Origin of the sequence: Spirosoma liriopis, from assembly GCF_023196085.1 — a bacterium.
In the GTDB taxonomy this organism is placed as follows: Bacteria; Bacteroidota; Bacteroidia; order Cytophagales; family Spirosomataceae; genus Spirosoma; species Spirosoma oryzicola.
In genome coordinates, this window is record NZ_JALPRF010000001.1 from 57,267 (window position 1) to 114,937 (window position 57,671).

The window sequence follows — 57,671 nt, forward strand, 5'->3', positions numbered from 1 at the left end:
TTGCTCGGCGGCTCCCAGCAATGTTCGTCCAATACCGTTGGCTTGCGACTCCGGCGCAACCGTCAGCATGCCCAGATAAAGGCTTTTCTGTCTAGCGATAGTCGGTTCAGCCTCGATGTCTTTCTTTTCCAGATAGACACAACCCAGTAAGTGACCCTCTTGCTCGTATTTGAGAATCGTAACCGCCGGGTCGCGCAACATGACGCGCAGGGCATTTTCATCGACTCGAATTCCGTCCAGCAAATCGGCTTCGGTTGTCCAGCCTTTGCGGGAGTTGTCCCCTCGGTAGGCGCTGTTGACCAGCGTGTTCAACGAAGTAATATCCTGTTCTGTGGCGGTAGTAATCAACGCATCCTTCATAGATCGCAAAGATATTGGGCATCCATGAATAAAAAAGCGTCCGACGTAGCCGCTACATCGGACGCTTTTTATGGTTTGGTACTGGGCTTATCGACCATAAACGGCTAATCCTTTAAATCGAGCATACCCCTCCCTGGCCAAATCAAGTCCCTCCTGATGCGTTGCGGATAGCGCGTTAAACAGGTTCGTTTCGATCAGAACGGTATTTTTCTGAACTGTGCGCTTCCAAGTTCCTGCCACCCGTCCATCGACAACGATAACCGGGCTGAAGATGCCATTACCGGCGCTCACGATCTGTTTAAAATCAAGCGAACCGAGTGCAGCCGTACGATTTTTATAACCCACCAAATACTCGTCAAAAGACGGTAGCAAATGAACAGCCAGTGACGTATCATATCCGAAGCGCTCGCGTTGAGCCATCCAATAAGTTTGTTTGTTATACATTTCCTGAATAAGCTGCTCCTTCACCGAGTGGATGCCAACCTTGGCCTCGGCCACTGTTAGGCCCGACCACCAGATAAAGTCCTGCAACGTAGCGGGTCCGTGACTCAGAAAATACCGTTTTGTCAACTCGGCCAGCGCGTCGTCACGCTCCCTTAGTTTTGTCGGCGCAATCCATTCGTCGAGTAGCGTGTACGTATTTTCACTACCCCGCCGGACGCCACAGCAGATAAGCCCATGGGAAGCAGCCCGCACTAACAGCAGGTTCATGCGTATGTCGTGAGTGGGTATTCCTGCCTGCGCAAGAGCAACATTCAATTCCTGACGAATGAGTTGTTTTCCTCCCAACAAGGCATTCGTCATCGCGTCGTAGCTTTTCGTTAGCTTTTTCTCGTCCAGTTCGAGCCTTCGCAGGTAGCTTGCCGACAGGATATGAAGCCGAGGCCGCAGCAAATTCAGTATCCAGTGAACGTCGTCAGCCGCGATCAGGTGAAGCGTACCCCGCATTGCCCATGTTCGAACAACCGACCGGTCGGCAATGGCCTGATCAATCGCGGTTTCTGTAGTAGTAGGCAATCGAAGACCAAGCGCCCATTTTGCCGCCAGAAAATCCTGTCCCTGTACGGCCCCTAGCCAGGCTACCAGCTCAGCAGGCTTCGTAAACATCGGCTGACTGATCTGCTGATTAGCGAGCCGATAGCGGACAATGTCGGAATCTGTCACAGGGTATTAGTAGCTTGTTGGTTTGTATTACAAAGTAATACATTACCACTGACAGCCCTATGTCAGCAGTAAATGCGCCTTTCCTACTTTTTCCAGACTGATAGTCGCATACATACCGCAAACGTTGGCGAAGGGTTTCATAATCGAAAATCCGAACCAGTTTCCGCACAGCCCGGTTTACTAGCTATGCTGACCAAAGCCCGTTTTGGGCTATATCCGGTCAGCTATCCAGTACAATCATGAATTTACAGCTCAACAACAAAACGGCTTTAGTAACCGGCTCAACGGCAGGGATTGGTCTGGCTACCGCCCGGAAACTTTTGGAAGAAGGCGCTCAGGTGATTATCACGGGCCGCACCGAAGACCGTATTCAGTCGGTCATTCAGCAGTTAAAGACAGAACTGCCCAACGCAGTGGTACGCGGTGTCGCCGTTGATTTTTCCCAGAAAAACACGATTGACAGCCTGCTTGAAGCGGTGCCGGAGGTAGATATTCTGGTCAATAATGCGGGTATTTTTGGTCCGAAAGCGTTCGCCGATATTCCCGATGAGGACTGGTTCCGCTTCTTCGAAGTAAATGTAATGAGCGGTATTCGGCTGGCCCGGCATTACTTTCCGGCTATGATTGCCAATGGCTGGGGCCGCATTCTGTTTATTTCCAGCGAATCGGCGTTACAGATTCCGGAAGAAATGATTCATTACGGCATGACCAAAACGGCTCAGCTGGCTGTAGCGCGGGGTCTGGCCGAGCTCACCAAAGGCACCGCCGTAACGGTTAACGCCGTGTTACCGGGTCCGACGGCATCGGAAGGTGTGCAGGATTTTGTTGCGGATATGGCCAAACACCAGCAAAAAGACCGTGAACAAGTCGAACGGGAGTTTTTCCAGAACGCCCGGCCCACGTCGCTGCTTCAACGATTTGCCAGCACCGATGAGGTAGCCAACATGATTGTTTACCTCAGCAGCCCACTAGCCTCGGCCACGAATGGATCGGCAGTTCGTGTTGATGGTGGTGTGGTTAAAGCCATTGTTTAAGGTAAGCTCTTTAAATTGGTGCCTGATTCCAGTATTGTCCGGAATCCGTAAAACACGTAATGTGATGATGGGGGGCGTAGGGTCCGTGGTGTCGGTTTTGAGAAACCGACACAGATTGCTGACGTGAAGTGTCGGTTTCTCAAAACCGACACCACGGACCCGCCGACACCACTACAGAAGGGCATCGAACGTTTTACGAATTCCGAACGATCATTGACAAACACTCATGTCTTTGGGCAGTGTAATTTTTATCATCTCACTACCGGACGTCTGACCCGAGTTGATGGTTACCGCGTTGAATCCGTTGTAGTCGACTCCCGCTTCATAATCCGTATTGGCTTCCAGGCCCACCAGTTTACCTTTACCAGCGGTCAGGAACGCCTGCTGCCAGTTCGTCGTCCCGACTTTACGATACCGAACCCAGGCGCTGGGCGAAATTTGTACATCTGTCTTATTTTCGCAGTACGCCGTCACGGCTACATCGAGATCGACTAAATTCGCCGGGTACGTAACAGTTGCCGTATGGCTGCCACACAACTGACTGACCGTTGCGGTGCCGATCATCATTCCGCTGGGTGAATACAGCTCAAGACGGGCTGCCCCCGAGAACGGACTCTGAATGTTGATTGCATTTTCGGTCGTCGAACCGCTTTTGTAAAGCTGATTCCCATTGTATAATTTCCAGCTAACGGGTTTTCCATCCGGCTTCCCGGTGATAGCCCACTGCGCTCCACCCGGACACGTCGTTCCACTGGGCGTCCAGAACGCAAGACTATACCCTGCTGCATACGTTGCGGAAATGACCGCCTGTAATTTACCCCCCTCCTGACTTACCGCTGCGTTTCGTTCGTACGTCCACTCGCCGTTTGTTTCGTTGTAGCGAAATACCGGAATTTGATCGCCCGCTTTTAGTTTCTGGCCCGTTCCAGGATTAAGCACATCGCCATTCAACTCAACTCGTACCGTTGCGGGCTGGCTTAGATTACTGACTTTCTGTCCATTCGAATTTTCCAGCTCGATGGTAACAAATCCGGCGGGTGTAAATGTACCAACGACATCTTTATTACCCCGATCATCAACACCCAACCGGGTCGTGAAACCACCGGGATAAGCGCGCAACGCCAACTCCGACAAACTGGAATAGGCCGCAATCTGCGCAGACAGGTTACCACTAACGACTTGCCCTCTGGTATCCTTTAGCTGCGTATTGGCGGCTATCTGTACCGTGGCGCTGGTTGTCATCGAAGCGCTGGTCGGTGTTGTGATGGATTCATTCGTCCGGACAGCTCCCGTCGATGAGGTTTCGACCACACCATTGCTGAGCGTCACGCCAGCCGGGGGAGCCGCATCTTTCACCAGTCGAATCGAGAACGGTTCGGGTTTGGCTTTATCAACAAACAGATAAATACTTGAGCTAATGTAACCAGCGGCCTCGGCGACAATGCGTAATTCGGCGGGTTTGGCCGCCGACGGAACGGTTCCTTTCAAGCCCAGAAACAGGTCCGCATTATTGCTTTTGATGCTGGTGGTCGATACGCCCTCATACGTAACAACGCGACTGGCGTCCGGCCCATAAATCCTGATCTGAACCGGACTATTGAGCGACTCGCCTGTTCGGGCGTCTACAACCAGCCCTTGAAGCGTAGTCGGTGATGGCTCATAATTAATTTTAAAAACGACGCCCTTTAGCGGGTCAATATGCTGAATGTCGTTTAAATCCTGGCAACCCGTCACCAATGCTGCCGTAACGACGGATAAGGCAAGGCCATTGAAAAAGCGTTGCCTGCCGGTATGTGTTTTGCGGTTCATGGTTGTAAGCCTAAAAACGCGTTGGAATCAGATTATACGAGAAACCAATGCTGACAATGGGATAATATTTTAGCGGTTTGAGGTTATTTTCGATGATGGGTCCCTGATCGCTCGACGGTTCAAGCATCCCGGTTGTGTTAAACGCGAGTTGGGGCGATTGCTGGTAAAACACCCCTAGGTCGGCCATGAATTTTAGCCGATTACGCAAAAAAGGGTGCCCCCAGCCGATACCCGCGTAAGGTGCTATTCGGTTGAAATTAGCCTTACCGTCAACCGTACCGACCTGATCGATGGTGAAAACGACATCGTTGAATCGTACATCTTTCGTCGGCTTTCCAAAGAAGGTTATCTCATTGAGGTTGTAGTAGGCTCCCGCCGTTATTCGAAATCCAGCACGCTTGAATGGATAGTAGTCAGCCAGTAGGTTCACCGACGACAAGTTGATCGTGTAGTCGAACCCAAGCTGTAATTCATCGGTATCTTTTCCCGATTTCAACGTTCCGTTGTACGTGAATCGATTCACTCCGGCCCGTACGGCTACTTGCCGAACGATTGACTTACTTAGGCCAACGCCAAAACCGGCCGTTCCCCCGTGAACGCTTACGGCGACACCCGGTCGGTATACTGGCAGCGACATTGAATTCGTTTGCGTATAGCCCGTGAACGGCAATAAGGCTAGTAATGATGCTGTTAACAAGCGCATGGTTTACGTGTGATTTAAGCCATTTTCATCAACATACCACACTAACTTATTTGTTAACTTATAGTTTACGGTATTTACAAAATTAGATATTTCATTAAAACAGTTCTTCTTTATTTACTATTTTTACAAATGATAAACTTTGTTTCGGCGTCGTTTTCGTTTACTCTTTCTCCAATATCTGGCAAACAAAATGGGTCAACCCGGCTAGGCTGACCCATTTGATTGTTTAAAAGATAATCTGGTTAGGGCTTCGATGAGCCAGCGCGCGCAGGTGGCGCACTTGCAGCTGCAGTAGCCATTGGATTACCTTCTTTGTCCAACTCGACCAGCTCGTAACCGAGTCGCTCCAGACCCGGTTTGACCAGCTCTTTGTTACCCACTACGGTAATGACCATGTTGTTCAGCGGTAACCGTTTTTTTGCAATCGCGTCAATCTGCGCTTTTGTAATCGTACGAAGTATTTCGTTCTGTTGCTCCGTAAAGTTTTTAGGCAGGTTGTAGTCAATCACACGACCCAGGAAATACGCTTTTTGCAGCGACGTTTCGTAACGCAAGGCATCGACTTGTCCGAGCGAACTCTTCACGAACGCCAGTTCCTGATCCGTAATACCCGATTTGCTGTAGTTGGTTATTTCTTTGATGAACTCAACTACCGAACTGTCCGTGGCAGCCGCTTTTACGCCAGCCTGTGCAGTAAACGGCCCCGGCGTATGCGTGCTCGAAAAGCCCGAACGCGCCCCATACGTATACCCTTTGTCTTCGCGCAGGTTCATGTTGATCCGGCTGTTGAAGGCTCCGCCCAACATGTAATTGGCTAATCCGCTCCGGTAATAATCGCCAGTGGCGTCGTAAGGCATATCCGTCAGGTAGCCAATCCGAATTTCGGACTGAGCCGCTTTTTCCTTGTCGATCAGGTAGATGCGGGTCTTGTCAATTTTCCGGTTCGACGCGGCTTTGGGTACGTTTACGGGTTTAGCCGCCCACTTGTTGAGGAAAGCCAGTTTCGGCACGATGGAAGCCTGTTCAACGTCGCCCACAACCACTAGATTCGTTACCGACGGCGAGAAATACTTGGCGTAGAACGCTTTCACGTCGTCCAGCGTAATGGCTTCGACGGTTTTCGCCGTACCGCTCACGGGAACGGCCCGAATGTTATCCGTTCCGTAAATCAGTTTGTTGTAAGCCTTGTTGGCAATCACAACCGGTTGGGTGCTTTGGTTGGCGATCAACTCCAGTTGCTGCTTTTTCAACCGCTCGAAATCATCCGGTGCGAACTTGGGCCGGAACAATTTTTCTTCCACCAACGCCAGTGTCGAATCCAGATTCTTGGTCAGTGACTCAACCGAAACGTTAATTTCTTCGCTGCCAGCCCGAATATCGACGCTACTACCGAGCTTTTCCAGTTTCGTGTTTAGCTGCTCGTTCGAATAATTCTGCGTTGCTTCGTTCATCAACGCAGCGGTCAGTTGCGCAATACCCGCTTTTGCCGGATCGTTCGCCGATAGCAGGTGTCCCCCTTTGATCGAGAATAGCAGCGTTACAGCCGGAATTTCTTCATTACGGGTACCAATCATTTTCAGACCATTCGCCAGTTTATCGGTCCAGAAAGGCGGCACTTTCAGCGCGGGGTTCGGGCCGGGACCGGGTTTTACTTTCCGGTCAAAGCCATCTTTCGGCTTCGTGTACGTCAGCCCCGCGTAGCCATAATCGGGTGCTTTGTAATCGGCGGTCGAAATGGTATAGTTGTCGGGCTTAGCCACGATTTCAGGTTTTCCTTTCGGATACACCGTCAGAATGACCGCGTTTTTACCTTTGATGTATTGGTTATAGACCCGCATCACATCCGCTTTCGTGACCGATTTATACCGTTTCAATTCCTGCGGGAGGTAATTCGGGTTGTTTAAATACGTCTGGAAGGCTGCCAACTGCGACACCTTTCCGGCTACACTCGACAAACCGTCGATCAATTGAGCCTCACGCGTTGCGGTGAACTGGGCAATGTCGTCGTCGGTAACACCCCGTTTTTCGAACTCAGTCAACGTTCGCCGGATCAGTGCTTCGGTGCTATCCAGCCGTTTATCCGGAAAAGGCAGCACGGTCATGGTGAACTGCCCCGCCAGTTCCGTTGCCGGGTGCGATGCGTTGGCCTGCACGGCCAGCTGCGATTTCACGAAGTTTTTGTAGAACAGCGAGTTTTTACCACCGCCCAGAATTTCGGCCAGTGCGTCGAGTGGTGCTTCGTCGGGGTGGTAGTTTGGTACGGTTGGTAAAACAACCTGTAACATCGGGAAGCGGATGTTATCTTCATAAGACACGTAGCGGTCTTTGTCGAGGATCGCAGTTGGCACCTGCGTTTTGGTCACTTCGGGACCGCGCGGAATAGAGCCAAAATATTTTTCGGCCAAAGCCACCACTTGTTTTGTGTTCACGTCGCCACCAATGGTCAGGACGGCGTTGTTGGGGCCATACCAGCGTAGAAAGAAGTTTTTCAGGTCATTGACATTAACCCGGTTCAGGTCTTCGATGTAGCCGATGGTCAGCCACGAATACGGGTGACCGTACGGAAACAAATTTTTAGCGGTGTACTCGCTGGCCAGTCCATAAGGCCGGTTATCGTAATTTTGGCCCCGCTCGTTTTTAACCGTTGCCCGCTGAATTTCGAATTTTTTCTGGGTTACGGCGTCGAGCAGAAAGCCCATCCGGTCGGCTTCGAGCCACAAAGCCCGTTCCAGCTGATTGCTGGGTAGCGTTTCGTAATAATTTGTCCGGTCGCGGTTGGTCGAACCGTTCAGTGTTCCGCCCGATTCAGTAACGATTTTGAAATGCTCGTCGTCAGCAACGTGATCGGAACCCTGGAACATCATGTGCTCGAAAAAGTGAGCAAAACCTGATTTACCGATTTCTTCACGGGCCGACCCAACGTGGTACGTCACATCGACGTGAACGATGGGGTCCGAGTGGTCTTCATGCACCACGAGCGTTAATCCGTTCGGCAATACGTATTTTTCGTACGGAATAAGGATCTCTTTACCCTGGCGAGTTACTTTCTCGACCAGCTTAGTTTGTGGATATGCGGTGTTTACCGTAGCCAGAGCCAACACAGCCGCCAGGTAAACCGGGATTTTTCTCATAATGATATACGGACAGTCTAAGGTAGCAAGTTACGCAGATTACGACGGAAATGTGGGCCGCTTATCACGGTGTTTCTCCGGTTATCACGGAAAGCGAGTAGATTGATCGACCTCAGCAGTAAACGAACGTGCAACCATACCCAATCAGGAAGACAATCTATACCCGATTTAACCCAGTTCAAGCGCCGGTTTTTACACTTCAGACACCAGACCGATGACGGTGCATTGATACGTAGCGAACTTTGACGATTCCACTTCACAACCGGTTTTTTTCACCCATTTGCCGCAATGGACACCGCGTAAGCCATCAATTCAAAAACCTCACCATCAAGCTATTCGAGCGCAGTTCCCATACTCCGCAACTGGAAGAATTCGCTCTTTTTAACGAAGACCTACTTGCCTGGATCGGTAGGAAACCGATCACGTATTAATTTTATGGATCACGCACTCAACACGCTCGTTCGCCGGAATTTTATTGCTAAAGCCGCTTACTTCGCCCAACATCTGCCGGGCACGAACGTCGTTGATACCAATGCGTATACAATCGTTGATTGCGGATTACCGAGCGACACGTTTAACGTAATTGTTCCTAAAACAACGGATCTAATTGCCCTGACCGATCTTTTTGAGAACGGGGTAAGTGAGTTCACGCGAAAGCGGTTTCCGATGTCGCTCTGGTGCTGGGAAGAACTATACACAGCCGAACTGGCTATCCTGATTCACCATTACGAACTGACGGGTGACGAAACCAACGTAGCCATGTGGCTGAACTTGCGGACGCGATCAATCAAACAGCCTTGCCCCTCCGATCTGCTTATCCGACCCGTTCAAGCACCCGCCGATTACGATCAATTTGCCTATGTCCTCGCTGACCTATTTGGCGACTCTCCGGAAGCCGACCAAATCAGACTGCACTACCAGCAGGTCAGCCAACTTCACTTACCAGACCAGCCTATCCAGCTTTACATAGGCGAATACAACGGTCAGGTTGTTGCGACAGGTACTTTATTCGTAACCGACGAATCCGCCGGAATCTATGATATTGCCACCCGGCCAGCCTGGCGGAAACGCGGTTTTGGCTCCCGGATGTTCGAGCGATTATTGTGGGAAGCAAACCAGCAATCGGCCAGTCAAGTCGTTCTACAGGCGTCGGCCGACGGACTGACTATTTATAAACACGCTGGGTTTTCAGAGGTGGGTACCGTACAGGTTTGGGGAAACCAGCATTCAATTATTGGCTAGCTCGTCTACTATTTACGATTAGAATAAATTAAAAAATATAAGCCTTCAAATACGGCTGAATGCGCCATTGCCATTTACTAATGCGGGCAGTGTAGTCTCCTATATAGTTGAAATTCAGCACTTGTCTACTATTTTAGTATTTTAATTTTGTTTACTGAATAATTTACTACTTTCATTCCCCACATAGTTCAATCTTCCTAATCGCTTAAACAGATGAAACGTGTCAGTTTTAAAATTAATATTCCTATTCGCTACCGACAGGCATCGATTCTGGTTGTTGAAGACAGTGACGACGAATGGTTTGTGATTCGTTGGGCCTTCCTGCAAAACTGGCCAGGCGTTAAAGTCGTCCGGACGACCAACATGACGGATACCATGACGTACCTGGCTTCCTGCTTCGAAAAAAACCACGGCCTACCCGATCTGATTCTCCTTGATTTGTACTTACCTGACCGGGAAGACGGTTGGGCTTTACTCGAAAGCATAAAAGTAGACTGTTTTTATCGACGTGTGCCGGTAGTCATGATCAGCAACTCCACGCTTCAGGAAGATATCGAGCAATCCTACTACCTACACAGCAATTCCTACATTGTTAAGCCCACGACTTACCAGGGATGGGGCAAAACAATTAAGGAGTTTCGGCATTACTGGACAAAGTCGGTTGCCTTGCCCGAGGCAACCCTATAAACAACCGCAGCGGCCCTTCCATCGAAGGGCCGCTGCGGTTACGGACCGAAAAATCTATTCCAAATCAAAAGACATTATTGCTTCGGGCTGGTTATGGTATCGTTAACGGATCACCAACCCAACATACTACCTAGATGTCTTTTTATTCAGCCCGCCCTGAAGATCTTTTTTTTGACGCTGCCCGCAAAGGTGACGTCGCCTACATCAAACAACTACTCGACGCCAACACGGAGGTGAATATACAGGATGGACGCGGGTTCACCCCCCTAACCATTGCCGCCTACGACGGCCACGCCGAAGTCACAAAGATGCTGCTCGACGCGGGCGCTGATCCAAACGTGCAGGACGTTAGCGGGAACACGGCTCTGATGGGAATCTCGTTTAAGGGTTATCCGGAAATTGCCCGTATGCTCATTGACAAAGGCGCAGACCTAGATTTGCAGAACGGAAACGGCGGCACCGCTCTGATGTTTGCTACCATGTTTGGCCGAAATCAACTGGTAAAGCTGCTGCTCGAATACGGGGCCGACACCTCACTGCGGGACATTCGCAACATGACGGCGTTTGATCTGGCCGTTCAGCAGGGTAATGAAGAAGCTCTGCAATTGTTTCAGCAAATCAATCACAGAGCTTCGGAATAAACGCTTATTTACCGCCGGGTCGACTGGGGCGCACCTCGATTTTGCTGGGTAACGTCCGGGCAGGCATCCGGATCAGATCGACAACCAGCTGACCGATATCTTCCGGCTGAATTTTCCAGGCGTCTTTTTCGCTCGGCTGGTGGTTGTCAAAATAAGTTGCTACCGAACCGGGCATGATCGTCGTTACTTTGATCCCATCGCTCCGTAGATCAAGCATAATAGCCTGCGAAAAACCAACCAGTCCAAACTTACTGGCGTTGTAAGCGGCTCCTTTCTCGAAGAAATTCGTCCCGGCCAGACTGGCAATCGCAATGAAGTAGCCTTCGGTTTCTTTCAGAGCGGCCAGACTGGCTTTGGCACTATAGAAAACACCCGTCAGGTTGATGTCGATGGTTTCCTGCCATTGCTCAGGGGTCATTTCCTGAACAGGCGCAAAATGCCCGACACCGGCGTTCGCAATCACGTAATCCAGCCGGTTCCACTGCTTCAGTACGGTTTCCACGGCGTTCTGCTGTGAAGCCAGATCCCGCACGTCGGCTACGATACCGATAGCCGCTCCCGCCCTGATTTGATTCAACGAATCGGCAGCCGCCTGAATGCTTTCTTCGGACCGACCCGTAATCGCTACGTTAACGCCTTGATGGATTAGCGCTTCAGCAACGCCATAACCAATTCCCTTTGAGCCGCCTGTAATGAGTGCGGTCTTTGTACTATCTGCCATAAGTAAATGAAGTTATACACTATCTCGGCAATAACTCAGGAGTCGATTCGAAGGTTTTAGGGTTCCTGCGGTCATCAAATCAATTCTGGACGACATCCCAAACCAAAATGCTGAGTAGTTTTACGCCTTACTCACCTATTGACTACGGATCAGCTTTCTTATTCCCGCTCGAATGCGTACTTGTTTCTTTTTAGTTATCTTCTTCGTTGCTACGGCGGCATTCTCCCAAACCGTGAATTCGTCCTCGTCGGGGCCCTCCGAAAAACTATTTGCTTCACCGCCTTCGTCCTCCGGCATCCGCTGCTGGTGGTGGTGGCTCAACGGCAACGTCACCAAAGAAGCCATCACCCGCGATCTGGAAGCGATGAAAGCCAAAGGATTCAGCGGGGCCTGCCTGTTCGACGCGGGTGGCGCGGAGCAACGGGGTAATGCTCAGGTACCCGAAGGACCGATGTTTGGATCACCGGCCTGGCGCGAACTGTATCGGCACGCCGTGAACGAAGCCAGCCGGCTCGGGCTGGTATTGAGCATGAGCATTCAAAGCGGCTGGAACCTCGGCGGACCCGACATTACCCCTGCCGAAGCGGCTAAGCAACTGACCTGGTCGGAGGTAACCGTAAAAGGTCCCATGACGTACCGGCAAGCGCTGTCGCAGCCAGCCACCAAGGAAGACTACTACCGCGATATTACCGTGCTGGCATTCCCGAAAGCGGCTACGGCTCACGCACCCATAAAAGACCTACAGGCCAAAGCCGGAACCATTGAGTTGGGCGGTTCTGCCCCCGACACGCGTTTCCTCCTGACCGACGATGCGGGAGCCCCGAACGAAGCCGCTATCTCGCCCCAGGCAATCCAGAATCTGACGGCCAAAATGAATGCACAAGGCGTTTTGGAATGGCAGGTTCCGGCGGGCGAATGGGTTATCATGCGCTTTGGCTACACGCCCACCGGGGCGGAGGTATCGACATCAAGCGGAAAATGGCAGGGCCGCGTTCTCGACCCGCTGACCGCAAAGACGTTTAATCGCTACTGGGACACGCACGTTGAACCGCTCTTGAAAATGATTGGGCCGATGGCGGGAAAAACCCTCAAATACCTGCAAACTGACAGCTGGGAAGCAGGCGGCTGCAACTGGACCGAAACGTTCGCGCAGGAATTCCGCAAACGGCGTGGCTACGACATCTTTCCTTATCTGCCGGTCGTAGCTGGAAAGCTCGTCGGAAGCCGCGATGTCAGCAACCGATTTCTAGCCGATCTGCGCAAAACCATCAGCGACTGCGTCGCCGACAATCATTACGCGGTCTTTGCCGAACGCTCACACCGCTACGGTATCGGTCTGCAACCCGAATCAGCCGGTCCGCACGCGGGTCCTTTCGACGGACTGAAAAACTACGGCTACAGCGAGATCATGATGAGCGAGTTCTGGTCGCCATCGCCCCACCGCCCTACGCCGGTCAACCGTTTTTTTGTGAAGCAGGCCGCCAGTGCCGCCCATATTTACAACAAGCCACTGGTCGGTGCCGAATCGTTTACAACCATCGGTCCGCACTGGAACGACGTTATCTGGTCGGCCATGAAATCGAGCGCCGACCACGAATTTTGCGCGGGTCTGAATCTGATTTACCTCCACACGTTCACCTGCTCACCGAGAGAGATGGGCTTACCCGGTCAGGAATATTTTGCCGGAACGCATTTTAACCCCAACGTAACGTGGTGGAATTTATCGGACGGATTCATCCAATACCTGAGCCGCTGTCAGTACATGCTTCAACAAGGGCAGTCCGTATCCGATGTGCTATATTACTACGGCGATCACGTTCCGAACATTGCGCGTCAGAAAGCCGACGACCCTGGTCATGCGTTGCCCGAATTCGACTATGATGTCATTAACGAAGACCGGTTGCTAGCGTTAAGTGTAAAAAATGGGCGAATTATGCTTCCGCACGGTCTTTCATACCGGGTTCTGGTATTGCCCGATCATCGGGTGCTGTCGTTAGCCGCTTTGCGCAAAGTAGCCCAACTGGTACAGGACGGTGCCACCGTAATCGGTCCAAAACCAAAATCCACGGTAAGTTTGGTAGACTATCCAGCCAGCGAGAACGAGTTGAAACGACTTAGTAACCAACTGTGGGGAACAGGCGAGTCGACAGTGGGCGAACATAAAATCGGCTATGGGCGAGTGATCTGGGGTAAAACAGCCCGTGAAGTGTTGCTAGGCGATGGCGTTAAACCCGATGCGGAACTGACCGGTATTGCTGGACAAGTGTTCGACTATTTCCACAAAACCCTGAATGGCGACGACTATTATTTTATCAGCAATCAAAATCCGGTTGCTACGCAGTTGAACGCGACCTTTCGGGTAGCCGGTCGCCAGCCCGAATTCTGGGACCCTGTGAATGGGCAAGTACGACCCGCAACGGTTTTTCGTCAACAGGACGGTCGGATCAGTTTACCGCTGGATATGACACCGTACGGTTCCGTTTTTGTGGTTTTCCGAAAAGCCATTCCAGCAACGAAACAGAGTACACTCACCCAGCACAACGATCCAGTCTACAAACCGATCTCAACACTGTCGGGTCCGTGGCAGGTAACGTTCGATTCCAACTGGCTAAGCCCTAAAAGTCAATCGTCCGTGACGTTCGATACCCTGGTCAGTTGGACCGACCGGCCCGAAGAAAGCATTCGTTTTTATTCCGGTACGGCTACCTATCGTAAAACGTTCGACGCCCCTAACCAAACTACGGATTCGCTCTACCTTGACCTGGGCGATATTCAGGATGTGGGTATAGCACGGGTACGGCTTAACGGACATGATTTAGGGATTGTCTGGACGCCACCGTTTCGCGTATCAGTGGGCAAATGGCTTAAACCAACGGGAAATCAGTTAGACATCGACGTGGTCAACTCCTGGCGAAACCGGCTCATCGGTGACCGCGAGAAACCGAAAGAGCAGCGACTCACGCAGACCAACATCACGATAAAGCCCGACTGGAAACTTCAACCGTCTGGACTACTCGGCCCCGTACGACTTATGTCAGCTACCCAGCCTTAACTGATCCGTGGTTTCAGCGGGGCCGTGGAGTCGGTTTCTCAAAACCGACGCTTGGCGTCAGCAACCTGTGTCGGTTTTGAGAAACCGACTCCACGGCCTTGCCGATACTACTATCAAGAAACCGATACCATTTTTAAAATATTTTAATATATTCTCGGTTGGTTTGATGGTCTTCCCTGAAATAGCGTCCTTTGCCGGGAATAGCTCCTAAATTGTCTTTAGTATTGCCCATGAAGCGTTTGTCATTTCCCGCAGTGACCACAGCCCTACTGGCTTTGGTTTGTCTTTCAGCCCACACACGCCTTACTGACCCACCACCCCTTTACAAGAACGCATCAGCGCCCATTGAGAGCCGGGTGCGCGATCTGCTCAAACGCATGACGACGCAGGAAAAGGTCGGGCAGCTTTCTACATTGCTGGGCTGGGAAATGTACGACAAACGGGGCGACTCCGTACAGGTCAGTGAGAAATTCAAGAAAGCGGTAAAGGAACAGCAAATTGGCATGTTGTGGGCGACGCTGCGGGCTGACCCCTGGACGCAGAAAACTCTGACCACCGGGCTGAATCCGGCGCAGGCGGCCCAGGCGACCAACGCCATTCAAAAGTACGTTGTCGAAAATACCCGCTTAGGCATTCCGATGATGCTGGCCGAAGAATGTCCGCACGGGCACATGGCGATTGGCACCACGGTTTTCCCTACCGCACTCGGCCAGGGAAGCACCTGGAACCCGGCCCTGATTCAGCAAATGGCGAGTACCATTGCCCGAGAAGCCCGTTTGCAGGGCGCTCATGTGGGCTACGGCCCCGTACTTGATCTGGCCCGCGAACCACGCTGGTCGCGCGTAGAGGAAACCTACGGCGAAGACCCCGTTCTGAACGGGCAAATGGGCATAGCGATGGTAAAAGGCTTTCAGGGTACAAGTATCAAGAGCGGAAGCAACATCATCTCGACGCTTAAGCATTTTACGGCCTATGGCGTTCCCGAAGGTGGTCACAACGGAGGCAGCGTAAGCCCCGGTCCGCGTGAACTGGCTCAGGTCTATCTGCCCCCGTTTCGGGATGCGGTCAAAGCCGGAGCGTTGTCCATCATGACGGCGTACAATTCCATTGATGGTATTCCCTGTTCGGCCAACCCTTATTTGCTAAAAACAGTGCTGCGCGATCAGTGGCACTTCAACGGATACGTTGTGTCGGATTTGAGCAGCATTTCGGGACTGATGAGTAATCACCGCGTAGCAGCGACCCCCGCCGATGCGGCAGCCTTAGCCATCAATGCGGGACTGGACTCTGACCTGAGTGGCTACGGATTCGGAAAAGCACTTCAGGAAGCCGTTGACAAAGGAGCCGTCAGCGCTGCGGTCCTAGATACCGCCGTCAGCCGGGTTTTGCGGATGAAATTTGCGATGGGGTTGTTTGAATCACCTTACGTTAGTTCAGAAAAAGCCCGCTCGGAAGTCCGAACAGCCAGTCATGTTGCGCTGGCCCGGCAGGTAGCCCGCGAGTCGATCACGTTGTTAAAAAATAAAGACAACGCATTGCCGCTTGCCAAAACGCTTAAAAGCATTGCAGTGATTGGGCCAAATGCCGATAACGTGTACAACCAGTTGGGCGACTACACGGCTCCGCAGGCTGAGGGGGCGGTAGTAACGGTGTTGCAGGGTATTCGCAATAAGCTGGGTGCTAACGCTCAAATCAATTACGTTAAAGGTTGTAGCATTCGCGATACCGCAACCAATTCAATTGCCGAAGCCGTTGCCGCAGCTAAGCAAGCCGAAGTAGCCGTTGTGGTACTGGGAGGCTCCAGCGCCCGCGATTTCAAAACGGAATACCAAAACACGGGTGCGGCCAAAGTGTCGGCAACGTCGGTGAGCGATATGGAAAGTGGCGAGGGCTTCGACCGCGTTAGCCTTGATCTGATGGGCAAGCAACTGGAATTGCTACAGGCCGTTATGAAAACCGGAACACCCGTGGTGCTGGTGCTGATCAAGGGGCGACCGCTTAATTTAAACTGGCCTGCGGCTAACGTACCTGCTATTGTCGATGCCTGGTACCCTGGTCAGGAAGGTGGCAACGCCATTGCCGATGTGCTGTTCGGCGATTACAATCCGGCGGGGCGGCTCACTATATCGGTTCCCAAATCGGTTGGGCAGTTACCCATTTACTACAACTACAAGAATCCAGCCCGTCACGATTATGTCGAAATGGACGCCAAGCCGCTGTTTCCATTTGGGTACGGATTAAGCTATTCAACTTTCGATTACAGCGGTCTGCAAGTACAGGCAACACCCACGGCCAGCGATGTGCAGGTAAACGTTTCATTTACGTTGAAAAACCAAAGCAATCGGGATGGCGATGAGGTCGTTCAACTCTACGTCAGTGACCGGTCGAGTTCGGTTGTGAGTCCAGCTAAACAACTCAAAAAATTCGCGCGTGTACACCTGAAAGCAGGTGAACAAAAAACCCTGACCTTTCAGCTGCGCGCCGAAGACCTGATGCTGTTAAATCCTGCTATGCAGTGGGTAGCTGAAAAAGGCACGTTTTCCCTCCTGGTCGGCGCATCGTCCGACGATATCCGGCTAAAACAGGATTTTCAGCTTGCCAAAGATATTCCGGTTCGTCCGTGATAAGATAACCCCTAAAAACGAATGCCATATCTTGGAGATATGGCATTCGTTTTTAGGGGTTATCTTAAACTGATCGCTTAAGGCTGTCCGGCCAGCACTTCGGCCAATTTCTTACCCAAGGCGTCACCCCGAACGTTTTTCGCGACAATCTTGCCATCGGGACCAATCAGGAAGTTCTGCGGAATTGCCCGGATGCCGTACTGTTTAGCCACTTCGTTATCCCAGAATTTCAGGTCCGACACCTGCGTCCAGGTCAAATTATCTTTGTGAATCGCCTTCAACCAGGCTTCCTTCGCGTTGGGCCGATCCAGCGATACGCCGAGTACTGTAAAATTTTTGGTTTTGTACTCGTTGTAATTTTTAACCACGTTCGGGTTTTCGGCCCGGCAGGGCCCGCACCAGCTTGCCCAGAAATCGACCAGTACGTATTTGCCTTTAAAATCGTGCAAAGCAACGGCATTACCTGATGTGTCGGCCTGGGTAAAATCGGGAGCGAGTTCGCCGACCGACGTAGCTTTGATCCGGTTGAGTACGGCCGTGTATTCCTGTCCGGCTTTGCTGTTTTTAACCCCTTCTGCCAAGCCATCGAATACCGGTTTAACATCACCGTATTCTGGCGCATAACCGCCGAACGACTTCAATGCGTCCAGGCTAACCAGGCTCTGCGGCATCGATTTGATAAACTGAGCATACACCGTTTTTTGCTCGGCTTCAATAGCTTCGTAGCGCTTATCCAGCGATTCTTCGAATTCTTTTTTACTTCGCTGTTCGGCGGTAGCTGAGCGATATTCCTGCATCAGCTTTTCCATTTTTTCGTTCGTTGCCTTCAGGGCTGTTTCGAGCTTCTGATTATCGGCGTTGAGCGACGTTCCGCTGACGACGGCGTTTTTGAGCGAGTCGGGGCTAACGACCTTTACCGTACCCGGTTCCAGATAGACACTCATGGATGGCGTCGGGCTGGTTCTGCTCAATCCTTTTCCGCGCTTATCGACGAGCAGCATACCCTTGACCGGGTTCTCGACCGATCCTTTGAACTCAAATTTACCGTCTTGAATCGTCGTTGAATCGAGCTTTACCGTGCTACCCGCCATGTAACGCAGGTAGGCTTTTGCCGGAGCCTTTACAGTTCCCAATTGGCCTTGTATCGTATACGATCCGCTTTGGGCCCATAGCAACGACGGCAACATCGTCAAGGCAAGGGAGGCTAGTTTTTTCATAGTGTACAGAAGTTTAGCGAATTAAGCGATAAAAGCGCTTATCGTGGTAGAAAAGGCTTTTTTTTTCGTATTCGGTGATCAATCGTTTCGTCCTTCCAAACCGCTTATCCTCAAAATACTCTAGATTATCAGCCACTTCGCTCATTAGGCGAATACAAACAAAACGGTGGCCTGGCTACCAATAACTTGCGGCTTTAACGCAACCACCCCTTTTATGAAACAGCTCTTCTTTGCCATAAGTCTGCTGGTTAGCTCGCTTCTATCGGCTCAGGCTCAGATCGACACGATTAATACCAACACGCTGAAATTGAACGTGTCGGCATTTAAAGAAAGCAAACGATCCTACGCAGTCTTTTTCGAAGACAGCACCGGCAAACGGCTTACATCGGCTGATATTTGGGATCGGACCATTCGCTTCTCGAAATCGGCTACCGGACAAAAAACATACGTGTTCGACTGGAAGTGGTTTTCGAAGGACTCACTGATTGGTCATGTAACGACAACCGGTCTGCTGCCGTCGCTGGCTCCGCTCACGCACGATGCAACCTATGCCAAGCGGGGCGCCCGAAACTTTGTCTTCGATCACAACATTGTTACGATACCGGCAGCGAGCCGACGCACGGCCAAAGACAGCACGTTTAAGGTTGTGCTGAATCCACCGGCCTTCGCATTTCCGATGGATTTAGAAATTCTACCACTGCTACCCGTCAAAAAAGTAGGGCAGGAATTTGCGCTTGCTTTCTACGAACCCGGTTCACCCACATCCAACTATTACCGGCTAACGGTGACGGGCAAAGAAGACCTGCCCGTTGGTGGCAATGCGAAAGTCAATTGCTGGCTCTTGAAAATTGATTACGGTCAGCAGGGTGCTTACGCTACGTTCTGGATCTCGGACCAGTCCCGCGAAGTGCTTAAAATGCGGGAATATTTTCGGGGTCGCTACCGCTACAAAGTAAAACTGTTTTAACGCCTAGGCTGGCTGCTGATCGACGCTATTGGGTTCCGGCGGGTGCTGACGGAAGATTTCTTCGAGTCGCTTAAACAACTCCGGATGCTTTTCCTGAAGCAAATCGGGACGTTTGAAAAAGTACTCGGACACGACGGCAAAAAACTCAGCGTCATTCGTGATGCCATACGGGTTGATGTCCGAGTGATTGTCTTTTATTTGGCGAATGTTTTCGTGAATCAGTTGCAACCAGGGCTTGATGTGACTTTTTTCGAGCAGGTATTCCGGCAATCCGTCCGTAGCGCCGTCGGCTTTGTCGAGGAGGTGCACAAACTCATGAATGCCCGTATTGCCCTTACTGGTTTCGTTGGCAAATCCGTCGCGCAGAGCCGGTTTAGAGAGCACCATTGTACTCTGTAACGCGCCCCCTTCCCCAACCATTCCCAGAATATTTCGTCCATCGCCGGTCGTTTGATAATCCTCGTTGAACCGATCCTCGTAAAGCAATACATCCGTTAAAGGATACGACCAGTCGCCAAACCCGAAAATTGGAATGATTGCACTACTGGCAACGAGTACCCGGTCCAGATCATCGACGGTTGTGCCAACACCTTCGATTTTCGTATGATTGAGGAAGTGATTGACCCGGTTCTCGAACAGCGTCTTTTTGTCGCTGCTTAGTGATCGATAGTAGGCAACATGCTCTTCCAGCAGTTGCGGATATGTAGGTGGCAAAGGTACCGCGTCTATGGCCTTTTGCTGCTGATACCGCCAGATGAGCCAGCCAATAAAAAGAACAACGATACTAATCAGAACAATCATGGATGAATGGCTTTGCTAAGGTTATAATTTCTGAATCTGAATGGCTACTTTCGATTGAACGTGGATCAACACCTGAATCCCGTCGGGTCGAACCGCTATGGTCTGCGGTACAAGCCGAAACGATTGAATACCGAGGTCTGTTTTTTTGCCCGGACCTTTTTCGAATGCTTCGTTTATTTTCTTCGGTAACTGTTCGATTTCGCTTCCCATCGGAATCACCAGCATTCGCTCCATCAACTTGCGCAATCCCTTGTGGACAACGGTATTCGAAAATTTAGACAAGGCATTATCGGTTTGAGCGTCGAAATCCAGGTCCTTGACGTGCAGTGTTTTTGTTAACGTATCAAAGACAGGGCGGCCCCGTAGATACAGTGTCCCATCCACAAGCCCGTTTACTTCTGTTTTAACGATAACTGTCCGCTGGCCTCCGTATACCGAGGCTTTATTAATGGTCAGTGTGCCCAGCGCCACCTTTTTCGGCTCTTTTGACAGGATGCGACTCAGCATCCGGTTGATGTCGGCATACGGGATAAAACCCACAACGCGTAAATCAGCGATCTGCGAGACGGTATCTCGCTTCTGCAACTGCGGCAGAGGCACCAGCGGCTGTATGGGTTCCTCCGATTTCAGGTCCGTTCTGGTTTCGAAGGCTATCCGCAAATGCGTGGTTATCTGCTTAGTATTGCCCGTGATCGGGCTTGCGGCAACGCTGATCGGCTTGGGTATCAGCCAAAGACCGTACTCTTTCTCCAGCAACAACGGCTTTTGAATATCCTGCCAGACCGGCTTTACCATGGCGTCGAGTCGCAGGTCTTCGTAAACCGCTGTGTCGATAGCTTTCTCGATGGAAGTACGATGGTTGTCGAGTATCCGCTGCGCAAAGTTGGTCAACGAGATTTCTTTGCCAAACAAACGAATCTCGGGTTCACTGATCCACTGGTAATCAGTGAATTTAACGTTGCTGGCGAGTCGCCAGTTGGGAGTTACGCGCAACGGGCTCTGAAAGTTGACCTGCAAGGCGCAGAATGGTTTCTGCGGTGATGCGTCGCTGGCACCAAACGGCTGGATCAGCCATATCTGCAATGGAGCCGAAAAACGAATTTGCTGATCAACGTACTGAATATGAACAGGCCCCGAACGTTCTATTCTGAATGAGAAGATACCGCCTTTTGTCTTTTTACCGACCAATACGGGGTCAAGCTCCTTGTTGATCTTTTTTTCAAGTTCCGTCAACTGAAAGGTTATAGGGCCGGCCAGATACGAAATTTGAGACGGAATTGGCGGATCAAAGCCGTCGGCTTTCGGCGGCTCGGTTTCTACCTGCTGACACTGGCTTGTAAACAGCACCACTGCCAGCGCAATAGGCAACTGGATTCGTCGTAATAATTTCATCAATAGTGTAGTGGTCTATCGTCTGTTTCGTGGGAACGTACAGAACCGATTTTGGGCAACTTTACTAGCAATAACTTCACGGCTTTTGAGTTGTTTCCTTACCGGGTCATCGGGCGCTGACAACAGCCCGAGCAGACAAACTTTTGCGGGGGAAAAGCGCTTTGCTACCGGAACGGCAAACACATCCTGCCTGACGGATTTAAATCGGTAACTTTGTGCAAACACGCTAGCCAATGGCAGAAGACATACCACAGGGTGACCCTACTCTCCTGAAAGAATTGATCCATTATCCAATGCCGTTTGGAAAATACAAGGGTAAGCTGATTCGCGAATTACCCGTGTCTTATCTGGAATGGTTTGCGCAGACCGGTTTTCCGGCGGGTAAGCTGGGCATGTTGTTACAAACCATGTACGAAATCAGGCTGAACGGATTAGACTACTTACTACGGAATTTAGACCGATAAACCCTTTGTCGCTATACGGGTCAGCGGTCCGCGTTACTTGCCTACAGCTCTGCGATGCACGTTGAGGGTCGCGTTCGAAAAATCGATAAAAATGAACAGATTGAGGACTCACTCAGCGCTTCAGTTCTTTTCCAGCTTTTTCAGCTCGTTCTGAATATACGCTTTTGAGAGCCAGTTCGTACCAATCATTACGCCTTCAATGTTGCGGGTTTGGCTAATGTCTTTTAACGGGTTACCATTGAGCAAAACCAGGTCGGACACATTGCCCGGTCTGACAACGCCCGAATTGGGCTTGTTCAGGTAAGAAGCGACGTTGACCGTGCCGGTACGCAGCACCTCATAAGGTGTTAATCCGGCGTCAACCAGGTATTTCATTTCGTGATGAATCGAGAATCCCGGCACATTAAATACCTGGGGAGCATCAGAACCCAGCAGCAGTTCGACGCCGTTTTTCTGACATTCGCGGATTATTTTCCGGCGAACCTGAATCAGTTTTTCGGCCCGCTCTTTCGAAAAGTTCGGGTTATTGTTGTAACTGTTTTTCGCATTGACCCAGCTTTTGATCTGATCGGGGTTGATGTACTTCATTTCAGGATCGTCGGTAAACGTTTCTGCCGGAAGCGGAGAAAGCCAACGCTCGGCGAGTGCTTGCGTGGGCACAACCCGGATACGGCTGTTGCGCAGGCCCGTAACTAGTTTTGGCAACATGGATTCGCTGGTGCGGTCAGCAATCCAGGCCCCAAACAAGCCGGTTTCCTGTTCGGCCAGCGTGTCGATACCCGGCGTAAGGGCTTCAATGAATCCATCCAGGTGATCAATGGACGAGTAATGAGCATCGATAGCGCGCCAAACGCCGACGTTGAACGATACGTGTCCGACGAACGGAATACCCACTTCGTGCGCGGTTTTGGCAATAGCCGGAAACGTTTCTTTGGTCAGGCCGGGGTGTAATTTCAGAAAATCGTAGCCAGCCGCTTTTTGCTCACGGACCATCTCAGCACCCCGTTGCGCCGTTTTTACGGTTTGCCCATTAAACGAAGGTCCGGTAGCGTAAAAATGGGGTCCCAGGATTTCACCACTGTTGATTTTGCTGCGTAGTTCGAGATGCTTCGGATGGCCGAGCATGCCCCGAATTGTTGTGATGCCGTTCGCCAGATAAAGCGTCAGCACTTCTTTCATGGGTTCTAGGTCGTCGATGGGCGGAACGTGCGCGTGAATCTCGGCCCAGCCAGGCATGAGGTATTTGCCTTTAGCCTCAACAATCAATGCATCTTTACTGAATTTGATCGTACCCGCATTGCCCAATGCCGTTATCGTACCAGCCTTCACCACAACCGTCTGGTTTTCCAGGACCCGCTCCTGATCCATCGGTATTACATTGACCGACCGAAATACGATTTCACGATTACGGACAGGCTCCTGGGCGAATAGGCGGGTACCAGCAACCAGTAGCAAAGAAATAAGCACCAGAACAGAAAGAGCACGCATACAATTTTCGTTGTTTACGGTTTATAAATCAGACCAATTAGTACTCTGGGCATCAATCTTATTTGGGTAACAGCTACGCGTAAATGTATTTAATTCATTTCTACTACCGATGAAAATCAAAGCAATTATTACCGGCGCTACGGGTATGGTGGGCGAAGGCGTCCTGCACGAATGCTTACAGCATCCCGACGTTGAACAAGTGTTGGTTATCAACCGAAAGCCCGGTGGCGTATCGCATGCCAAACTCCGCGAGATTGTTCATAACGATTTCTTTGATCTGAAAGCAATTGAAAGCCAACTAACGGGTTATAATGCCTGCTTTTTCTGCCTCGGTGTCTCGTCGGTCGGGATGGATAATGATGAGTACAAGCACCTGACTTACGATCTGACAATGAACGTAGCGCAGTTGCTGGCAACGCAAAATCCGGCCATGACGTTTTGTTATGTTTCGGGTGCCGGCACCGATAGTACCGAGCAAGGTCGGCTCGCCTGGGCGCGGGTAAAAGGAGCCACCGAAAATGCGCTGATGCGACTCTTCAGCAATGCGTATATATTTCGTCCCGGTTTTATGAAGCCTACGCCCGGCCTGAAAAATGTGAAAAGCTACTATAAATTCATTGCCTGGTTGTACCCCATTGGCCGGGCGCTTTATCCGGCAGGTTTTTCAACCCTACAGGAACTCGGTCTGGCCATGATCAAATCCGCAACGCAAGGCTACGAGAAGCGGATTCTGGAAGTGAAAGACATTGTTGCTTTAGCCAAGCGTTAGTGTTTTGATCGACAGGACCGCTTATTTCGTTACCGTCACAACCGGCGGATTCTTCTGCTGGCTGGCAAACTGCCGGAGGTAGGTAAACCACGCATCGCTGGACGTAATCCGTTCCGCTTTGTCCCAGGCACCGCCGGTGTAATAGGTAATCGTTTCGCCGGACTTGGTATAGAGTTTGGCTAAGCCATGTTGGTATTTACGCATCATTGGAACCGACGCTTTCGGGAATACGCATCCCACTCCGATTGTTCCATCATTGCCATGTGTAGGCTCCCAGTAGGCCAAAACACCCGTTTTTTCGTCGAGCAACAGCGGACTCTCCTCGGGCCGTAGCGTGATACCGGCGACCATTGGCAATGGCTGGCGAGCCGTATGAACAACATGCACCTGTACTTTGCTCAACTGCGACCCCGCATCCAGCGAAATTGTTTTGCTTTCGGTTACGGTAATACCGTTGACGGTATAGGGATCGTATTTTACCCGGAAAGTGGAACGCAGTGGGCCATTGTCCAGAATTTCCCAGGAGCGGTAATTATGAATGTACTGAATGGAATCGTTCAGGAAAACGCCGATGTCGCCCGCACCCAGCGTCAGCCCAACGTGGTAATAATCCAGTCCCTCGCCGTGGTCTTTGTGGTAATCGTTTTGCTTATACCACCTATCAAGAATCAGCTTATCGGTGCGTTTGGCCCATATGTCGGAACCGTAGGCGTTGTCGGACCGTCCGTTGAGGGCCGCCCCGTAGATGCGGAACGCCACCTGGTCATTCTCCCAGGCAAAGTCGTCGTAGCGTTCGGGAACGTACCGGCAATAGGTTTTAGCCTCAACATGGGCTGGTTTTCCGCGCCGTAGCATCAGTTGAATCGCTTGCTTTGGCCCGATAGACACCTGAACCAGCAGGTTCTGAATGGCCTTCTGACCGTGGTGTTCCAACTGATAAGCGACTTCGTTTCCGTTCTGAACAACCTGCAATTGAGCCGTATCGACCTTCGGATACGCCTTTTGTACGGTTGCCCAGGGAATCTCAACGACGGTTTGAGAGAGAGAGGTATTGCCTGGATTGGTGATTTTCAGGGTAGCCTGTTGCCCTATTGCCTTTGCGGCAAAACCGGCCAACATACCTAGTAGCAAACAAAATCGCATTGTCGTACAAGTGAGTGATCGCGCAAAAACTCCGTTCGTCCGTTCGATGTCGTCAGCTAGTTTCCAGTTGACGATACGGTTGGCAAATTCAGTCGGGTAAGACCCGGATGTTTGTATAAAATCACGGGAAGGTGTCGATCTACTTGTTTCTGCGGACAGGGAGGACAGCTCCGCCTGGAATAAAATAGCCTTCCCGAGTGAGTAGCAAGCACATCGGGAAGGCTATGTTCTTATTTTACCTTAGAAAACTTGGCACCGAACAGGAAGATGACAGCGTAGCAGATAATCGGCAGATAATACGCTCCGGCTACATCTTTATCAGCAATCTGACCCATCAGCGGAGGGAAAAGCGCACCACCAACCACGCCCATCACAATAAACGAAGAAGCCTGTTGCGTTTGCGCACCCATTCCTTTCAGACCCAGGCTGAAAATGGTCGGGAACATAATGCTGAAAAAGAAATTGAGCATCAGCAGAGCGACGAACGACGGCCAGCCAAAGCTCTGCGCAATGATTACACACATCGCAATATTGGCTAAGGCAAAAGCGGCCAGCAGTTTGTTCGGTGCAATAAACTGCATCAGGTACGTTCCAACAAACCGGCCGATCATCATCATCACCATGCTCAGGGCAAAGTAATACGATGCCTGCTCAGCAGCAAAGCCCATTTTCTCGACCCCGTAATTGATAAAAAATGCCCACGTGCCACCCTGAGCTGCCGTATTGAACAACTGCGCAATAACCGCCCACACAAAGTGCGTACGTGAAAACAGACTCCTAGGCTGCTGAACGTCGGCGGGTGTCGTTGGCACCGCGTACGCGTCAGCCTCCGCTTCAATGGCATGGGCATCCTGAACCGGCGGAACCTTCACAAACGAGAACGCAATGGCGATACTCAGGATAACCGAACCAATAATGATGTAAAGCATCTTCACCGACTCCAGGTCATTGGAGTGCTCCTGGCCACCCCGCAGAATGAAATACCCACCGATGAGGGGTCCGATTACCGCGCCCAATCCGTTGAACGACTGCGCGAAGTTAATCCGCTGATCGCTGGTCCGCTGATCGCCCAAACCGGCCACAAACGGGTGTGCTACCGCTTCGAGCGTAGCCAGTCCACAGGCCAGAATAAACAAGGCGACCCGGAAAAAGCCGAATGACTCGGCATTGGCTGCCGGTATAAACAGAAATGCGCCAATGGCGTACAAACCGAGCCCAAACAAGACCCCATTTTTGTAGCCGAACCGCTTCATGAACAGGCCAGCGGGTATGCCCATTACGGCATACGCGCCAAAAATCGAGAACTGAACCAGCCCCGATTCTGCTTTCGACACGTGCAGTACATTCTGGAAATGTCGATTCAACACGTCACCCATCGTAATCGCAATGCCCCAGAGCATGAACAAGGACGTGACGAAAACAAGGGTAACGAGGTATTTTTTTTCAGTAAAGGCAGCTTTAGGCTTGCCTGAGATCGTTGTTGCCTGCATGCAGTTGGGTTAATTAAACGGGCGTATCGAGCGTTGCCAGTTGGACGACTGGTTCGCTCGGCTACACTTGTAAAAAAGAGTTTTCAGGACCAAATTACCGCTTTCAGCGATAATTTACAGCTTTTGAACAACCCAAACCCGTTATTTTAACTTCCTCGCTCAAAGCAAGTCTATCGCTATCCAATTCGCGTAACTCCTAAAAGGCTAATCTTCACGTCCTTCTTTCCGGTTAGCATCGGCCATCCGGACTATCTTGGGCGTAAACTTTGCCAGAACCGATACCAGATCGCGCTGGGCATTGATGACGGTTTCAATGTCTTTGTAGACCATCGGAGCCTCGTCCAGATCACCCCCGATCAACTGCACATCGGCTTGCTGGAGGGCTTTATTCCATTCCGAACGCGTAATCCGGGCAAAGGCTTGGGTACGTGACATTAATCGACCCGCTCCGTGCGACGCCGAATTCAGTGAATCCGCATTCCCTCGTCCGCGCACCACGAAACCGGGCTGCGTCATTGATCCCGGAATGATGCCTAGCACATCCTGTCCGGCGGGAGTAGCTCCTTTTCGGTGAACAATCACCTCGCGACCGTCCGGAAGTTTCTCTTTCCAGGCAAAATTGTGGTGGTTTTCGACCATCGTCAGTGGCGTTTGACCGAGCGCTTTCGCTAGTTTTCGATGGATCTCGTGGTGATTAGCCGATGCGTATTCGCCCGCCAGATTCATGGCAATCCAATACTCCTGCCCTTCTTCGGTATTCAGATCGAGCCACGCCAGATGGGCCGCCTGCTTCGGAAGCCGGGTGCGCTGCATCGCCAGCTTCGAGTAATAATTGGCGACGTTCCCACCGAACCCGCGTGATCCCGAATGGGATAACAAGGCCAGATACTCACCCGGCGGCAGATTCAACTGGTCATCGTTGGTGTACACCTCCACGATACCCCATTCGACAAAGTGATTACCCGTACCGGAGCTTCCCAATTGCCGATACGCTTTGTCCTTCAAATCACGAATTACTTTGGTGGCTCGCCACTGGGGTAAGTCCATCACACTCTCATCAATCTTCTGGCGGGTTTCGCCCCCCATACCAAATTTGGTTTGCTCGACCAGCGATTTTTTCAACAAGTCCGGTTCTCGGTTTAAAAACGCGGGTGGCAGATCGAACACCGACAGACACATTCGGCAGGCAATATCGACGCCCACTGCGTAGGGAATAACGGTGTTGGCATCCGTGGCGAGGACTCCACCAATGGGCAATCCATATCCCTGGTGTGCGTCGGGCATCAGCGCACCAGCGACTGAAACAGGTAAGCTAGCGGCTGTTCCCATTTGTACCAAAGCGCCTTCTTCGATCTGCTCACGACCAAACACGGCATACGGCAGTGGGTCGGTGCGTAAGGCAAAGTCTCGTTCGGTCTGCTTCTCGCTAGCGTCTGACACGTACGGAGCCGGTTCAGGAGGCAAGTAGGTCGCCCCCGTCTCGCTCAGCGGCACAGAGATACCCTGCTTGTTTAGCTCATAGACAGAGCGAGCCAGATTCGTGACTTTGTTGCTCGAGTAAGCGTATTTTTTGGGATGTTGCAGCATCTGCGCCAGCAGACCCATCACCTTTTCTTTCGGGTAGTTGGCCCGTTGTACCAGCCCGTTGGCTACGCGCAAAAAAGATGCGTGTAACTCGTCGGGAACTGGAGCCAGTTCAAGGATGTCGTCAAGTGTGATTGGTATTATTATTGGCGTTTTCATGAGCAGTAATGCGGACAGGATGTCCGCTGTAAAGTAATTAATTGGGCGGATATCCTGTCCGCCTTAGGATTAGCGGGACCGAACGAACAGCTGTTTTAATTGATCAACCATCGAGCCACCGTTGGACACCAAAATTGAATTAATCTTGTCCGCGATTTTCTCCACGTATTCCATTTCTTTTAACTTCCAAAGCATCTCATTGTCTTCCATTAGTTTGGCAAAGTTCTGTAAACTCCGGGTTGATGCAGTCATTTCGCGACATATGGTATGGTTAGCCTGCGTTTTTTTACAGGCCAAAGGTTAAGGACTACTGCGCAGTGTTTTTGCGCAGTTCAAAAAATTTTTCCATTTTTCTGAAAATTGATTAGCCCGATGCCTGCCAATCGCAATGCGCTTGTTCGCTATAAAACGTTAGATGCTTGTCTGCGCAACCGCCAGCGCAAATGGACGCTCGACGACCTGATCGAAACGGTATCGGAAGCACTTTACGAATACGAAGGGCTTGACAAAGGCATTAGCCGACGTACCGTCCAGGCAGATCTGCAACTCATGCGGAGCGATAAACTAGGCTATTTCGCACCCATCGTTGTCATTGACAAAAAGTATTATACCTATGCGGACCCAGCGTACAGCATTACTAACATTCCGCTGTCGGACGGTGATCTATCGCGCATGAACGAAGCGGTTGAAGTCTTGAAGCAATTCAAAGGGTTTTCTCATTTCACAGCCCTCAACGAAGTCGTGCAGAAGCTGGAAGATTACGTGTACTCGACAGCGCAGAAATCGATCCCGGTGATTGATTTCGAGAAAAACGATTCCCTGAAAGGACTTCATTTTCTGGATGACTTATACCAAGCCGTCGTTCAGAAGCAGGCCGTTCGCATACAATACCAATCCTTCTCAGCCCGGTTACCGAATACATTCGTGTTTCACGTCTGGTGGCTAAAAGAATTTAAGAACCGCTGGTTTGCGGTGGGTATGCGCGACGGTAAAAAGAACCTTATGCATCTGGCGCTGGACCGGATGCTGACCGTTGATGGGGCACCTGATACGGATTACACACCCAATCAACACATTGACCCGGAACGGTACTACCAGGATGTGATCGGCGTATCGGTCAGTGAAAATATGCGGGCGATCGTCGTAAAACTCTTTGTTACGCGAATACATGCACCGTACGTCGAAACAAAGCCGCTTCATCACTCCCAGCAGATTGTTGAGCGAATGGCCGATGGGATTGTCATTCAGCTCAAGGTGCAGCACAATTTTGAGCTGGAAAAGGAAATTCTGGGATTTGGCGAAGGCGTGCAGGTGCTCGGCCCCGAACGACTCCGCCGAATTATTCAGCAACGTTTGCAGGCTGGACTAAACGCTTATGAGCCGGTAAACGAGACACCATTAGTCGGAGAACAGTGATGCCTTTTGCATCGTGTCGTACTGTTCGCAGGGCGACCGTCAACCCTGTAAACTGTCGTATTTTCGGTCGATCAGTTCAGCGACTAACCCCGTCCAGCCGGTTTGATGGCTAGCGCCCACTCCCCGCCCATTATCGCCGTCGAAATATTCATAGAAGAGAACGTAGTCCCGGAAATGCGGGTCCTGATACTTCGGATGCTGTCCGAAGGTAACCCGTTGTCCCGACTCGTTCAGGGTGAATAAAGAGATAAGTCGGCAAGTCAGTTCGCAGGCCACCGCTTTTAGTGTAATTTGCTTTCCTGAACCAATCGGGTACTCGACGGTGAAATCGTCGCCGAAGTAGTCGTAGAAACGTTCGATGGATTCAATCATAAGGTAGTTCAGGGGCATCCAGACTGGTCCGCGCCAGTTGCTGTTTCCACCGAACATGGCGCTGTCGCTCTCGGCGGGCGTGTACGCTAACCGGAAGGTCGTGTCGTCAAGCGTAAACTCGTACGGCTGATCGCGATATACTTTCGACACCGCCCGAACGCCGTGCGGACTCAGGAATTCCGTTTCGTCGAGGATCTTGCTGAGTAGCGATTTCAGTCGAAATCCCCTCAACAAACTCAGCAGCCGTTTTTCTTCTTTTCCGGCTTCGGTATAGCGTGAAACCTGACTGTACAGATCGGGCCGATGGCTTTGAAACCACTCCATCCGCTTCCGAAAGCCGGGACGTTGCTGTACTAGTTCGTCGCTTAAAATTTCAACCGCAAACATGGGAATCAACCCAACCATCGTTCGAACGCGCAGCCGCTTTACGTTACCGTCAGACATTCGAAGCTGATCGTAAAAGAAGCCGTCCTGTTCGTCCCAAAGTCCCTGACTGTTCTCGCCGATGCTGGTCATAGCTCCGGCTATGTACAGAAAATGGTCAAAGAATTTCGTGGCAAGTTCATCATAGACGGGGTCGTGCTGCGCCAGTTCGAGCGCAATTCGCATCATATTAAGCGCGTACATCGCCATCCAGCTCGTACCGTCGGCCTGTTCAAGATGGCTACCATCAGGCATTATGGCATTGCGGTCAAACACGCCAATGTTATCAAGGCCCAAAAAGCCTCCTTCGAAGATATTATTTCCCGATTCGTCTTTTCGATTTACCCACCAGGTAAAGTTGATCAACAGCTTATGAAAAATGCCCCGTAAAAACCGAATATCTTCTTCGCCGGGCGGTTTACGCTCCAGCTCCATGCGGTAAATACGCCACGACGCCCAGGCATGAACTGGTGGATTCACGTCGCTAAACGACCATTCGTAGGCGGGTAGCTGCCCGTTCGGGTGCATAAACCACTCGTTGGTCAACAACATGAGTTGCTGCTTGGCAAAACCCGGATCAATAACGGCAAACGTAACGCAATGAAACGCCCAATCCCAGGCCGCGTACCACGGATACTCCCATTTGTCGGGCATCGAAATAACACCCGCATTGATCAGTTGCAACCAGGTGTGGTTCCGGCCTTTGGCTCGCTCCGGTGGTGGTGGCGGACTGTTGGGATCGCCAGATAGCCAGCGCGACACGTCGTAATAGTAATACTGCTTGCTCCAGAGCATACAGGCAAACGCCTGACGTTGTACCAGCTTTTCGTCGTCCGTTGCCTGAGCGGGGTGAATGCTGGCGTAAAACGCATCGGCTTCGGCCTTGCATTGTGCGCTTATCGCATCGAAATCCGCGAAGGGATCGCTCAAGCCGGTTGGTTCCAGCCGGAGCCGGATGGTTGTTGAGCCTCCAGCGTCCAACGTAATTACGTAATGCGCGGCTGCTTTAGTACCCGTTTTTTCCGGATTGACGGTATCCGCGCCGTACACAACATGATCGTTAATACCGTCTTTCGGATAGCGGGCTCCATTGTGCGTGTTGTACAGCCGGACCAGGTTAGATTCGTTGTCGCAGAACAGCCAGTCCGGCTGGCCTTCCGCGTGGCATACATACCGACCTAGCTGCACCTGCTGGGCCAACACGGTTCCATCCGATTGAAGACTTAACTGCGGCTGTTGGCTTGGCACCCCATCGGAGTCGTCCCCCCAGACCCACGTATTTCGAAACCAAAGCGTGGGTAGCACATGCAATTGAGCCGTTTCGGGTCCTCGGTTGACTACCGTAATTGTCATTAGTATATCCTGCGGTCCGGCTTTCGCGTACTCAATGAACACATCGAAGTAGCGATCTTCATCGAACAGTCCGGTATCAAGCAACTCAAATTCGGGATCCTGCCGCGTCCGACGCCGGTTTTCAGCGACCAGCTGCGTATACGGGTAGGCAGCCTGCGGATATTTGTACAGCATCCGCTGGTAGGAATGCGAGGGCGTATTGTCGAGATAATAGTACAACTCCTTCACATCTTCGCCATGATTGCCCTCGCCGTTGGTCAGACCAAAATAGCGTTCCTTGATAATCGGGTCGCTGCCGTTCCAGAGTGCCAGGGCCAGGCAAAGCTGTTGTTTATCATCGCAGAATCCCCCGATACCGTCTTCGCCCCAGCGGTAAGTGTAGCTACGCGCCATGTCGTGGGTTGTGTAATTCCACGCATCGCCGTTCGCACTATAATCTTCGCGGACAGTTCCCCACTGGCGGTCAGATACGTAGGGGCCCCACTGCCGCCAGGCGGGGTCTTGCAAACGTTGTTGTTCGGTGGTCAATTGCTACGGTAGTAATGGTCTAATGATGCCTGACTGTTGACATAGGATGCACGAGGGAAGCAGCATGCATCGGAAATCATGCTTCCCTCATGCATCCTACGTCGCACTTATTCTCAGCCTCCTGTCGCGAACGGTTCGATTACGGTCATGCCACCGTCAATAAAGATACTGGCACCCGTAATATAATCCGACAAATCGGAGGCCAGAAACACAGCGAGGTTACCAACATCCTGCGGTTGACCGATACGGTTGTACGGAATCAAGGACATAAGGCTGTTCAGCGCCTGCGGTGTTTCCCAGGCCGCACGGTTGATCGGTGTCTGGATAGCACCGGGGCAAATGCTGTTGACGCGAATCTGACGATCACCGTACTCCTGCGCCAGCGACTGCATCAGCATTTTTATGGCCCCTTTTGAAGCGGCATAATTAATGTGTCCGGCCCAGGGAATCACTTCGTGTACTGAACTCATACAAATGATCTTTCCTGTAGCCAGGGAAACCTCCGGGCGTGGTCCCCGACGTAGAAACTCACGGATGGCTGCGCGCGCGCACAAGAACTGACCCGTCAGGTTAACACTGATGACCGTATTCCACTGCTCCAGCGTCATTTCGTCGAATTTCGCGTCGCGTTGTAGCCCCGCGTTATTGACCAGAATATCGACGGTTCCGTACTGAGCGACGACATCAGCAAACAGTTGGGTAACTTCTTCTTCCTTACTGACATCACATTGGATAACAGTGCCGGCTCCACCAGCATCCGTAATTTCTTTCAGCACGGCCTCGGCTTCATCCTTACTTTTTGCTGACGAGTGGTTGACGATAACCGTAGCACCGGCCTTAGCCAGTGCTTTAGCGACACCCGCACCAATTCCACTACTGGACCCGGTAATAATGGCGATTTGCCCTTTAAGAACATTATCCATGAAGAACATAAATTAATATAGTCAGTACAATTAAAAAACTGGCTTACGGATCATGCGTACGGCGGCTTACATCTTTGTTAGCGATTATTCCCTATTTTAGAGACGTTTCGCTAACGAATTGTATCCCTCCTCATTTTAACTACCCATGTACACAACCAAACGCGTCCCTTTCCACATTGTTTTTCCGTTCACCTGGCGAGCCGTCCTGCTTTTCTTAGGTTATTCCACGATTATCTGTCTGTTGTATTCTCTAGCGGGCTGGACTTTTCTGGCGATTCCATTCGTTCCGGTGGCTACGATTGGCACCGCCGTCGCTTTTTACGTTGGTTTTAAAAACAACTCCTCGTATGATCGGTTATGGGAAGCCCGGCGAATTTGGGGGAGTATTACCAACGCCAGCCGGTCGTGGGGCATTATGGTGCTCGACTACATACCTTCGGCCCAACCAAACGATTTGCTGGAAAAAGCTGAGCTAAAGACTACACGAGAAAAACTCATTTACCGGCATCTGGCTTATATAACGGCCCTGCGGGTGCAGCTCCGGCAAAAACCCGTTTGGGAGTTGCATCATAACCCCGCCCACGACATTATCGAACGGATTGAGGCTTTCCGACAATGTAGTTTAGATAAGGAACTGAGCCGTTTTCTGTCAGACACCGAGGTTGAAGCGCTGATCAAACACCCGAACCCGGCTACCTATTTGCTCCGTCAGCAATCCGCCGACCTACGGCGACTGCGTGAAGACAACCAACTTTCGGAATACTATCACGTCGATCTGGAACGGATGCTCGTTGAGTTTTACAACCAGCAGGGCGCTTGCGAACGGATCAAATCGTTTCCCTTCCCCCGTCAGTACGCTTATTTCAGCTTTGTTTTCACCTGGTTGTTTATTGCCGTTCTCCCGTACGGGTTGCTTACCGAGATGGCAAAAGTGAGTGGCTGGCACATCTGGCTAACCGTTCCTTTTTTTACGGTTATCGCCTGGATATTCAATACGATGGAAATTGTCGGTGACACCAGCGAAAACCCGTTCGAAAATAGCATCAACGATATCCCGATGACGGCTATTTGCCGCAATATTGAAATTGATTTGCGTGATATGCTGGGCGAAACGGAGCTACCCAAACGGGTACAGGCAATCGATAACATTCTTATGTAACACGGGCGAACGACAAAAGTCGCTGCTTATCGAGGTAGGCCGTTTTACCTTTTATTCCGGCGGATGAAACCAACTGTTGGTTTCATCCGCCGGCTTTTTTTATCCGAAAACTTACCTGACTCCCTCGGCCGTCCGATGGGTCATTTTACCAGAATTGTACTTTTAAGGTGTAAATTTTTCTCAAAAAATCAGATTGTCCTAAAATTTAGAATTATTAGAAAAATCCAAATCATACGTCATTTATAGGGACTTGTTGTATTTTTTCAATAAACAGCCCACAATACCCATATTCGATTGTCTTTTTACATGAACTTTTCCTAAAACGCTGACAATCAAGCCTACTTCTATTGCATTAAATAGCCTTTGCCGCACACCTTTGTCACGGTAAAACAAAATTTCAAACCAAATGAAACAGTTCCGTTTATCAATTGCTGTACTACTTTCAGTATGGGGTCTGGCAGGCATGGGAGATGCCAAAGCCGACAATGGTGCAGGAGCGAATGGGGTGAAAATTGAGAAGTCCGAACAAAAGAAAGTACGCGTTTATACACCGACAACAGCACCGGTTGAAGTGGCTATTATCGATGCCGACGGCAACCTGCTCTATCGGGGCCTGATTTCAAAAAAACAAAAAGGAGCAACCTCCTTCAACCTCAACAGCCTGCCCGACGGTCAGTACTTCCTGACGGCTGGTAACAATGCGTGGTGGTTGTCACAGGGACTTACGATCAAGGGCAATGCACTAAGCATTGACGAACGTAACCTACAGCAGGTGATGGAGCCAACGGTGGCGGCTTACGAGAAAAACAAATTCGAAGTAAATCTGCCCGCGAAAAATGTAGAGGAAGCCAACGTGGCTATCTACGATTCGCAGAACATGCTGGTTCAAACCGACTCGTTCAAAGGCTCGGTTCGCCGGTTCGATCTGTCGGCCCTTCCCGATGGTGCGTACACCTTCGTAGTTGGCCCAACGCAGAAGCAGTTTTCGACGCGCGTTGCGATTAAACACTAATTGGTAACCCTACTTGTAGGCTAGCCTCCGGGAAGGCCCTGACAATCCTTCCCATCTCAAGCAATCCGGTTTTTCGGACAAACCCGATTGCACACCCATTCTCCAGGCCCGTGACATTGGTTTGTCACGGGCTTTTTTGTCTCGTACGCGTTAGGTTCCTAATTCGCGAAGCCGAAGGATAGACAGCTCCTTCATTTTAGATTCGAAGACAATGTCCACCTCTTTACCGTATGTATTGACGGGCGAATAAAGCCAGTCGGCGTGGGCTTCGCGCCGGGCTTTGGGATCTTCGCGTTCCTGCCGCGAATCGGAATAATGAAACACTGGTCTTACATCCCACGTCGCATAGGCCGTCATAAACGCTTCTTCTTCGGTTTGGAAACCGGGATTAAGCGAGTGGTGAAAATAATCGAAGACGATAGGCGTTCCGACTTGTTCGTAAACCTGAACCAGATCGACAACTGTGTACAGACTTGGGCGGTCATCGTTCTCGACGGTCAGGCGGGCGCGGAGATTTTCGGACAACAGGCTGAAATTCTTCGCAAACCGGGCTAACGTACTGGCTTTGTCGCCGTAGGTACCACCCGCGTGGATGTTGATTTTGTTCCAGTGCGACGGTTTCAAGCCCATCAGGTCAAACACTTCCGACTGGTATTCCAGATCCTTGATCGTGTTGTCGAGCACTTTTCCCTGTCCGGCAAGGTGATTGAATGGACCCGGATGCACCGTCAGACGAATAGGCCGACTACCGATTTCTTCTAGCGTTTCCCGGATGTCCGGAAAATCGGGCAGTTCAGAGATCTTGTACTCGGACGCCCACGGAAACAGATCCGACGTAACCCGAAACAAGCGAAAGCCGTGTTCGAGATTCCAGTCCACGACCTTCAATAAATCCTGCACATTTTTCAGGGCCAGCTCCGAGGCATAGGCAGTCCCGCGCTCGGTGAATGTCTTTTTGATCATTCCCCGGGTGGTCGTCACTTTGTCGGCCTGAAGGCTCAAATTGATGCAGGCATAGCCAACATTGGAAGGTGATAAATTCATAGTCCTTAAACCAGAATACCCCCCGTGCGGTTTGCTATTGTGACCGTTCGTTCAAAACTTAGCTCGTTATGGTGCCAATCGCCGGGCAAGGTTTTAACTTACCCCATCAGCGCAGCCGATTTGTATGAAACAATTTTATCTGTACTTACTGGTAGTCCCGTTTCTATGGCTAAGCAGTTGCGTTTCTCTTAAAACCGTTAACACGTTTAGCAAGGCGGCAGTTGTCAGCTTACAGCAACACAAAACCCTACCGATAACCTTTACGACTCTTTACCAGCAACGCGTGCAGGACGATTCGCTCGACCGACATCCCTTTAAAAAAATTCCTTTGATCGGAATTGATTTTACCGAACGTGTCCGCTACGACTCGCTACGTTCTTACCAGGTTGCAGACAGTCTGCTCCGCAACGGCAATCAATTGCTAATTGATTATTTTCAGGCGATAGCGGCTTTTTCCGACCCAAGTGGCTCATTCGTACCCGTTCGGCTCAAGTCGGCCAGTTTTGATAGCTTTTTGCAGAATTCGGCCATCAAACTGACGTCCGCCGAAACGGCCTCGTTTAATCGCACCGCCAACTTACTAGGCTCTTCGGCTACCGGTGCTTACCGCCGTCGAAAACTGGTTGATCTACTGGAAAACAGTCATACCGACGTTCAAAAGATGCTGGCTGTACTGGCTTTTTCGTACGAGCGACTGGCTGAAGTAACAGACATTAGCCGGGAGCAGCAGTACGGACATTACAAAACCGTTCTCATCCAGGATCCGACGCTGACGTATTTGCAAAAACGCACCCTCGCTCAGCAATGGTTACTGACAGCGGGCGACATGGCGAAAAAGCGACAGGCCATACACGTACACGTGAAAACGCTCAGGACAGTCAGCGCGGGCTTCGATGACCTGTATCAACAGCGTCAACAATGGAAAACAAAAGCGTTTTTTGCCAGCGTTAGCACCTACTTAACCACCCTGCAACAGCTTCAGTCCGATCTGGAGCAACTTACCCCTGTCTATGGAAGACTTCACCCTTGATCAAATCGTCAGCATTGCAAACGGTTACCGGACGGTAGCCCGCGCCCTGAACGAATTTCAGGTGATGCACTGGTCTGAATTTACCTACGAGCAACAGCTCGATCTGAATGCGTATCAGAATAGCCTGCTCAACCGTGCCCAGGATTTACAGACGCTGGCGGTGCGCCCGGCTTTTAGCCAGGTCAGCGAAACAGCCGCAGCCATCCGCCAGGCAACCGATGAGGCCAAAGCGGGCCTTCGACGCATTCGCAACGTAACAATAGCGCTCAACATTGGCGCGATCACCGTTGCGCTGGCCGCTTATGTGGCCCGCGCCAATGGCAAAGGCATTCAATCGGCACTTCGCGAACTGGCGGATTTGTTAGCGCTGGATAATGAGGAACCGGTCTGAGATCCGGGTATATTAATAGCAAACGGCTCCCCCGTTGACTGGCGTTCTGCCTGATCAGCGGGGGAGCCGTTCATACGTCTGATTCTACCTACAGAATTAAGCCAGATGGCGATTTCACGCCGACTAGTTCAACTTCAAAAATCAGGTCCTGACCAGCCAGCGGGTGATTCGCGTCGAGCGTTACGCTGGTATCAGTCAAATCGCGAACAACCACCGGGATGGGCCGGGGGTTACCATCTTCGTGCATATTGAGCGTCGATCCTACTTCCAGCGGAATATCAGCCGGAATGTCCGAGCGGTTCAAGGTAAAGATCATTTCTTCATTTGCTGGACCATAAGCGTCTTCCACCGGAATGTTGATGGTTTTCTTTTCGCCTTGCTGCATCCCAGCTACGCCTTCGTCAAAGCCTTTGATGACCTGACCACTACCAACCGTAAATTCCAGCGGGGTACGTCCCTGCGATGAATCGAATACGGTTCCGTCGGTTAGAGTGCCGGTGTAATGCACCTGAACGGTATCGCCGGATTTTGCTTGTGCCATAACTACACTACTGTTTAGTGAATACTTCGCCAAAAGTACAGAACCTATTTGAAAGGTTCTGTAGCAATTATTTATTCAAAAGATGACAATCTTCATTCACCTTTTCGGGTTGCTTCTTATCTATTCAGAAACATCGTCCCCCGTTTCTGATGAACTACAAATACGTTTGGTTGTTTGCAACTATCTGTACAACGCTGATTAGCCGTTCAATAAATGCCCAGCTTCCCCGCTCCCTCCACCCCAACATTACCATTGAGAAACTGATGAATACGCAGGTCAGAGGAGTGCGGCTGGCGTACGACGCAACCACTCAGACCATGTTTTACAATGCCTTTACCGGCGACATTTTTCGCATTGAGCAACCCACCGGCGGTCAGGCGTACGACGTACCGATTGGTTCGTGGCTTGATCACGGCATCAATTATTTACAGGGCATGGCGTTTGCCAATGGGGTTATGATACTGGCCGGAAACTTCAAACAATCCGGACAACAAGGGTACGGGCTGGTTGTCAAAGGCATCCGGCAGTCGAATGGAAGCTGGCGTTGGGAACGCATCATGCAAACCGACCCCTACCCGTCTTCGGCAACATTGTACGACCATGCCTTTAGCGCCGTATGCGTTACACCCAATAAAGATTCTGTGTACATCAGCAGCGGCTCCCGAACCGATCACGGCGAAATTGAAGATACCGATGGCTTGTACCCCAATACCCGCGAGGTCCCGTTGACGGCAACGATTTTCAAATTACCCATAAACCCAGCGTCAACGATTCATCTGCCGAATGAGGCAAACGCGCTCAACCAGTCAGGGTACGTGTTTTGTCAGGGCGTACGCAACGAGTTCGATCTGGCACTCGACGCGCAGGGACGATTATTCGGCGTCGAAAACTCCGGCGACCGGGATGACCCGGAGGAAATGAACTGGCTGCGGAAAGGGCATCATTACGGTTTTCCGTGGGAAATGGGCGGCAATCAGACACCCCAGCAGTTTCCCGGCTATAATCCAAGTCAGGACAAATTGCTGCCCGCTTCGCTATCGCCCGATCAACAGCAGAAATTTTATAACGACCCGACTTTCCCTACCCGCCCCGCCGGGCTTGTCGTAACGCAACCCATCCGCAATGTAGGTCCTGACGCCAATTTTGCGCGCGATCCGAACACAGGGCAAGTGGTCAAAGCCAATTCGATCAGTACCTTCACGTCCCATCGTTCTCCACTGGGTTTAATCTTTGACACCGACAATAGTTTGGCGGATTTTACGGGCGATGCGTTTACCCTGAGCTACTCAGCCGGTGGCGGAGTCCGGGGCGGCTATTTGTTTGCGGAAGAACCCGGCGAAGACTTGCTGCATATTCGACTTCAATACGATCCAGCAACAGACAATTACACCGCCCAGACCACCAAAATCGCCGATAATTTCATAGCCCCGACCGACGCCGAGCGGATAGGCAACATTTTCTACGTGATCGAAGAAGGCAGACAGGCCATCTGGAAATTAACGTTTAAACCTCGGCCTACTGCCCTGGCGGATTTAAGCTTGTCCTTGAAAGCGTCGGATCTGGTAGCAACCATCAATCAACCGCTTACGCTCACCCTGACGGTTCAGAACGACGGCCCGTCACAGGCAGAGCAGATTCAACTCGAAAACCGATTGCCGCCCAGCATGATATACGCAGGGGGAGCATTGACCAACACCAACAACGTGTTGACCAAGACGATCGCTTCGCTGAGTAAGGGTCAATCGGTAAACCTAGTGTACCAACTGATACCGTTGCAGTCGGGCGTCTTTCAGAACGATGCGCAACTCCTTGCCAGTAACACGCCCGACCCTGATTCGGAACCCGGCAGTGGTACCGCCGACGGGCAGGATGACGCAGCGCGGATCGTGGTCCGAACGCGCGACGCGGGTTCCGCTGTCTTTGCCTCACCGAATCCAAACCAGCGACCGCTTCCGGCCGTAATTTCCAATCAGCCCTCGCCCGATCCGACAAAAGCTGACCTGAGTCTGCAATTGATTGCCAGCAACTTAGCCCCCACCGTCGGTGATCTTGTTTCTTTTACAGTACTGGTCTCTAACGCGGGTGGTCAACCGGTTTTGTCCGTGACGGTTGGGCATACATTACCGGCGCAAATGACCTTCGAAACAGGTACGGGATGGACAGCAAATGGATTGACGCTAACAAACCAGATAGGTAGTATTACAGCCGGAGGACAAGCCGTAGCGACCTTTGTAGCCCGCGTGACGAGTAGTGGTCAATTGCTCAATCAAGCCCAGATAACGCAGGCTACCCAGGCTGACCCGGACTCTACACCCAACAATGGGTATACCAACGGCGAAGACGATACAGCCCGCATCGAGCTTAGGGTTCGCTAGCGATTCCAGACCGTGATCAATTCGAGAAACTCGTGCTGGATGGACTGCGTCCGGTCCTCGTTGTACCACCGCTGAAGACGTTCGGCCAATTCGGGGAATGGCATTTTGTCCCGCCATTCCAGAAACAAGGTCTGAAGAGCCGCCGGACGTGGTCCCCACGAACCCAGTTCCGTTAAATCGGAAGCCCGTACACAGACAAGTTTCGGAATCGACTTACCGCCGTTGGTCAGGTAGGCGTTCATCAACTCAGGGTTCTTATCGCGCAGCAAAAACCGGATCGATACGTTGGGCGATTGTTCTGCCATTTGGTGCAGCACCGGGATTGATTGGGCCGCGTCGCCACACCAAGACTCAGTAAGAACAAGCCAAATCCACGGTTCCGAAACCGATTCCAGCGCCGTCTTTAACGTAGCATTTAGGCTGGCTAACTTATCCAACCGGCTCATCCTGTGCAGGTTTAACTTCGCATACCCTAAAATTTCGGGAGTGTTGTAAGAAGGTGCCTCGGAGGTTGTACGGCCCTGCGTCAGCAATTCGGTTGACAGGGTAATGTATTGATCGTACGTAAGCGCCGATGCGATCAACTCCGGCGTAACCACAGAAGAAGGTAGTGTCATAGGTATACCAGTTAGTAGCAATTCTGCAACATCAGCTTGCGTCTCTTTCGTTCGCCTGTCTGTCAGCAGCACAGGCCGCTTGATGAATTAAGTAGCTCCTTCTTGCATATATCGTTTTCTTATGTATACATTTACAACTGTAACACCAGTTTTATTTTTCGATTACCATGGATGCACCAAGCAACGAATTTCTTCGTGGCACGCTCAAAACAATTGTCCTGAAACTTTTGGCTGAACAATCGCCATCGGGTCGGGCCAGAATGTACGGTTATGAAATTACCCAGGCCGTTAAAGAGCGAACCAAAGGCGAAATAACGCTGTCGTTTGGCGCCTTATACCCCGTATTGCACAAACTAGAGCAGGAAGGTTTATTGATCACAGAAAGCGAAGAGGTGGAAGGACGACTCCGGAAATACTATTCGCTTACACCAACCGGTGCCAAAGCCGCCGAACAAAAAGTCTCTGATTTTGAACGGTTCATGGAAGCCATGCGCGCCCTGCTGCATCCACCAGTCAGTTTGGCTACCGGACACTAATTACGCCTAAATCAACTCAACCGATAAGTAATCGATCCAGTGCCATGGAAAAACTCAGCCCGCAACAACTGGCCACGTTGCATCATCACCTGATCCATAGTGGTTCTACCAACGTTCTGATTGACGAATTGCTCGACCACCTGGCCTGCGAGGTGGAGTACTATATGTGGATTGGTTTATCGTTTGATGCGGCTCTGAAAGCCGTTCTGGAACAGGCGAACAATAAGGCGGTTCAGCATTTACAGTCTGCCTACAAAGTGGAACTGGCCATGACTGAAGAACAACTCCGGCAAGCGAGTCTGGATGATATCGTGTTTGAATTTCGCAACAAGTCGTACGGGGCCTACGATCTTCGGCAGGCTTATCGCATCAATCTGCGCAACGCGTTTATCATGACCATTGGCCTGTGCCTGATGCTGATGGCTATGATGGATGGGATTAGCCGCCGGACGTGGTCTTACCTTAGTCCTTGGGGCGTTGCGTGGCTGATCGGTTTAAGCAGCGTTACGTTCGTAGTCATTAGCTGGTATCTGCAATCGACCCGCCAGCAGCCGACGTCTGTATCCCGGACCTTTATCGATCACGCCTGAAACAGCGTATATACATCCCGGTTATATCTAAGAAGAAATGACCAGTAAGCTAGTCCGTTGTTCATGTGTTGTGTAACGGACTAGCTTACTGGTCATACTAGTCAATATTAGTAGGCGCGGGCAAAAACCACGCGGCCTTTGGAGGGCTTACCAGAATACACATCGACGCCTTCTTCGGGCTCCTGATCGAACGGAATACAGCGAATGGTAGCTTTCGTAGCTTCCTTGATTGCTTCCTCGGTTTCGGACGTGCCATCCCAGTGAGCCAGCAGAAAACCACCTTTTTCGAGCTGCTCCTGGAATTGATCGAAGGTATCGACCTTAAACGTATTTTCTTCCCGGAACTTGAACGCTTTGTTGTAAATCGACTGCTGAATGTCGTCAAGCAACGCCTGAATTCGTTCGGTCAAGCCCTCGAAGGGTACCGTTTCTTTTGTTTTCAAATCGCGACGTGCCATCTCGATGGTGCCGTTTTCCAGATCACGACCACCCATCGCCAGCCGAACCGGAACACCCCGTAGTTCGTATTCGGCAAATTTCCAGCCGGGCTTGTTCGCATCCGAATCGTCGTATTTAACCGAGATCCCCGCTTTCCGCAATTCCTGCACCAACGGTTTTAGCTTGGCCGAAAGCAGTTCGAGTTGTTCTTCGCTCCGGTAGATCGGTACGATAACGACTTGAATAGGAGCCAGTTTTGGCGGTAGTACCAGACCATCGTCGTCGGAGTGAGCCATGATCAGTGCCCCCATCAACCGCGTCGAAACGCCCCACGATGTTCCCCAGACGTAATCCAGCTGGTTTTGCTTATTCAGGAACTGAACGTCAAAGGCTTTCGCGAAATTCTGCCCCAGGAAGTGCGACGTTCCCGCCTGAAGCGCTTTTCCGTCCTGCATCATGGCTTCGATGCATAACGTATCGTCGGCCCCGGCAAAACGTTCGTTCGCCGTTTTGGCTCCCCGAACGACGGGCAGCGCCATCCACTCCTCCGCAAACTGCGCGTACACGTCGAGCATCTGACGCGTTTCCGCTTCGGCTTCCTCCTTGGTCGCGTGCGCGGTATGGCCCTCCTGCCAAAGGAATTCGGCGGTACGCAGGAAAATCCGCGTCCGCATTTCCCACCGTACTACGTTGGCCCACTGGTTTACCAACAATGGCAGATCTCGGTACGATTGAATCCAGTTTTTGTATGTGCTCCAGATTACCGTCTCGGAAGTCGGTCGAACGATCAGTTCTTCTTCAAGCTTTGCTTCCGGATCGACCGTAACGCCTGAACCGTCCTCCGCGTTTTTAAGCCGGTAATGCGTCACGACGGCGCATTCTTTGGCAAATCCTTCGACGTGTGAGGCTTCTTTACTCAGGTACGATTTTGGAATGAACAACGGGAAATAAGCATTCGAGTGGCCGGTTTCCTTAAACATATCGTCCAGCGCCCGCTGCATCTTTTCCCAAATCGAAAAACCGTACGGCTTGATGACCATACAGCCACGAACGGCTGAATTTTCGGCTAGATCGGCCTTTCTGACTAACTCATTATACCACTCGGAGTAGTTCTCACTACGGGACGGAATTGCTTTTGCCATGATACGCTACAGAAAAAAAGATGACCAGATGACGACCCCAGAAATTAACACGCTGATTACTAGTGTATTGAAACACAGATATGCTTGTTTATCTGGCTGAACCGCAACTTTTTACATCTTTTTTTCCAACATGATTAAACCTTGATGAATAAAATGGAATCTAATATATTGAAAAGTTGCAAAGATAGGTTTTTGCTCTATTTTTGTAATCAATCGTGTCAAACCTTTGTTATAGGTTAAAGTGGCACTTGGTATGAGCCTTTACTACTATTAATTCCCTGGCCAAATGATAAAGAAACGCATGTATCGATACTTGACGCTGGCCGCGCTGATGGGATTTTGGAGCTGTTCTTCGATGGAACAGACCGCTCGGAATACTGGCGAATCGGATGACTTGTATGGCAACTCGGGCGACGCCCCTGTTTACGCCGACAATTCATCGGATGCCTCGTCAGTGGCTCCGTTAACTCCTCGTCAGCAACGGCAACAACAGCGTGCACTCCGTAACGCCAACCCTGACTACAACGATGAACAGCAGGGTTACAACAGTAATACCGACGAGTACTATTCGGAGTTGAGTACTCGTAAAATTAATCGGGGTATTTCAGCCGATCCAGGCTGGGGTGATGCTACGACAAATAGCTACAACTCCGGTTTCGTCAATGGGTATAATGCCGCTTCGACCTCGGCTTATAGCTGGAACCGCTGGGGATTCAACAACACAGGCTTTTACAGTGGTCTGGGTCTAGGAATGGGGATGGGCATGGGTGCCTTTAACATGGGCTTCGGTAGTCCGTTCTATTCACCCTTCTACGGTAACTCGTTTGCGTACAGCCCGTTTGGTTACGGATACTCACCCTTTGGCTACGGCGGTGGCTTTTATGATTCATTCTACAGCCCTTATGCATACGGTTATGGTGGTGGTGGATTTTACAATTCGTTCTACTCACCGTTTGGGTACGGCGGTTACTATGGCGGCTATCCCGCGGTGGTTGTAACGGGTGCCGATCCGTACCGGGCTAACCGGAATTACGTGCGTAGCTCGGGTCGTTCGGCTGGAAACTATGCATCTGGTTTTGTTAACGCTCCTCGCACATACACACCAAACGGCGGTCGCAGCAGTTACGATGGTGGTACGGCCAGTTCGTCAAACCGGTCTAACGATAGCCGCTACTACGCTCGGCCAAGCAACAACAGCCGGGGTACGTATTACTACGACAACAACTCGAGCAACGGTCGGACAGGAAACAACGCAGCTACCCCTGCGGCTCCTTCCTACAACAGCAACAACGAATATTACGCTCGGCCACGGACAAACAGCCGGGGTAGCTATACACCATCCGACGCGAGCGGAGGCCGGGGCAGCTATCAGCAGCCTTCGTACCAAAGCCAGAGCCGGGGTAGCTACCAACAGCCTTCGTATCAAAGTCAGAGCCGGGGCAGCTATCAGCAGCAGCAGCCGAGTTTCCAGCAGTCCCAGCCTAGCTACAGCGCTCCCAGCCGTGGCTTTAGCGCCCCTAGTTCAGGCGGTGGAGGATTCTCCGGTGGTGGCGGTGGTGGTCGCTCAGGTGGCGGTGGACGCGGTCCGCGCTAGTTAAGCGTACATTTTTCTAGATTTTAAAACCCGCCGATAGACAATCGGCGGGTTTTTTCGTTGTTATTATGGCTAATTAAACCACCATTTTTTCATTAATCAGGTTAAACGTTTTACGGCAATGCCACTCTAACACCAAAGTGCCATTCGCCGGTTTAATCGCTTACGCATATGAACACAAAGTTTTTCTTATCAGCCTTTTTTCTGGGTTGCACCGGGTTGGCGTTTGGGCAAGGCCCCGCTGCTGACTACGCTGATGACGCTTTCCGCTTTTCTGATTTTTCTCAAAGCGGTACGGCTCGTTTTCGGGCGTTGGGTGGCAACCACACAGCCCTGGGTGGTGATGCCAGTAACTTATCTGGCAATCCGGCGGGTCTGGCTTTCTACAACCGTTCCGAACTGAATATAAGCCCTTCGTTTAACCTGGTGAACAATCAGAACTCGTTCCTGGGTGGCCAGACAAACAGCAATGGTGGTAAGCTGAACATCGGGCAGTTAGGCGTTATTCTGGCGGGGAGTTCGAACAATTCACGGCGCTGGCGTCGGACGGCTTTCGGAATCGGCTATTCGCAGTCTACTAATTTTTACGACAAAATAGACGCGCGGGGTATCAACCGAAACACAGGCTCGTCACTTGCTCAAACCTATGCAAACAATGCGACGGCGGGCAACTACAGCGAAGCCGAATTAAGTGATGATTATGATCCAGCGTCGAACACGGTTAGCTTCACCGAAGCAGGCGCTTATGGGCTTTTCCTGATAAACCCTACCGACCTCGGCACAAACGGATCGGGACCGCCATACACGGCACTGGGTCGTGACGCCACGAGGGCGAAAGATCAGCGCGCTACCTTGAATCGTTCCGGGACGCATTCGCAGTGGTCGCTTTCCTACGCGGGTAACCTGGATGATAAACTGTACATCGGTGGTTCGATTGCCTTGACCCGTCTTCGTTATTCATCGGAGTACATCTTTCTGGAGACGCCGGTCAACGGGGTGGATATTGCTAATTACAGCCAGACGAATCGGTTCGACGTAACAGGCAATGGGTTCACCGCGACGCTGGGTTTGATTTACAAGATCATCCCTGACTTGCAGATTGGCGCAACCATAATGACTCCAACGTTCAGCAGCGCACGTGAAGTGTTTTCGCAATCGCTGGCGGTTAATCTAGCGCCGGGTTCGGCTATATCCCTGAGAAGACCTAATCAAGTTAATGTCACATCCCCTTACGACAACTTTGATTATTCGCTGCAAACCCCCTTGCGCGCATCGGGTGGTGCCACGTACTTTATTGGCAAGGGAAAGATTGGCTTCATAACAGCATCGGCGGAATACGTTGGCTACGGTGGTTTACGGGTTAGAACATCCTATTTTAACAGCCAGCAGGACAACACGGATTTCAAAAACGACGTAAGACAAGTCGTTCAAAGCAGCTACCAGAATGTTCTGAACCTGCGGGCGGGTGCCGAAATCCGGGCAGGTTTACTTCGGCTACGCGCAGGCGTCGGTTATTTACCCAGCGCTTATAAACTTGATCTGGATCGGGTGGCCAGAGCTGACCGGGATAAACTACTGCTGTCAGCGGGTTTGGGTGTCCGGAATGATCGTTTCTTCGCCGACCTGTCCGGTTCGTATCTGACCTACAATACAGGTTTTACGACTTACCAATTGTCCAATAGCGCTGACACGCCTACGGTGGCGACCAGCAATCGCAACACAAACGTGATGCTTTCGTTTGGCGTATTCTTTTAATAGAGAAAGCGTACAATAAAAAAGCGGTCCAGATCGAAGTTTTGATCTGGACCGCTTTTTTGTTGTTTGTCTTACATCCACATCCCAATACGCCGAAGTACCTCTTCTTCGCTCGTCTCGCCCGAAATGACGATGCTCGCCTGACTGTAGAAAGGTAGCCGATTCGTATACCGCTGCTGCAAGGTGTTGAACAGATCCGGATCGCTTGGATTATTGAGCGGTCGGTCATCGGCAGTATGAGCCAGAATTCGCTTGACCAGGATGTTTACGGGTACGTCCAGAAAAACCGATATTCCCGTTGTGTTGATGTATGCCATGTTTTCGTGAAAGCAGGGCATACCACCACCCGTAGAAACAACCGCACTGTCGCCGGGACGGATGGTTCGTAAAATGCGCCGTTCGGCTTCGCGAAAGTATTCTTCACCCGACTGGGCAAAGATTTCGGGAATAGAGCGTCCTTCATCGCGGACGATCTGCTTATCTGTATCGATAAAGCGGTAATGGAGCGCGTCTGCAACCCGCTTACCCAGCGTGCTCTTGCCCGACGAAGGCATTCCAATCAGGAAAACGTTTTTCATTCATCGAAAGAACAAACGGAAGAAGGCGTAAAAGGACGCGGCAAAACGTTGTCCCTCCACGCCTTCAGTCGTTTACTCATTTTACTTTTTCAATCACTTCCGCAGCATCGGGGGTAGCATTATAGTGCCACTTTCCGCGCACGACGCCATTCTGGAGCAACCACGTTCCCGGATTGGAGCGCATAATTGTTTTCAATACAGTAGCGTCGGCTTTGTAATACGGAACCTTATCAAGCTGAAACTCTTTGCGGAATGCTTTGATCTCGTCGTCGCTGGCAGAGGTCAATATATAGGGCGTGACGTTAGACCCCTGCAACCCCTCAACCAACGACCGAATAGCGGGTAGACTTCCTGCGTCAATATCCTTCGTGTTCTTAACAATGATAAACAGCTTGTTGCCTTCAAAGGTCTGCTGGGTAAAGTCGCCTTCATCGTTCCAGACGCGGTAGTCGGTAATCTTCGGCTTTGCATTTTCATTGACCAGCACCATTTCTTTGAATTTATAGCTCTGGTCCGTGGGGTACTGCTCGAACTCCGAGGTTTTCCCATCTTTTTCCATCACGTATTTGTAACGCAGTGGCTCCGAAGGCTTCATTTGGGTTGGAATGCTTTTGCCGATTGCGTACGGCAGCAAGTCCAATGGTGGCAAGAACGAAATGGCATAGATACCCAAACCTAGCGTCAGGAATGTTGTCAGGGCCACCACCCAGCCAGTTCGGCGGGGCGTAATGCGATTCCGGTGACCGATGATAAACAGGATGAGAATCGTAAGGACAACGTCTTTCCCAAACGAAGTCCAGGGCTTTAATTTGATTGCGTCGCCGAAGCAGCCACAGTCGGTCACGCGGTTAAAGTAAGCCGAATAAAACGTCAGAAACGTAAAAAATACGATCAGAAAAAACAGTAGCCAGGTTGTTAATTTAGGCTTGTAAGACACCAGCAGCGCTACCCCAAGGATGATTTCGGCGGCACAAAACAGCACCGACATCGTTAGTGTAAACGGCACCAAGGCCATAAAGAAATTGTGTAGGAACGGAACGTCCTGCGCGAAGACTTCGAAATACTCTTCGAACTTGATCTGCGTTCCAACGGGGTCGTTTAGCTTGATCAGGCCCGAAAAAATAAAGATGACACCCACCAAAACGCGAGCGATTCGGGCGGCTATCAGCATCGGTGGCGTACCGGTTTTAATTTTGGGTTGCGTGGCTGCTGTGTTCATACCTTCTTGACAGGGTTGCAGGACTGTTTTTTTAGCAACGCCCTGTTTTGTAAATACTAGCTACTAAGAAGTCAGTTTTATCAAACAGAAAACGGCGTAATTGATCATATCCATATAATTGGCTTCAACTCCCTCCGATACCAACGTATTTCCCTGGTTGTCTTCAATTTGCTTGGTGCGCAAAAGCTTCATCAGGATAATATCCGTCATCGAACTCACGCGCATGTCGCGCCAGGCTTCGCCGTAGTCGTGGTTTTTGGCGAACAACAGATCAATAACCCGGCCAATCTGCTCATCGTATAGTTTGTCGAGTTCGTCGGTGGGTATGTCGGTGCGCGAATCGGTCAGCAGATGAAGCTGAATAAGCGCCATTACGCAGTAATTAATGATGCCAACAAATTCGGGTTCAATGCCTTCGCCCACCCGGTTTACGCCCGTTTCCTGCAACGTCCGAATGCGCTGCGCTTTGATGTAAATCTGGTCGGTGATACTTGGCAGTCGTAAAATCCGCCAGGCCGTACCGTAGTCTTTATTTTTTTTCAGGAATAAATCTTTGCAGCGTTGAATGACGTGCCGATATTCGGTTTCCGTATTTTGCATAGTCCTCAGTCAACAGCCAACCGATTCTAGTTTGTTAATGCCGAGCAGCTAACAACCTGAACTGACGACTATCGCCTATTTTTATGCCGAAAGTTACGAAAAAAACCCTGAACTGCCGGGGACGACTTGTGTCATTGGACACGCCTGTCGTGATGGGTATCCTCAATGTCACCCCGGATTCATTTTTTGCCGGTAGCCGGATTTCCCTTGACGAAACTGTTGACGTCGCTCAGAGAATGCTGACCGATGGCGCAACGTTTCTGGACATTGGTGGTTATTCAACCCGCCCCGGTGCCGCCGACATAAGCCCCGTCGAAGAAGCCGATCGAGTTCTGCCCGTTATCGAAGCTATCCTGGACAGCTTTCCCGATGCGTTGATTTCAGTTGATACCTTCCGGTCGTCGGTAGCAAAACAGGCCGTTGAGTCAGGAGCGGTACTTGTCAATGACGTAGCCGGGGGTATACTTGATCCGGCCATGTTTGAAACGGTTGCTGCTTTGGGTGTCCCGTACGTACTAATGCACATGCGAGGTACACCCGCAACCATGCAATCCATGACAACGTACCAGAATCTGGTGACTGACGTGATCGATGAACTAGCCATCCGACTGGCTGAATTACGGTCGTTCGGTCAAAAAGACATTATCATTGACCCCGGATTTGGCTTTGCAAAGACGCCAGCACAAAATTTTTTGCTCCTTAGCAACCTCGATTCGTTACGCCACTTTGATGAGCCTTTACTAGTCGGCTTGTCGCGTAAAACGACCATTTGGAAAACCCTGGATATCAGTGCTGATAAGGCGCTAAATGGCACGACCGTTTTAAACACGGTTGCGCTCACCAGAGGGGCCTCTATCCTACGTGTTCATGACGTTCGGGAGGCCGTCGAAGCCATAAAATTAACCCAACATCTAAAATTTTTTTAGCAGAACTCTTGCGTTAAAAAAAACAAACTCCTACTTTTGCATTCCCAAACGACAACGACCTGTTTGCAGTGAGGGAAATGATTTGGTAGCTCAGCTGGTAGAGCAATACACTTTTAATGTATGGGTCCTGGGTTCGAATCCCAGCCGAATCACAAAAGCCGCTCAATTGAGCGGCTTTTGCTATTTTATAGCTATCGCCTACGGGTGCGCAACTAGCTAGGCGTCCATGCCCATCAGCTACGAATTACATACAAACGTTACCCGCCAATTACTATTCACGTCTCTGCTGAATTCGAACGACTGAGCAAGAAATGCCCCCGTTGGTATAGGCGAATGATGGTCATCCCCCTTTTCTCTTACTGCTCTCTCTTACCATTTGGTAGCCTAGCACAGACGTAATCAATTCTGTGGTCGAGTTACGACTACAGTTCATGAATTTGGGTAGCATAAAGCATGCGCTAAATCTTACCATTTTGCCAGTCTAGAAACCGCATTAGGCTTACTCAAGACCAGGCCTTTATTCGCCATTTTTCGTAGCTCGATTATTTAGAATCAAGCTAAAAACCAATACATATATTCATTTTTTAAGAAAATCTAGAAACGAATTCATAATTAACGCCGTTTACTATTAAATTCTGGCAAAGCTGATTTTTACCAAATTTTTTTAGTAGTATATTGCGTGACTTTGTCACAAACGCCCGTCAACTCGGCTGTCAACTTCGCATTAAATTACCGGCCGGTACGTTAGTTAATTTAGAATTTCCCAATAAAAGCTGCTATTTTTTGTAATTCTGATAATCAGAAGGCTAAAAACGGCAGCATAACCCAACGCTGTTACGACCATGTCTGATCAGGTTGACCAATTCGATGACTACCAGGGACAATCCTGTCTACGTTCATCTAACCAAGGACTATCCAGTCCGGAACTATCTAATCCCGGACCATCCGGTTCGGAACCATCCAGTCCAGGACTCTACCGTTCGGAATTCGAACACGATAACTGTGGCATTGGCTTTGTGGCCCACATTAAAGGCCGGAAGTCACACCAGATCGTGTCTGACGCTCTCCAGATGCTCCGGCGGATGGAACACCGGGGTGCTGTTGGCGCTGAAGCGAATTCGGGCGACGGAGCAGGTTTGTTGATTCAGATTCCACATGAGTTCTTCGTGGACGAAACCCGCAAACTTGGGGTTCATCTCCCACCAGCGCTTGAATACGGCGTCGGTATGGTTTATTTTCCGAAGGATGTCTGGCTCCGCGAAGAATGTCGGGCCATTCTGAACCGGAACATGAAGAAGCTGGGGCTGGAGTTACTCTGTTACCGTGTGGTACCGGTCAACAACAGCGATTTGGGCAATGGTTCGCGCTCTGCCGAGCCGCAAATGGAACAGGTGTTTATCAAACGCCCATCCGATATTACAAACGCTGACGATTTTGAGCGGAAACTTTACATTCTTCGTAACTACAGTACGCGCATCATCAACGAGACTGTTGCCGGAGTCAATCACTTTTACTTTTCGTCGCTGTCCTGCCGTACAGTTACGTACAAAGGTCAGCTGACAACCCTTCAGCTAGAGCCTTACTTTCCGGATCTTCAGCAGGAAGAAGTTGTTTCCGCGTTGGGCGTTGTGCACTCCCGGTTCTCGACCAATACATTCCCATCCTGGAAACTGGCTCAGCCGTTCCGCTACATCGCTCACAACGGCGAGATCAACACGGTACGGGGTAACGTCAACTGGATGAAAGCCGCCGAAGGGTTGCTCGAATCATCGAAGTTTACGAAAGACGAGATGGACATGCTGCTGCCCATCTGCGATCCGAAACAATCCGATTCGGCCAACCTCGACAATGCCATTGAGTTGCTGGTCATGAGCGGGCGGTCACTGCCGCACGTGATGATGATGCTCGTCCCCGAAGCCTGGGATGGCAATGAGCACATGGACCCCGTTCGAAAGGCGTTTTACGAATTCCACGCGGCTTTGATCGAACCCTGGGACGGCCCGGCATCGATCTCGTTTACCGATGGACGCATTGTCGGCGCTACGCTCGACCGTAACGGACTACGCCCTTCCCGGTTCTGGGTTACCAACGACGATGTCGTAATCATGGCATCGGAGGTGGGTGTACTCGACATCGACCCGGCCAAAGTGGTCTCGAAAGGTCGCTTACAACCCGGCAAGATGTTCCTGGTAGATATGGAGCAGGGCCGCATTGTTTCCGACGAGGAAATCAAAGCAGAAATCTCTTCCCGCAAGCCGTACCAACACTGGCTGGACGAAAACAAAATCCGCATCTCGGATCTGGAAGCGCCTATTCGGACGTACCAGAAATACGACCCCGCTAAATTATTGCGGATGCAACAGGCGTTCGGCTTCACGTCGGAAGATCTGCGCATGATTCTGGCCCCGATGGTCGAAACGGGCAAAGAAGCACTCGGTTCGATGGGTACTGACGTACCGCTGGCGATTCTGTCGGAGCAGAGCCAGCACATGAGCCATTACTTCAAGCAGTTGTTCGCGCAGGTGACCAACCCGCCGATTGACTCGATCCGGGAGCGGTCGATCATGTCGCTTATTTCGTTTGTCGGTGCTACCTACAATTTGCTCAGCGAATCGCCGGAACATTGCCGTCAGGTCGAGCTGGATCAGCCGGTATTGACGATTCAAGAGTTCGACAAGCTGCGTTTCATTGACAAGCCGAAGTTCCAGGCCAAGACGTTGAACTGTCTCTTCACGGCTGATGGCAACGGTAAGTCGCTGGAACGCGCCCTTGACCGGATTTGCCGCTACGCCGAAGACGCTATTCAGGACGGTTATTCGATTCTGGTCTTGTCTGACCGGGCTATCGATTCGAGCCACGCTCCGATTCCGTCATTGCTTTCAACGTCGGCCATTCACCACCACCTGATTCGTCAGGGTCTGCGGGGTAAAGTAGGCATTGTTGTCGAAGCGGGCGACGTTTGGGAAACCCACCACGTAGCAACGCTGATTGGCTACGGTGCGTCGGGCGTGAACCCGTACATGGCGTTCGAAACGATTGCCAACATGAAAGAAAAAGGCTTGTTGCAGGTTGACTATGACCTCGATAAGCTTTACAAAAATTACATCAAAGCGGTCAACGGCGAATTGCTCAAAATCTTCTCGAAGATGGGTATTTCAACGTTGCAATCGTACCAGGGGGCCATGATTTTTGAGTGCCTTGGTTTGAATCAGGATGTTGTCAGCCGCTATTTTACGGGTACCGTTTCGCGGATCGGCGGTATGGGCCTGGACGAGATTTCTCGCGAAATTCTGGTTCGCCACTGCCTGGCGTTCCCCGATAAACCAGTAGCGGCTCCTCGCCTGGAAGTTGGTGGAATCTACCAGTGGAAGCAACGGGGCGAAAAGCACATTTTCAACCCCGATACGATCCACCTGTTACAACAGTCGACGCAGAAGAACGATTACTCGCTCTTCAAGAAATATTCAAAGCTCATCAACGATCAGACGCAGAAAGCAATTACGCTGCGTGGTCTGTTGAAGTTCAAGAAGGGATCAGCCGTTCCCCTCGACGAAGTTGAGCCGATTGAAAGCATTTTCAAACGGTTCGCTACGGGTGCCATGTCGTTTGGCTCGATTTCGTGGGAAGCGCACACAACGCTGGCGATTGCCATGAACCGGATCGGCGGCAAAAGCAACTCAGGCGAAGGTGGTGAAGACGAACTCCGCTATAAGCCACTGGCAAACGGCGATAGCATGAACTCGGCTATCAAACAGGTTGCTTCGGGCCGGTTTGGCGTAACAAGTTACTATCTGACGAACGCCCAGGAGTTACAGATCAAGATGGCGCAGGGTGCTAAGCCCGGCGAAGGTGGTCAGTTGCCCGGCTTCAAAGTAGACGACTGGATTGGCCGTACACGCCACTCGACGCCCGGTGTAGGTCTGATTTCGCCCCCACCGCACCACGATATTTATTCGATTGAGGATCTGGCGCAGTTGATTTCTGATCTTAAAAACGCCAACCGGGCCGCCCGGATCAGCGTTAAACTGGTGTCGGAAGCGGGTGTTGGTACGATTGCCGCCGGAGTAGCCAAAGCCCATGCCGATCATATCCTGGTTTCGGGACACGATGGCGGTACGGGTGCTTCTCCCCTGTCGTCGATTCGCCACGCAGGTCTTCCCTGGGAGCTCGGTTTAGCTGAAGCACACCAGACTCTGGTTCGTAACAAGCTGCGGGGCCGGGTAACGGTACAGACCGATGGGCAGATGCGTACCGGTCGCGATCTGGCCGTAGCGGCTCTGCTCGGTGCCGAAGAGTTTGGCGTAGCCACAGCGGCTCTGGTAGCTACGGGCTGCATCATGATGCGGAAATGCCACCTAAACACCTGTCCGGTGGGCGTTGCAACGCAGAATAAAGAGCTTCGTGCCTTATTCACAGGCAAGCCTGAACATGTCGTTAACATGTTTACGTTCCTGGCGATGGAACTCCGCGAGATCATGGCTGAGTTGGGCTTCCGTACCGTCAACGAAATGGTCGGTCAGGCGCAAATGCTTGAACTCCGTGACGATTTACCGCACTGGAAATTCAAAAACATCAACCTCGATGCACTTCTGTACAAAGAGCCAACCAACCTGGATGTGGCACTCTACAAGCAGGAAGAACAGAACCACTACCTGGACGACGTTCTTGACCGCAAGTTTATCGAGGCCGCCAAGCCAGCATTAGAATCAGCGGAATCGGTTTATGCCGAGTTTACGGTGCAGAATATTGACCGTAGCATCGGTACCATGCTATCGAACGAAATCTCGAAGAAGTACGGTGGACCGGGTCTCCCCGAAAGCACGATCCACGCAAAACTGCGGGGTACGGCCGGTCAGAGCTTTGGCGCATTTGCCACGAGCGGTATCAAACTTGAACTGGAAGGCGATGCGAATGACTACTTTGGGAAAGGTCTGTGTGGAGCGCAACTGATTGTTTACCCAGACCGGACCGCTCAGTTCAAACCCGAAGAAAACAGCATCGTCGGTAACGTGTCGTTCTACGGCGCTACTTCAGGTGAAGCGTTTATCCGGGGTATGGCGGGCGAACGGTTCTGTGTTCGTAACTCGGGTGCCAAGGTAGTTGTAGAAGGCGTGGGTGACCACGGTCTGGAATACATGACGGGCGGACTGGTCATCATTCTCGGTCAAACGGGGCGCAACTTTGCCGCTGGTATGTCGGGTGGTGTGGCTTACGTCTACGATCAGGATGGTACGTTTGCGTCGAAGGTCAACCCTGAAATGGTTAGCCTGGAAAGTCTAACAGACGAGGATCAGGGTATTCTGCGGGAGTATATCGACAAGCACTTTCAATACACGACCAGTAATGTAGCGTTAGCGCTCATTCAGGACTGGGGGCAGCAGGTTAGCCGGTTTGTGAAAGTCATGCCAAGCGACTTCCGCAACGCACTGGCGGGTCGGGGTATCTCACTGGCCGAGCAGATTCGGGATAAAAATGTAGTTTATCAAGACATTGTTGTGGATGTGACGCAGGGATAACTGCGAAGTACTATGGGAAAACCTACCGGATTTTTAGAATTCGCCCGTGAATTGCCTAAAAAGCGCGAGCCGCAGCAGCGTATTCACGACTATAAGGAAATTGAAATGCCGTTTTCGGAGCAGGACTCTCAACGGCAGGCAGCCCGCTGCATGGACTGCGGTACCCCATTTTGCCACAGCGGCTGTCCGCTGGGCAATATCATACCGGAGTTTAACGATGCCGTGTATGAGCAGAACTGGGCTTATGCGTACGAGATTCTGAGCACGACGAATAACTTTCCTGAATTTACGGGTCGTATCTGTCCTGCTCCCTGCGAAGCTTCGTGCGTATTGGGTATTAACAAGCCGCCCGTTGCCATCGAGTTTATCGAAAAATCAATTGCTGAAGTGGCTTTCGAGCGTGGTTATATCACACCCAAACCACCGAAGGTTCGGACCGGGAAACAGATCGCGGTTGTTGGATCGGGTCCGGCGGGTTTGGCCGCTGCGGCTCAGCTCAACAAAGCAGGTCACACCGTAACGGTATTCGAGCGCGCCGACCAGATCGGTGGTCTATTGCGCTATGGTATTCCTGATTTCAAACTAGAGAAATGGACTATCGACCGTCGTTTGGCGGTCATGGAAGCCGAAGGTATCACGTTCAAAACCGGCGTTGACGTTGGCGTCGATGTGAAAGCGCAGGATTTGATGGATCAGTTCGATCTGGTTATGTTGACTGGCGGTTCAACCGTTCCGCGCGATCTACCTATTCCGGGCCGTGATCTGAAAGGCGTTTATCCAGCAATGGAATTCCTTAGCCAGCAAAACAAGCGTAACGCCAGCCTACCTGTACAAGTCGACCACCGGGGCGTTCCTTATGCCGATGGCGAACTGTTAGCAACGGATAAAAACGTCGTTGTTATTGGTGGTGGCGACACAGGTTCTGACTGTGTGGGTACATCTAACCGCCAC

General features: G+C 51.1%; 45 protein-coding genes and 1 tRNA gene (2 of these 46 cut by a window edge). 23 read left to right on the forward strand and 23 right to left on the reverse strand.

Annotated elements, in window-relative coordinates; all coding sequences use genetic code 11:
* Positions 1-360: the 5' portion of a GNAT family N-acetyltransferase gene (locus M0L20_RS00285; RefSeq protein WP_248475138.1), read on the reverse strand. The gene continues 213 nt to the left of window position 1, outside the view; the window shows 360 of its 573 coding nt (coding positions 1-360); its start codon is at positions 358-360; the stop codon falls past the left edge of the window.
* Between the two features lie 87 nt (positions 361-447).
* The gene (locus M0L20_RS00290) at positions 448-1,524 is read right to left on the reverse strand and encodes a winged helix DNA-binding domain-containing protein (RefSeq protein WP_248475139.1); all 1,077 of its coding nucleotides are present in this window, start codon (positions 1,522-1,524) and stop codon (positions 448-450) included.
* 239 nt (positions 1,525-1,763) lie between these two features.
* Between M0L20_RS00290 and M0L20_RS00295 the strand changes: the two genes are divergently transcribed.
* On the forward strand, positions 1,764-2,558 hold the full coding sequence (locus M0L20_RS00295) for an SDR family NAD(P)-dependent oxidoreductase (protein ID WP_248475140.1): 795 nt from the start codon (positions 1,764-1,766) through the stop codon (positions 2,556-2,558).
* A gap of 210 nt (positions 2,559-2,768) precedes the next feature.
* Here the strand turns inward: M0L20_RS00295 and M0L20_RS00300 are convergent, their stop codons facing one another.
* The 3 genes from M0L20_RS00300 to M0L20_RS00310 form a co-directional block, all read right to left on the reverse strand.
* Positions 2,769-4,367: a hypothetical protein gene (locus M0L20_RS00300; RefSeq protein ID WP_248475141.1), complete on the reverse strand. Its 1,599-nt coding sequence runs from the start codon at positions 4,365-4,367 to the stop codon at positions 2,769-2,771.
* A gap of 10 nt (positions 4,368-4,377) precedes the next feature.
* Positions 4,378-5,070 (reverse strand): hypothetical protein, encoded by a 693-nt coding sequence (locus M0L20_RS00305; protein WP_248475142.1) that lies wholly within the window; start codon positions 5,068-5,070, stop codon positions 4,378-4,380.
* Between the two features lie 242 nt (positions 5,071-5,312).
* The gene (locus M0L20_RS00310; RefSeq protein ID WP_248475143.1) at positions 5,313-8,201 is read right to left on the reverse strand and encodes a M16 family metallopeptidase; all 2,889 of its coding nucleotides are present in this window, start codon (positions 8,199-8,201) and stop codon (positions 5,313-5,315) included.
* Positions 8,202-8,636: 435 nt separating this feature from the next.
* Between M0L20_RS00310 and M0L20_RS00315 the strand changes: the two genes are divergently transcribed.
* The 3 genes from M0L20_RS00315 to M0L20_RS00325 all read left to right on the forward strand — a co-directional run bounded on the left by M0L20_RS00315 (position 8,637) and on the right by M0L20_RS00325 (position 10,771).
* Entirely contained in the window at positions 8,637-9,443 is an 807-nt protein-coding gene (locus M0L20_RS00315) for a GNAT family N-acetyltransferase (protein ID WP_248475144.1), read from the forward strand.
* 213 nt (positions 9,444-9,656) lie between these two features.
* Positions 9,657-10,130: a response regulator gene (locus M0L20_RS00320; RefSeq protein WP_232558833.1), complete on the forward strand. Its 474-nt coding sequence runs from the start codon at positions 9,657-9,659 to the stop codon at positions 10,128-10,130.
* A 134-nt stretch (positions 10,131-10,264) separates the two neighbouring features.
* Entirely contained in the window at positions 10,265-10,771 is a 507-nt protein-coding gene (locus M0L20_RS00325) for an ankyrin repeat domain-containing protein (RefSeq protein ID WP_232558834.1), read from the forward strand.
* 4 nt (positions 10,772-10,775) lie between these two features.
* Here M0L20_RS00325 and M0L20_RS00330 read toward each other — a convergent pair whose 3' ends face one another.
* On the reverse strand, positions 10,776-11,492 hold the full coding sequence (locus M0L20_RS00330; protein WP_248475146.1) for an SDR family oxidoreductase: 717 nt from the start codon (positions 11,490-11,492) through the stop codon (positions 10,776-10,778).
* 172 nt (positions 11,493-11,664) lie between these two features.
* Between M0L20_RS00330 and M0L20_RS00335 the strand changes: the two genes are divergently transcribed.
* Together M0L20_RS00335 and M0L20_RS00340 are read left to right on the forward strand one after the other, a co-directional pair.
* Entirely contained in the window at positions 11,665-14,544 is a 2,880-nt protein-coding gene (locus tag M0L20_RS00335; protein WP_248475147.1) for a glycosyl hydrolase, read from the forward strand.
* Between the two features lie 230 nt (positions 14,545-14,774).
* Positions 14,775-17,168 (forward strand): glycoside hydrolase family 3 N-terminal domain-containing protein, encoded by a 2,394-nt coding sequence (locus tag M0L20_RS00340; RefSeq protein WP_248475148.1) that lies wholly within the window; start codon positions 14,775-14,777, stop codon positions 17,166-17,168.
* Between the two features lie 77 nt (positions 17,169-17,245).
* Here M0L20_RS00340 and M0L20_RS00345 read toward each other — a convergent pair whose 3' ends face one another.
* Positions 17,246-18,385: a TlpA disulfide reductase family protein gene (locus M0L20_RS00345; RefSeq protein ID WP_248475150.1), complete on the reverse strand. Its 1,140-nt coding sequence runs from the start codon at positions 18,383-18,385 to the stop codon at positions 17,246-17,248.
* Positions 18,386-18,599: 214 nt separating this feature from the next.
* Here M0L20_RS00345 and M0L20_RS00350 point away from each other — a divergent pair, with 214 nt between their 5' ends.
* Positions 18,600-19,352, forward strand: coding sequence for a hypothetical protein (locus tag M0L20_RS00350; RefSeq protein ID WP_248475151.1), 753 nt, complete (start codon positions 18,600-18,602; stop codon positions 19,350-19,352).
* 3 nt (positions 19,353-19,355) lie between these two features.
* Here the strand turns inward: M0L20_RS00350 and M0L20_RS00355 are convergent, their stop codons facing one another.
* Together M0L20_RS00355 and M0L20_RS00360 are read right to left on the reverse strand one after the other, a co-directional pair.
* Complete coding sequence (locus M0L20_RS00355; RefSeq protein WP_248475153.1) at positions 19,356-20,153, reverse strand: M90 family metallopeptidase; 798 nt, start codon at positions 20,151-20,153, stop codon at positions 19,356-19,358.
* A 21-nt stretch (positions 20,154-20,174) separates the two neighbouring features.
* Positions 20,175-21,545: a DUF4403 family protein gene (locus tag M0L20_RS00360; protein WP_248475155.1), complete on the reverse strand. Its 1,371-nt coding sequence runs from the start codon at positions 21,543-21,545 to the stop codon at positions 20,175-20,177.
* A 233-nt stretch (positions 21,546-21,778) separates the two neighbouring features.
* On the opposite strand from M0L20_RS00360, the gene M0L20_RS00365 reads away from it, so the two are divergent.
* On the forward strand, positions 21,779-22,009 hold the full coding sequence (locus M0L20_RS00365; protein ID WP_248475157.1) for a DUF3820 family protein: 231 nt from the start codon (positions 21,779-21,781) through the stop codon (positions 22,007-22,009).
* A 120-nt stretch (positions 22,010-22,129) separates the two neighbouring features.
* Here M0L20_RS00365 and M0L20_RS00370 read toward each other — a convergent pair whose 3' ends face one another.
* Complete coding sequence (locus M0L20_RS00370; RefSeq protein WP_248475158.1) at positions 22,130-23,497, reverse strand: amidohydrolase family protein; 1,368 nt, start codon at positions 23,495-23,497, stop codon at positions 22,130-22,132.
* A gap of 109 nt (positions 23,498-23,606) precedes the next feature.
* Here M0L20_RS00370 and M0L20_RS00375 point away from each other — a divergent pair, with 109 nt between their 5' ends.
* The gene (locus tag M0L20_RS00375) at positions 23,607-24,266 is read left to right on the forward strand and encodes an NAD-dependent epimerase/dehydratase family protein (RefSeq protein WP_248475159.1); all 660 of its coding nucleotides are present in this window, start codon (positions 23,607-23,609) and stop codon (positions 24,264-24,266) included.
* Between the two features lie 21 nt (positions 24,267-24,287).
* On the opposite strand, the gene M0L20_RS00380 is transcribed toward M0L20_RS00375, so the two are convergent.
* From M0L20_RS00380 to M0L20_RS00395, 4 genes are all read right to left on the reverse strand, one after another.
* On the reverse strand, positions 24,288-25,409 hold the full coding sequence (locus M0L20_RS00380; protein ID WP_248475160.1) for a BT3233 family polysaccharide utilization protein: 1,122 nt from the start codon (positions 25,407-25,409) through the stop codon (positions 24,288-24,290).
* 230 nt (positions 25,410-25,639) lie between these two features.
* Complete coding sequence (fucP, locus tag M0L20_RS00385; RefSeq protein ID WP_232558846.1) at positions 25,640-26,899, reverse strand: L-fucose:H+ symporter permease; 1,260 nt, start codon at positions 26,897-26,899, stop codon at positions 25,640-25,642.
* 204 nt (positions 26,900-27,103) lie between these two features.
* Positions 27,104-28,642: an RtcB family protein gene (locus M0L20_RS00390; RefSeq protein ID WP_248475161.1), complete on the reverse strand. Its 1,539-nt coding sequence runs from the start codon at positions 28,640-28,642 to the stop codon at positions 27,104-27,106.
* 69 nt (positions 28,643-28,711) lie between these two features.
* The gene (locus M0L20_RS00395; RefSeq protein ID WP_248475162.1) at positions 28,712-28,894 is read right to left on the reverse strand and encodes an SPFH domain-containing protein; all 183 of its coding nucleotides are present in this window, start codon (positions 28,892-28,894) and stop codon (positions 28,712-28,714) included.
* A gap of 120 nt (positions 28,895-29,014) precedes the next feature.
* On the opposite strand from M0L20_RS00395, the gene M0L20_RS00400 reads away from it, so the two are divergent.
* A complete protein-coding gene (locus M0L20_RS00400) occupies positions 29,015-30,058 on the forward strand; it encodes a helix-turn-helix transcriptional regulator (RefSeq protein ID WP_248475163.1) in 1,044 nt (347 codons plus the stop codon).
* 39 nt (positions 30,059-30,097) lie between these two features.
* On the opposite strand, the gene M0L20_RS00405 is transcribed toward M0L20_RS00400, so the two are convergent.
* Together M0L20_RS00405 and M0L20_RS00410 are read right to left on the reverse strand one after the other, a co-directional pair.
* Positions 30,098-32,734, reverse strand: coding sequence for an MGH1-like glycoside hydrolase domain-containing protein (locus tag M0L20_RS00405; protein ID WP_248475164.1), 2,637 nt, complete (start codon positions 32,732-32,734; stop codon positions 30,098-30,100).
* A gap of 113 nt (positions 32,735-32,847) precedes the next feature.
* Positions 32,848-33,657, reverse strand: a complete 810-nt coding sequence (locus tag M0L20_RS00410) for a glucose 1-dehydrogenase (protein WP_232558851.1) — start codon at positions 33,655-33,657, stop codon at positions 32,848-32,850.
* Positions 33,658-33,802: 145 nt separating this feature from the next.
* Here M0L20_RS00410 and M0L20_RS00415 point away from each other — a divergent pair, with 145 nt between their 5' ends.
* Both M0L20_RS00415 and M0L20_RS00420 read left to right on the forward strand, forming a co-directional pair.
* Entirely contained in the window at positions 33,803-34,816 is a 1,014-nt protein-coding gene (locus tag M0L20_RS00415; RefSeq protein ID WP_248475165.1) for a bestrophin family protein, read from the forward strand.
* 406 nt (positions 34,817-35,222) lie between these two features.
* On the forward strand, positions 35,223-35,828 hold the full coding sequence (locus M0L20_RS00420) for a T9SS type A sorting domain-containing protein (protein ID WP_232558853.1): 606 nt from the start codon (positions 35,223-35,225) through the stop codon (positions 35,826-35,828).
* Between the two features lie 150 nt (positions 35,829-35,978).
* Here the strand turns inward: M0L20_RS00420 and uvsE are convergent, their stop codons facing one another.
* Entirely contained in the window at positions 35,979-36,872 is an 894-nt protein-coding gene (uvsE, locus tag M0L20_RS00425) for a UV DNA damage repair endonuclease UvsE (RefSeq protein ID WP_232558854.1), read from the reverse strand.
* 124 nt (positions 36,873-36,996) lie between these two features.
* Here uvsE and M0L20_RS00430 point away from each other — a divergent pair, with 124 nt between their 5' ends.
* Positions 36,997-37,902, forward strand: a complete 906-nt coding sequence (locus tag M0L20_RS00430; protein WP_248475166.1) for a hypothetical protein — start codon at positions 36,997-36,999, stop codon at positions 37,900-37,902.
* Positions 37,883-38,293, forward strand: coding sequence for a hypothetical protein (locus M0L20_RS00435; RefSeq protein ID WP_232558856.1), 411 nt, complete (start codon positions 37,883-37,885; stop codon positions 38,291-38,293). The genes M0L20_RS00430 and M0L20_RS00435 overlap by 20 nt, the downstream gene beginning before the upstream one ends.
* Positions 38,294-38,381: 88 nt before the next feature.
* On the opposite strand, the gene M0L20_RS00440 is transcribed toward M0L20_RS00435, so the two are convergent.
* Positions 38,382-38,834 carry an FKBP-type peptidyl-prolyl cis-trans isomerase gene (locus M0L20_RS00440; RefSeq protein WP_248475167.1) on the reverse strand — a complete coding sequence of 151 codons (453 nt, stop codon included), beginning with the start codon at positions 38,832-38,834 and terminating at the stop codon, positions 38,382-38,384.
* A gap of 149 nt (positions 38,835-38,983) precedes the next feature.
* Here M0L20_RS00440 and M0L20_RS00445 point away from each other — a divergent pair, with 149 nt between their 5' ends.
* Positions 38,984-41,209, forward strand: a complete 2,226-nt coding sequence (locus tag M0L20_RS00445; protein ID WP_248475168.1) for a PQQ-dependent sugar dehydrogenase — start codon at positions 38,984-38,986, stop codon at positions 41,207-41,209.
* Here M0L20_RS00445 and M0L20_RS00450 read toward each other — a convergent pair.
* The gene (locus M0L20_RS00450) at positions 41,206-41,826 is read right to left on the reverse strand and encodes a thioredoxin family protein (RefSeq protein ID WP_248475169.1); all 621 of its coding nucleotides are present in this window, start codon (positions 41,824-41,826) and stop codon (positions 41,206-41,208) included. The two genes, M0L20_RS00445 and M0L20_RS00450, sit on opposite strands and share 4 nt — an antisense overlap.
* A 167-nt stretch (positions 41,827-41,993) precedes the next feature.
* On the opposite strand from M0L20_RS00450, the gene M0L20_RS00455 reads away from it, so the two are divergent.
* Together M0L20_RS00455 and M0L20_RS00460 are read left to right on the forward strand one after the other, a co-directional pair.
* Complete coding sequence (locus M0L20_RS00455; RefSeq protein WP_248475170.1) at positions 41,994-42,362, forward strand: PadR family transcriptional regulator; 369 nt, start codon at positions 41,994-41,996, stop codon at positions 42,360-42,362.
* Positions 42,363-42,406: 44 nt separating this feature from the next.
* Positions 42,407-42,952, forward strand: coding sequence for a hypothetical protein (locus M0L20_RS00460; protein WP_232558862.1), 546 nt, complete (start codon positions 42,407-42,409; stop codon positions 42,950-42,952).
* Between the two features lie 107 nt (positions 42,953-43,059).
* On the opposite strand, the gene proS is transcribed toward M0L20_RS00460, so the two are convergent.
* On the reverse strand, positions 43,060-44,532 hold the full coding sequence (gene proS, locus M0L20_RS00465) for a proline--tRNA ligase (protein ID WP_232558863.1): 1,473 nt from the start codon (positions 44,530-44,532) through the stop codon (positions 43,060-43,062).
* Between the two features lie 286 nt (positions 44,533-44,818).
* Here proS and M0L20_RS00470 point away from each other — a divergent pair, with 286 nt between their 5' ends.
* Both M0L20_RS00470 and M0L20_RS00475 read left to right on the forward strand, forming a co-directional pair.
* Positions 44,819-46,126, forward strand: coding sequence for a hypothetical protein (locus M0L20_RS00470; protein ID WP_248475171.1), 1,308 nt, complete (start codon positions 44,819-44,821; stop codon positions 46,124-46,126).
* A 171-nt stretch (positions 46,127-46,297) separates the two neighbouring features.
* A complete protein-coding gene (locus M0L20_RS00475) occupies positions 46,298-47,881 on the forward strand; it encodes a porin family protein (protein WP_248475172.1) in 1,584 nt (527 codons plus the stop codon).
* 71 nt (positions 47,882-47,952) lie between these two features.
* On the opposite strand, the gene M0L20_RS00480 is transcribed toward M0L20_RS00475, so the two are convergent.
* The 3 genes from M0L20_RS00480 to M0L20_RS00490 form a co-directional block, all read right to left on the reverse strand.
* A complete protein-coding gene (locus tag M0L20_RS00480) occupies positions 47,953-48,459 on the reverse strand; it encodes a shikimate kinase (RefSeq protein ID WP_248475173.1) in 507 nt (168 codons plus the stop codon).
* A 76-nt stretch (positions 48,460-48,535) separates the two neighbouring features.
* Complete coding sequence (locus M0L20_RS00485; RefSeq protein ID WP_248475174.1) at positions 48,536-49,678, reverse strand: BT_3928 family protein; 1,143 nt, start codon at positions 49,676-49,678, stop codon at positions 48,536-48,538.
* Between the two features lie 63 nt (positions 49,679-49,741).
* Positions 49,742-50,278 (reverse strand): DUF1599 domain-containing protein, encoded by a 537-nt coding sequence (locus M0L20_RS00490; protein WP_248475175.1) that lies wholly within the window; start codon positions 50,276-50,278, stop codon positions 49,742-49,744.
* Positions 50,279-50,361: 83 nt separating this feature from the next.
* Here M0L20_RS00490 and folP point away from each other — a divergent pair, with 83 nt between their 5' ends.
* The 4 genes from folP to M0L20_RS00510 form a co-directional block, all read left to right on the forward strand.
* On the forward strand, positions 50,362-51,204 hold the full coding sequence (gene folP / locus M0L20_RS00495; protein WP_248475176.1) for a dihydropteroate synthase: 843 nt from the start codon (positions 50,362-50,364) through the stop codon (positions 51,202-51,204).
* Between the two features lie 79 nt (positions 51,205-51,283).
* Positions 51,284-51,356 (forward strand) — tRNA-Lys (locus tag M0L20_RS00500).
* A gap of 690 nt (positions 51,357-52,046) precedes the next feature.
* Positions 52,047-56,720: a glutamate synthase large subunit gene (gene gltB / locus M0L20_RS00505; RefSeq protein ID WP_248475177.1), complete on the forward strand. Its 4,674-nt coding sequence runs from the start codon at positions 52,047-52,049 to the stop codon at positions 56,718-56,720.
* 12 nt (positions 56,721-56,732) lie between these two features.
* Positions 56,733-57,671: the 5' portion of a glutamate synthase subunit beta gene (locus M0L20_RS00510; RefSeq protein WP_232558871.1), read on the forward strand. The gene runs 552 nt beyond the window's last position; only the first 939 of its 1,491 coding nucleotides appear in the window; its start codon is at positions 56,733-56,735; its stop codon lies off the right edge, out of view.

Bases quoted from the DNA above. Each gene is read 5' to 3' on its own strand.
- M0L20_RS00295 (WP_248475140.1), top strand. From the start codon at position 1,764: ATGAATTTACAGCTCAACAACAAAACGGCTTTAGTAACCGGCTCAACG.
- M0L20_RS00300 (WP_248475141.1), bottom strand. From the start codon at position 4,367: ATGAACCGCAAAACACATACCGGCAGGCAACGCTTTTTCAATGGCCTT.
- M0L20_RS00305 (WP_248475142.1), bottom strand. From the start codon at position 5,070: ATGCGCTTGTTAACAGCATCATTACTAGCCTTATTGCCGTTCACGGGC.
- M0L20_RS00310 (WP_248475143.1), bottom strand. From the start codon at position 8,201: ATGAGAAAAATCCCGGTTTACCTGGCGGCTGTGTTGGCTCTGGCTACG.
- M0L20_RS00315 (WP_248475144.1), top strand. From the start codon at position 8,637: ATGGATCACGCACTCAACACGCTCGTTCGCCGGAATTTTATTGCTAAA.
- M0L20_RS00320 (WP_232558833.1), top strand. From the start codon at position 9,657: ATGAAACGTGTCAGTTTTAAAATTAATATTCCTATTCGCTACCGACAG.
- M0L20_RS00325 (WP_232558834.1), top strand. From the start codon at position 10,265: ATGTCTTTTTATTCAGCCCGCCCTGAAGATCTTTTTTTTGACGCTGCC.
- M0L20_RS00330 (WP_248475146.1), bottom strand. From the start codon at position 11,492: ATGGCAGATAGTACAAAGACCGCACTCATTACAGGCGGCTCAAAGGGA.
- M0L20_RS00335 (WP_248475147.1), top strand. From the start codon at position 11,665: ATGCGTACTTGTTTCTTTTTAGTTATCTTCTTCGTTGCTACGGCGGCA.
- M0L20_RS00340 (WP_248475148.1), top strand. From the start codon at position 14,775: ATGAAGCGTTTGTCATTTCCCGCAGTGACCACAGCCCTACTGGCTTTG.
- M0L20_RS00345 (WP_248475150.1), bottom strand. From the start codon at position 18,385: ATGAAAAAACTAGCCTCCCTTGCCTTGACGATGTTGCCGTCGTTGCTA.
- M0L20_RS00350 (WP_248475151.1), top strand. From the start codon at position 18,600: ATGAAACAGCTCTTCTTTGCCATAAGTCTGCTGGTTAGCTCGCTTCTA.
- M0L20_RS00355 (WP_248475153.1), bottom strand. From the start codon at position 20,153: ATGATTGTTCTGATTAGTATCGTTGTTCTTTTTATTGGCTGGCTCATC.
- M0L20_RS00360 (WP_248475155.1), bottom strand. From the start codon at position 21,545: ATGAAATTATTACGACGAATCCAGTTGCCTATTGCGCTGGCAGTGGTG.
- M0L20_RS00365 (WP_248475157.1), top strand. From the start codon at position 21,779: ATGGCAGAAGACATACCACAGGGTGACCCTACTCTCCTGAAAGAATTG.
- M0L20_RS00370 (WP_248475158.1), bottom strand. From the start codon at position 23,497: ATGCGTGCTCTTTCTGTTCTGGTGCTTATTTCTTTGCTACTGGTTGCT.
- M0L20_RS00375 (WP_248475159.1), top strand. From the start codon at position 23,607: ATGAAAATCAAAGCAATTATTACCGGCGCTACGGGTATGGTGGGCGAA.
- M0L20_RS00380 (WP_248475160.1), bottom strand. From the start codon at position 25,409: ATGCGATTTTGTTTGCTACTAGGTATGTTGGCCGGTTTTGCCGCAAAG.
- fucP (WP_232558846.1), bottom strand. From the start codon at position 26,899: ATGCAGGCAACAACGATCTCAGGCAAGCCTAAAGCTGCCTTTACTGAA.
- M0L20_RS00390 (WP_248475161.1), bottom strand. From the start codon at position 28,642: ATGAAAACGCCAATAATAATACCAATCACACTTGACGACATCCTTGAA.
- M0L20_RS00395 (WP_248475162.1), bottom strand. From the start codon at position 28,894: ATGACTGCATCAACCCGGAGTTTACAGAACTTTGCCAAACTAATGGAA.
- M0L20_RS00400 (WP_248475163.1), top strand. From the start codon at position 29,015: ATGCCTGCCAATCGCAATGCGCTTGTTCGCTATAAAACGTTAGATGCT.
- M0L20_RS00410 (WP_232558851.1), bottom strand. From the start codon at position 33,657: ATGGATAATGTTCTTAAAGGGCAAATCGCCATTATTACCGGGTCCAGT.
- M0L20_RS00415 (WP_248475165.1), top strand. From the start codon at position 33,803: ATGTACACAACCAAACGCGTCCCTTTCCACATTGTTTTTCCGTTCACC.
- M0L20_RS00420 (WP_232558853.1), top strand. From the start codon at position 35,223: ATGAAACAGTTCCGTTTATCAATTGCTGTACTACTTTCAGTATGGGGT.
- uvsE (WP_232558854.1), bottom strand. From the start codon at position 36,872: ATGAATTTATCACCTTCCAATGTTGGCTATGCCTGCATCAATTTGAGC.
- M0L20_RS00430 (WP_248475166.1), top strand. From the start codon at position 36,997: ATGAAACAATTTTATCTGTACTTACTGGTAGTCCCGTTTCTATGGCTA.
- M0L20_RS00435 (WP_232558856.1), top strand. From the start codon at position 37,883: ATGGAAGACTTCACCCTTGATCAAATCGTCAGCATTGCAAACGGTTAC.
- M0L20_RS00440 (WP_248475167.1), bottom strand. From the start codon at position 38,834: ATGGCACAAGCAAAATCCGGCGATACCGTTCAGGTGCATTACACCGGC.
- M0L20_RS00445 (WP_248475168.1), top strand. From the start codon at position 38,984: ATGAACTACAAATACGTTTGGTTGTTTGCAACTATCTGTACAACGCTG.
- M0L20_RS00450 (WP_248475169.1), bottom strand. From the start codon at position 41,826: ATGACACTACCTTCTTCTGTGGTTACGCCGGAGTTGATCGCATCGGCG.
- M0L20_RS00455 (WP_248475170.1), top strand. From the start codon at position 41,994: ATGGATGCACCAAGCAACGAATTTCTTCGTGGCACGCTCAAAACAATT.
- M0L20_RS00460 (WP_232558862.1), top strand. From the start codon at position 42,407: ATGGAAAAACTCAGCCCGCAACAACTGGCCACGTTGCATCATCACCTG.
- proS (WP_232558863.1), bottom strand. From the start codon at position 44,532: ATGGCAAAAGCAATTCCGTCCCGTAGTGAGAACTACTCCGAGTGGTAT.
- M0L20_RS00470 (WP_248475171.1), top strand. From the start codon at position 44,819: ATGATAAAGAAACGCATGTATCGATACTTGACGCTGGCCGCGCTGATG.
- M0L20_RS00475 (WP_248475172.1), top strand. From the start codon at position 46,298: ATGAACACAAAGTTTTTCTTATCAGCCTTTTTTCTGGGTTGCACCGGG.
- M0L20_RS00480 (WP_248475173.1), bottom strand. From the start codon at position 48,459: ATGAAAAACGTTTTCCTGATTGGAATGCCTTCGTCGGGCAAGAGCACG.
- M0L20_RS00485 (WP_248475174.1), bottom strand. From the start codon at position 49,678: ATGAACACAGCAGCCACGCAACCCAAAATTAAAACCGGTACGCCACCG.
- M0L20_RS00490 (WP_248475175.1), bottom strand. From the start codon at position 50,278: ATGCAAAATACGGAAACCGAATATCGGCACGTCATTCAACGCTGCAAA.
- folP (WP_248475176.1), top strand. From the start codon at position 50,362: ATGCCGAAAGTTACGAAAAAAACCCTGAACTGCCGGGGACGACTTGTG.
- gltB (WP_248475177.1), top strand. From the start codon at position 52,047: ATGTCTGATCAGGTTGACCAATTCGATGACTACCAGGGACAATCCTGT.